The sequence below is a fragment of the Paenibacillus tritici genome, assembly GCF_018207515.1.
In the GTDB taxonomy this organism is placed as follows: domain Bacteria; phylum Bacillota; class Bacilli; order Paenibacillales; family Paenibacillaceae; genus Paenibacillus_AQ; species Paenibacillus_AQ tritici.
On record NZ_CP073365.1, the window covers coordinates 3686250 to 3743920 of the forward strand.

The 57671-nt window shown below is 52.7% G+C and carries 48 protein-coding genes (2 of these 48 cut by a window edge); 42 read left to right on the forward strand and 6 right to left on the reverse strand.

From position 1 onward, the window contains the following. The 4 genes from KDC22_RS15790 to KDC22_RS15805 form a co-directional block, all read left to right on the forward strand. On the forward strand, positions 1-279 hold the 3' portion of the coding sequence (locus tag KDC22_RS15790; RefSeq protein WP_211723739.1) for a Gfo/Idh/MocA family protein. Its footprint begins 885 nt before the window's first position; only the last 279 of its 1164 coding nucleotides appear in the window; the start codon falls outside the window, past its left edge; it ends in the stop codon at positions 277-279. Between the two features lie 72 nt (positions 280-351). Continuing rightward, a complete protein-coding gene (locus KDC22_RS15795; RefSeq protein ID WP_173127155.1) occupies positions 352-1128 on the forward strand; it encodes a sugar phosphate isomerase/epimerase family protein in 777 nt (258 codons plus the stop codon). Beyond that, the gene (locus tag KDC22_RS15800; protein ID WP_211723740.1) at positions 1125-2213 is read left to right on the forward strand and encodes a Gfo/Idh/MocA family protein; all 1089 of its coding nucleotides are present in this window, start codon (positions 1125-1127) and stop codon (positions 2211-2213) included. Before KDC22_RS15795 ends, KDC22_RS15800 begins: the two co-directional genes overlap by 4 nt. Positions 2214-2251: 38 nt before the next feature. Beyond that, positions 2252-3280, forward strand: coding sequence for a Gfo/Idh/MocA family protein (locus KDC22_RS15805; RefSeq protein ID WP_211724063.1), 1029 nt, complete (start codon positions 2252-2254; stop codon positions 3278-3280). 95 nt (positions 3281-3375) lie between these two features. On the opposite strand, the gene KDC22_RS15810 is transcribed toward KDC22_RS15805, so the two are convergent. Then, on the reverse strand, positions 3376-3933 hold the full coding sequence (locus tag KDC22_RS15810) for a TetR/AcrR family transcriptional regulator (protein WP_173127163.1): 558 nt from the start codon (positions 3931-3933) through the stop codon (positions 3376-3378). Between the two features lie 169 nt (positions 3934-4102). On the opposite strand from KDC22_RS15810, the gene KDC22_RS15815 reads away from it, so the two are divergent. The 4 genes from KDC22_RS15815 to KDC22_RS15830 all read left to right on the forward strand — a co-directional run bounded on the left by KDC22_RS15815 (position 4103) and on the right by KDC22_RS15830 (position 7434). Beyond that, positions 4103-4687 carry a TetR/AcrR family transcriptional regulator gene (locus tag KDC22_RS15815; protein WP_211723741.1) on the forward strand — a complete coding sequence of 195 codons (585 nt, stop codon included), beginning with the start codon at positions 4103-4105 and terminating at the stop codon, positions 4685-4687. 17 nt (positions 4688-4704) lie between these two features. Beyond that, positions 4705-5139 carry a GNAT family N-acetyltransferase gene (locus KDC22_RS15820; protein ID WP_211723742.1) on the forward strand — a complete coding sequence of 145 codons (435 nt, stop codon included), beginning with the start codon at positions 4705-4707 and terminating at the stop codon, positions 5137-5139. Between the two features lie 91 nt (positions 5140-5230). Then, positions 5231-5743, forward strand: a complete 513-nt coding sequence (gene msrA, locus KDC22_RS15825; protein ID WP_211723743.1) for a peptide-methionine (S)-S-oxide reductase MsrA — start codon at positions 5231-5233, stop codon at positions 5741-5743. A gap of 338 nt (positions 5744-6081) precedes the next feature. Continuing rightward, on the forward strand, positions 6082-7434 hold the full coding sequence (locus KDC22_RS15830; protein WP_425517062.1) for a glycoside hydrolase family 64 protein: 1353 nt from the start codon (positions 6082-6084) through the stop codon (positions 7432-7434). Here KDC22_RS15830 and KDC22_RS15835 read toward each other — a convergent pair. Beyond that, complete coding sequence (locus KDC22_RS15835; protein WP_211723744.1) at positions 7415-8470, reverse strand: hypothetical protein; 1056 nt, start codon at positions 8468-8470, stop codon at positions 7415-7417. The two genes, KDC22_RS15830 and KDC22_RS15835, sit on opposite strands and share 20 nt — an antisense overlap. A gap of 73 nt (positions 8471-8543) precedes the next feature. On the opposite strand from KDC22_RS15835, the gene KDC22_RS15840 reads away from it, so the two are divergent. From KDC22_RS15840 to KDC22_RS15960, 25 genes are all read left to right on the forward strand, one after another. Beyond that, positions 8544-9263 carry an HAD family hydrolase gene (locus tag KDC22_RS15840; RefSeq protein WP_246553607.1) on the forward strand — a complete coding sequence of 240 codons (720 nt, stop codon included), beginning with the start codon at positions 8544-8546 and terminating at the stop codon, positions 9261-9263. A gap of 441 nt (positions 9264-9704) precedes the next feature. Then, positions 9705-11618: a threonine--tRNA ligase gene (gene thrS, locus KDC22_RS15845; protein WP_211723745.1), complete on the forward strand. Its 1914-nt coding sequence runs from the start codon at positions 9705-9707 to the stop codon at positions 11616-11618. A gap of 60 nt (positions 11619-11678) precedes the next feature. Then, a complete protein-coding gene (locus KDC22_RS15850; RefSeq protein WP_211723746.1) occupies positions 11679-12275 on the forward strand; it encodes a GNAT family N-acetyltransferase in 597 nt (198 codons plus the stop codon). A gap of 265 nt (positions 12276-12540) precedes the next feature. Further along, on the forward strand, positions 12541-14046 hold the full coding sequence (locus KDC22_RS15855) for a hypothetical protein (protein ID WP_211723747.1): 1506 nt from the start codon (positions 12541-12543) through the stop codon (positions 14044-14046). Between the two features lie 13 nt (positions 14047-14059). Continuing rightward, positions 14060-14818 carry a DUF6063 family protein gene (locus tag KDC22_RS15860; RefSeq protein WP_211723748.1) on the forward strand — a complete coding sequence of 253 codons (759 nt, stop codon included), beginning with the start codon at positions 14060-14062 and terminating at the stop codon, positions 14816-14818. Then, on the forward strand, positions 14805-19295 hold the full coding sequence (locus KDC22_RS15865) for a coiled-coil domain-containing protein (RefSeq protein ID WP_211723749.1): 4491 nt from the start codon (positions 14805-14807) through the stop codon (positions 19293-19295). The genes KDC22_RS15860 and KDC22_RS15865 overlap by 14 nt, the downstream gene beginning before the upstream one ends. 44 nt (positions 19296-19339) lie before the next feature. Further along, positions 19340-20170 carry an aldo/keto reductase gene (locus KDC22_RS15870; RefSeq protein ID WP_425517043.1) on the forward strand — a complete coding sequence of 277 codons (831 nt, stop codon included), beginning with the start codon at positions 19340-19342 and terminating at the stop codon, positions 20168-20170. Positions 20171-20298: 128 nt separating this feature from the next. After that, positions 20299-21789, forward strand: a complete 1491-nt coding sequence (locus KDC22_RS15875; RefSeq protein WP_211723750.1) for a TPM domain-containing protein — start codon at positions 20299-20301, stop codon at positions 21787-21789. Positions 21790-22206: 417 nt separating this feature from the next. Next, the gene (locus KDC22_RS15880; protein ID WP_246553609.1) at positions 22207-22689 is read left to right on the forward strand and encodes a GNAT family N-acetyltransferase; all 483 of its coding nucleotides are present in this window, start codon (positions 22207-22209) and stop codon (positions 22687-22689) included. Positions 22690-23347: 658 nt separating this feature from the next. Further along, a complete protein-coding gene (locus KDC22_RS15885; RefSeq protein WP_173127202.1) occupies positions 23348-24472 on the forward strand; it encodes a phosphodiester glycosidase family protein in 1125 nt (374 codons plus the stop codon). Between the two features lie 94 nt (positions 24473-24566). Continuing rightward, a complete protein-coding gene (locus KDC22_RS15890) occupies positions 24567-25499 on the forward strand; it encodes a LysR family transcriptional regulator (RefSeq protein ID WP_211723751.1) in 933 nt (310 codons plus the stop codon). A gap of 15 nt (positions 25500-25514) precedes the next feature. Next, complete coding sequence (locus KDC22_RS15895) at positions 25515-26630, forward strand: 5-methyltetrahydropteroyltriglutamate--homocysteine S-methyltransferase (protein ID WP_211723752.1); 1116 nt, start codon at positions 25515-25517, stop codon at positions 26628-26630. Positions 26631-27082: 452 nt separating this feature from the next. After that, positions 27083-27802 carry a YebC/PmpR family DNA-binding transcriptional regulator gene (locus KDC22_RS15900; RefSeq protein ID WP_211723753.1) on the forward strand — a complete coding sequence of 240 codons (720 nt, stop codon included), beginning with the start codon at positions 27083-27085 and terminating at the stop codon, positions 27800-27802. A gap of 83 nt (positions 27803-27885) precedes the next feature. After that, complete coding sequence (locus tag KDC22_RS15905; RefSeq protein WP_211723754.1) at positions 27886-28650, forward strand: TSUP family transporter; 765 nt, start codon at positions 27886-27888, stop codon at positions 28648-28650. 24 nt (positions 28651-28674) lie between these two features. Continuing rightward, positions 28675-29847 (forward strand): alanyl-tRNA editing protein, encoded by a 1173-nt coding sequence (locus tag KDC22_RS15910; protein WP_211723755.1) that lies wholly within the window; start codon positions 28675-28677, stop codon positions 29845-29847. Positions 29848-29986: 139 nt separating this feature from the next. Then, entirely contained in the window at positions 29987-32338 is a 2352-nt protein-coding gene (locus tag KDC22_RS15915; RefSeq protein WP_211723756.1) for an ABC transporter permease, read from the forward strand. 34 nt (positions 32339-32372) lie between these two features. Then, entirely contained in the window at positions 32373-33149 is a 777-nt protein-coding gene (locus KDC22_RS15920) for an ABC transporter ATP-binding protein (protein WP_211723757.1), read from the forward strand. Between the two features lie 22 nt (positions 33150-33171). Next, the gene (locus KDC22_RS15925) at positions 33172-33852 is read left to right on the forward strand and encodes a response regulator transcription factor (protein WP_211723758.1); all 681 of its coding nucleotides are present in this window, start codon (positions 33172-33174) and stop codon (positions 33850-33852) included. After that, entirely contained in the window at positions 33839-35125 is a 1287-nt protein-coding gene (locus KDC22_RS15930) for a sensor histidine kinase (RefSeq protein WP_211723759.1), read from the forward strand. The genes KDC22_RS15925 and KDC22_RS15930 overlap by 14 nt, the downstream gene beginning before the upstream one ends. 30 nt (positions 35126-35155) lie before the next feature. Next, a complete protein-coding gene (locus tag KDC22_RS15935) occupies positions 35156-35971 on the forward strand; it encodes a GNAT family N-acetyltransferase (protein WP_211723760.1) in 816 nt (271 codons plus the stop codon). 395 nt (positions 35972-36366) lie between these two features. Beyond that, on the forward strand, positions 36367-37350 hold the full coding sequence (locus KDC22_RS15940; protein WP_211723761.1) for an aldo/keto reductase: 984 nt from the start codon (positions 36367-36369) through the stop codon (positions 37348-37350). A gap of 9 nt (positions 37351-37359) precedes the next feature. After that, the gene (locus KDC22_RS15945) at positions 37360-39333 is read left to right on the forward strand and encodes an elongation factor G (protein ID WP_211723762.1); all 1974 of its coding nucleotides are present in this window, start codon (positions 37360-37362) and stop codon (positions 39331-39333) included. A 2-nt stretch (positions 39334-39335) separates the two neighbouring features. After that, positions 39336-39737, forward strand: a complete 402-nt coding sequence (locus tag KDC22_RS15950) for an NUDIX hydrolase (protein ID WP_173127240.1) — start codon at positions 39336-39338, stop codon at positions 39735-39737. A gap of 188 nt (positions 39738-39925) precedes the next feature. Further along, the gene (locus KDC22_RS15955) at positions 39926-40351 is read left to right on the forward strand and encodes a DMT family transporter (RefSeq protein WP_211723763.1); all 426 of its coding nucleotides are present in this window, start codon (positions 39926-39928) and stop codon (positions 40349-40351) included. A 49-nt stretch (positions 40352-40400) separates the two neighbouring features. After that, complete coding sequence (locus tag KDC22_RS15960; protein ID WP_211723764.1) at positions 40401-40853, forward strand: DMT family transporter; 453 nt, start codon at positions 40401-40403, stop codon at positions 40851-40853. Positions 40854-41309: 456 nt separating this feature from the next. Here KDC22_RS15960 and KDC22_RS15965 read toward each other — a convergent pair whose 3' ends face one another. Further along, positions 41310-42359, reverse strand: a complete 1050-nt coding sequence (locus tag KDC22_RS15965) for an anthranilate phosphoribosyltransferase (RefSeq protein WP_211723765.1) — start codon at positions 42357-42359, stop codon at positions 41310-41312. Beyond that, the gene (locus KDC22_RS15970; RefSeq protein WP_211723766.1) at positions 42356-42967 is read right to left on the reverse strand and encodes an ANTAR domain-containing response regulator; all 612 of its coding nucleotides are present in this window, start codon (positions 42965-42967) and stop codon (positions 42356-42358) included. Before KDC22_RS15970 ends, KDC22_RS15965 begins: the two co-directional genes overlap by 4 nt. Before the next feature lie 340 nt (positions 42968-43307). Between KDC22_RS15970 and nirB the strand changes: the two genes are divergently transcribed. The 7 genes from nirB (at position 43308) to KDC22_RS16005 (ending at position 50595) form a co-directional block, all read left to right on the forward strand. Next, positions 43308-45737 carry a nitrite reductase large subunit NirB gene (gene nirB / locus KDC22_RS15975; protein ID WP_211723767.1) on the forward strand — a complete coding sequence of 810 codons (2430 nt, stop codon included), beginning with the start codon at positions 43308-43310 and terminating at the stop codon, positions 45735-45737. Between the two features lie 19 nt (positions 45738-45756). Beyond that, on the forward strand, positions 45757-46068 hold the full coding sequence (gene nirD / locus KDC22_RS15980) for a nitrite reductase small subunit NirD (RefSeq protein ID WP_173127706.1): 312 nt from the start codon (positions 45757-45759) through the stop codon (positions 46066-46068). 29 nt (positions 46069-46097) lie between these two features. Continuing rightward, positions 46098-46967 carry a formate/nitrite transporter family protein gene (locus KDC22_RS15985; protein ID WP_211723768.1) on the forward strand — a complete coding sequence of 290 codons (870 nt, stop codon included), beginning with the start codon at positions 46098-46100 and terminating at the stop codon, positions 46965-46967. Next, a complete protein-coding gene (cobA, locus tag KDC22_RS15990) occupies positions 46964-47731 on the forward strand; it encodes a uroporphyrinogen-III C-methyltransferase (RefSeq protein WP_173127265.1) in 768 nt (255 codons plus the stop codon). Before KDC22_RS15985 ends, cobA begins: the two co-directional genes overlap by 4 nt. Positions 47732-47842: 111 nt before the next feature. Next, positions 47843-48163, forward strand: a complete 321-nt coding sequence (locus tag KDC22_RS15995) for an iron-sulfur cluster biosynthesis family protein (protein WP_211723769.1) — start codon at positions 47843-47845, stop codon at positions 48161-48163. A gap of 2 nt (positions 48164-48165) precedes the next feature. Continuing rightward, positions 48166-49536, forward strand: coding sequence for a sedoheptulokinase (locus KDC22_RS16000; protein ID WP_211723770.1), 1371 nt, complete (start codon positions 48166-48168; stop codon positions 49534-49536). A gap of 141 nt (positions 49537-49677) precedes the next feature. Continuing rightward, positions 49678-50595, forward strand: a complete 918-nt coding sequence (locus KDC22_RS16005; RefSeq protein ID WP_211723771.1) for a class I SAM-dependent methyltransferase — start codon at positions 49678-49680, stop codon at positions 50593-50595. Positions 50596-50641: 46 nt separating this feature from the next. Here the strand turns inward: KDC22_RS16005 and KDC22_RS16010 are convergent, their stop codons facing one another. Continuing rightward, the gene (locus KDC22_RS16010; protein WP_211723772.1) at positions 50642-51244 is read right to left on the reverse strand and encodes a P-loop nucleotide/nucleoside kinase family protein; all 603 of its coding nucleotides are present in this window, start codon (positions 51242-51244) and stop codon (positions 50642-50644) included. Between the two features lie 127 nt (positions 51245-51371). After that, positions 51372-51845 carry a hypothetical protein gene (locus KDC22_RS16015; protein WP_211723773.1) on the reverse strand — a complete coding sequence of 158 codons (474 nt, stop codon included), beginning with the start codon at positions 51843-51845 and terminating at the stop codon, positions 51372-51374. 317 nt (positions 51846-52162) lie between these two features. On the opposite strand from KDC22_RS16015, the gene KDC22_RS16020 reads away from it, so the two are divergent. Together KDC22_RS16020 and KDC22_RS16025 are read left to right on the forward strand one after the other, a co-directional pair. Further along, the gene (locus tag KDC22_RS16020) at positions 52163-56083 is read left to right on the forward strand and encodes a galactose-binding domain-containing protein (RefSeq protein ID WP_211723774.1); all 3921 of its coding nucleotides are present in this window, start codon (positions 52163-52165) and stop codon (positions 56081-56083) included. 246 nt (positions 56084-56329) lie between these two features. Next, positions 56330-57671, forward strand: the 5' portion of a protein-coding gene (locus KDC22_RS16025; protein WP_211723775.1) for an ABC transporter ATP-binding protein. It continues 518 nt past the right edge of the window; 1342 of the gene's 1860 nt are visible here — the first part of the coding sequence; the start codon lies at positions 56330-56332; its stop codon lies off the right edge, out of view.

The following is a 57671-nucleotide window of genomic DNA, read 5'->3' on the forward strand; positions in this document are numbered from 1 at the left end:
CCGGTTAAACCCGGGGAAGGTGAGCAGCACCAAGGCATTCTGCGTAACTTCACCAATGCCATTCTGCAGGATGAGCCGCTCCTGGCGCCGGGAGAAGAAGGCATTCACGGCCTGACCCTGTCCAATGCCATGTACCTGTCCGCATGGACCGACAACTGGGTGGACCTGCCGATCGACAGTGAGCTGTTCCATGAAAAGCTGATGATGCAGGTGGAGAATTCCACTTTTCACAAAGCGCCCGTCAGCCAGCAAGCCCTGGATGTATCGGGAACCCACTAGCATTGCGCTGTATTTCAGTATGAACAGCATCAGCCTGACCAATTCTAATGAATCTAGGAGTGGATGAATGAAATGAAGCTTTCAAATATTGCTGCCCAAATGTATACGCTGCGTGAATACACCCGGACGCCGGAGGCGCTGAGAGAAAGTCTGCGGAAGGTGAGCGAAATCGGCTACCAGGCCGTGCAGATCTCCGGGATTGGCCCTATGGACCCGCAGCTGGTGAAGGACTATGCAGATGAATTCGGCCTGAAGATCTGTGCAACGCATGTTCCCTGGGACCGGTTGGCGAATGACCTGGATGCGCTCGCTGCCGAGCATAAGCTGTGGGACTGCAAGTACATCGGTCTTGGCTCCCTGCCGGCAGAATATCAGACCAGTCAGGAGGGCTACCGCACGTTCGCCAGGCTAGCTTCCGGGATTGCGCGTACGCTGAAGGAACAGTATGGTCTGCAGTTTGTTTATCATAATCATGATTTTGAATTTGAACGGTTCGACGGTCTTACCGGCATGGAGGTGCTGCTGCAGGAGAGTGATCCGGAGGTCTTCGGCTTTGAGCTGGATCTGTACTGGGTTCAGGCAGGCGGCGGTGATCCTGTGGAGTGGATTCATAAAGTAGAGGGCAGAATGCAGGCTGTGCATTTCAAAGATATGACGATCCTGTCGCGTAAGCCTGTTTTTGCCGAAATCGGCCAGGGCAATATGAATTATGGAGCGATTATTGAAGCCTGCAGGAAGACCGGCGTGGAATGGCATATCGTAGAGCAGGATGTGTGCCAGCGTGATCCGTTCGAGAGCCTGGAGATCAGCTTCCGGCATCTGCACTCCAGATTGGGGGAGCAGGTATGAGCCGCAAGGATGGAATGATGTATGCACCGGTACATGAAGCGAAGCCTGTAGTTGGACCCGGTGAATTCGTAATCGCAGCACTGGCACTGGACCATGGGCATATCTACGGAATGTGCAACGGGCTGGTAGAGGTGGGAGCTCAGCTGAAATGGGTATACGATCCCGACCCGGAGAAGGTAAAAGTGTTCCTGAACACCTATCCCGGCGTGAGAGCCGCGCGTTCCGCCGAAGAGATTCTGGAAGATCCCGAGGTTCAGCTCGTGGCAGCGGCGGCTGTTCCTTCGGAGCGCGGTCCGCTGGGTCTGCGCGTCATGGCGCACGGCAAGGATTATTTCACGGACAAATCACCGTTCACCTCACTGGAACAATTGGCAGCAGCACGCCTTCAGGTGGAGCAGACACAGCGGAAGTACATGACGTATTACAGTGAAAGGCTGCATGTGGAGAGCGCTGTGTATGCCGGTCACCTGGTGCAGCAGGGAGCCATTGGCCGTGTCATTCAGGTAATGGGCATGGGTCCTCACCGGTTAAATGCGAAGAGCCGCCCGGAATGGTTCTTCCAGCGTGACAAGTACGGCGGCATTCTCTGTGACATTGGCAGCCACCAGATCGAACAGTTCCTCTTCTATGCAGGCTGCCGTGATGCCAAGGTATTGCACAGCAAGGTAGCCAATTACAACAATCCGGCGTACCCGGAGCTGGAGGATTTCGGAGATGCCACGCTGGTCGGCGATAATGGAGCTACCCAGTATTTCCGGGTGGACTGGTTCACTCCGGCGGGGCTGGGGACATGGGGCGACGGACGGACCATTATTCTGGGCACGGAAGGGTATATAGAGCTGCGCAAGTACAGCGATATCGGCCGCTCCAGCACACCGGATCATGTCTACTGGGTGGACCGTGAAGGCGAGCATTATGAACATGTGGCCGGTAAGGTCGGCTTCCCGTTCTTCGGCGAGCTGATTCTGGACTGCCTGCACCGGACGGAACAGGCCATGACCCAGGAGCATGCGTTCAAGGCGGCAGAGCTATGTCTGGAAGCCCAGCGGCAAGCGGTTAATCTGACCCCGGAGACGCTTAAATAGCAGGATATCAGCTACCAGAAGATCGGAAGGTGGATAAGATGAAAACAACCGGAGCAGCGATTATAGGCTGCGGCGCGATTGCTCCGCTGCATGCCAGAGCTATTGCTTCCATAGAGGATGCGCGGCTGGTTACCGTAGTGGACAGTGATCCTGTTCAGGCAGCCCAGTCCGCTCAGGATTATGGATGTGAAGGCTTGACGGATTACAGAGAGCTGCTGGAGCGGCCCGATGTCCATATTGTCCATGTGTGCACGCCCCATCATCAGCATGCCGGAATGGCGGTTGAACTCCTCAGCGCGGGCAAACATGTATTAACAGAGAAGCCCATGGCGCTGGATGTGCCTTCGGCCCGCCTGATGCAGGCGGCTGCGGAGAAGGCTGCGGGCCAGCTTGGCGTAGTCTTCCAGAACCGCTATAATGAACCTTCGGTCCGAATCAAGGAAGTGATAGATTCCGGCAGCCTGGGCAATCTCCTCTGCATGAAGGGCGTGGTGACCTGGACCCGGAGTGAGGAGTACTATACGAATAGCAGCTGGAGAGGCCGCTGGGCTACTGAAGGCGGCGGGGTATTGATCAACCAGGCGATCCATACTCTCGATCTGCTGCAATGGTTCGGCGGCGGTGACCTGTTAAGCGTGAAGGGCAGTGTTACAACCGATGTACTGAATGAGGTGATTGAGGTGGAGGACACGGCCCATGCCTGCATCGACTTCAAGAATAAGGTGCGCGGTCTCTTTTACGGGACCAATGCTTATCAGGTCAATTCCCCGGTTGAGCTGGAGCTGGTCTTCGAGCAAGGAACGCTGCAGCAGCGCAGGGACAGCCTCTATCTGTGGAAGGATGGCCTGGAGACGCTGCTCTGCGAGCCGCAGACCGCCAGCACAGGCGGTAAGTCCTACTGGGGAAGCGGGCATTCACGGTTAATTCATGATTTCTATGCGCACATCCGCGAAGGCCGCAGGTTCTGGATTGACGGGTCCGAGGGAATCAAAGCCCTGGAGCTGATTGCAGAGATCTACAAGTCCTCGGGGAGCCGGAAGCGGGTCCCGCAGGCACAGCATTCATAGTACGGACGCTGCCGCAATAGGCTGTCTCTTTTGCAGAATAGCTGCTTAAGGGATAGCCTTATTTGCGTTATAGGGCCGTAAGGAATGATCAGCTCTTACACCTTGATGGCCAGCCAGCAGGATTCAATGGTCTGCTGGATCTGATGCTCATTGAGGGGGTATTTTCCATTCAAGTAGCCTTTAATCACAGCGCTCAATATTCCGGAGATTAACTGGCAGCATAGCGTAATATTCATTTCCCGGATGATGCCCTGGCGTTGGCCTTCTTCAATAATCGAGATGATCTCTAAGGTTGGCGGGTCAGGCGTGTTGCGCAGAATCTCGGAAATATAGGGGGAGGAGCAGTAGTTCTCTGTAAATTCAACTTCCTTGGGGTATTGAAGCGAATAGTTGGCAGAATTCTTCAGGATGCTCTTTACCCGCTCATAGATCGTTAAGCCGGGGTTATATCCGTTCATGATGAACTCACTTTTATGTATGCGGATGTTATGGTACAGCTCATTAACCAGTTGCTCTTTGTTCTCGAAGTAGTGATAGAAGGTGCTGGAGCCGACATTGGCTCTTTTGAAGATTTTGGCGAAGGTTACGGATTGTAAGCCTTCTTCAGTGATTAAATCTAACGTGGCCTGTAGAATATCATTGCGTTTACCCATCACTACACCTCATTGCCGGAAATCAAATCTATAAAATGGTACAACTTTTGATAAATAATGTCAATTGTAGAATGAAAAATTCTAATAGCCTGTCTCTGAGAGGCAAGCATTGACAGAGGGTGAAGCTATATGTGATAATTGCCTGACGATCGTCAGGGAGGGTGTAGAAATGACTGCTAACGCGATTCTGGGGGCTGCCTGTTCACAATTCGCCGAGAAGGGCTTTGAAGGAGCTTCGCTGGCCGGTATTGCCCGGGCGGTAGGGATTAAGAAGCAATCCATCGCTACCTATTTTGCCAAAAAAGAGGATTTGTTCCTAGCTGCGTTTCACGAAATGGCCCGGCATTATTATGAATTCCTAGAGCGGCTGTACACTGAATTCAGGGATATGCCTGTGGAGATAAGACTACGCGAGATCGTGTACAAGAATTATTATTACAGGCTGGAGCAGCCGGTGCTGACGGCCTTTTACAAAATGGCGGTGCAGTTTCCCCCGCCGTTCTTCCGTGACGTACTGGAAGAGCAGATTGCCTTAATGGAGCAGCAGTCTGCCGGATTGTACCGGAGTATTTTTGAAGAGGGTATGCGGGCCGGAGTGATCAGGCAGCAGCAGGCGGACAGTCTGCTCTCGGCTTATTATTGCTTGCTGGACGGGATAGCGATGCAGATGTTTTTTTATTCACAGGAGAAATTTGAAGAACGGCTAGGGGATATCTGGGGAATCTTCTGGGCGGGTATTAAGCAGCCGGAATAAGGAGAGGGAGAGAACAAATGCGGATAGAATATGTTAAGGATGATGCGGGTATGCAGAAGGCGTTCAGCATCAGGCGGGAAGTGTTCGTGGAGGAGCAGGGGGTTCCCTTGGCCGATGAATTCGATCAATACGAGACACAGGCGGAGCATATCCTGCTGTTCCAGGAGGATGCGGATTCGCCGGTAGGGACCGCCAGGCTAAGAGCTGTAGACGGATGGGCCAAGCTGGAACGGATCTGTCTGCTGGCCCCGCACCGCAAGAGCGGACTAGGCTCGTTAATCATCGGCTCACTGGAGAAGATGGCCGCTGAACGGGGTCTCCGCCAAGCCAAGCTCCATGGGCAGAAGCAGGCCGAAGGCTTTTATCAGAAGCTGGGTTATGAGACTGCCTCTGATGTTTTTATGGAAGATGGAATTCCACATGTGCTGATGGTCAAAGACTTGCAGGCCTAACGGCTCCAATTGACTTTATAAACATTTGGCTTTATCTTCAATAGTGTTCATTAAGATCAGCAGAAGCGAGACAGGGAGAGGGAGTAAGACAATGGAACAGGCAATGTTCGCCGGAGGCTGCTTCTGGTGCATGGTAACACCGTTTGAAGAGCTTCCCGGGATTCACGGTATTGTATCAGGATACGCCGGAGGAACGATAGAGAACCCCACCTATGAACAGGTGAAGACAGGAACGACGGGTCACTACGAGGTGGTGCAGATCACTTACGATCCGGAGCTATTCCCGTATGAACGGCTGCTGGAGCTGTTCTGGCCGCAGATTGATCCGACGGATGACTGCGGACAGTTCCAGGACCGTGGAACACAGTACCGCACAGCAGTATTCTATTATAATGAACAGCAGCGGCTGGCTGCGCTGGCTTCCCGGGAGCAGGTGGCGGTTAGCGGCAGATTTGAGGGGCCTGTGGTGACGGAGATTCTGCCTGCGCCTCATTTTTATCCGGCCGAGGACTATCATCAGGACTATCACAAGAAGAACCCGAAGCATTATAAAGAGGACCGCGAGCAGTCCGGGCGGGATACCTTTATTTCGCAGCACTGGTAGAAGTGATTGCGGAATATGGAACGAAGAAAAGCCTATAACCACCTGATGTCTGGGGATTATGGGCTTTTTGTTATTTTCGCAGGATAAAACCAAAATATGGGAACCTAAATCCGAAATTCCAAGCCTACTAAATGGAGAAAAGCGCTACTATAATGATAGTTGTAAACGCATACATTAATAGGCAATTCTGGCTCTGATCCGGGGAGGAAAGGAGGGAAGGTCTCAGAGAGGCAGCTACTGAATACTGAACGGCCGTTAGCTTCCTGTGGTTCAAGGTAATGATTACAGCAGTACCACTATAATTCAGGAGGAATATGATGATGCCCAAAAAATGGCGTATGTCCATACTTGTGTTCGTGCTTCTGCTCTCCTGCCTGCCCATGTTTGGCTCCAAGGCTGCCGCCGCCGATTATACCCAAGGGGTAGAACTGTCGGGCACTACAGCGACGATCTGGTTCAAATCTTCAGTGAGTACCAGTTGGACCGATGTGCATTATAAAGTCAACTCCGGGACACAGCTCAATTACCGCATGACCTATAACAGCAGCAAAGCCCGTTATGAGCAGGCAGTAACCGGCGTTGCAAGCGGTACAGCGCTTAGCTATTTCTTCACCTACAACAATGGAACCCCGGCCTATGACACCGGATGGTTCACCTATACTGCGGGAACAGCGCCGACTGCATCGCCTACTACACCGCCTTCCGGTTCTTCCGGCTCGATCTATTCCATTGCCGCCTCTTCGATTCCAACCCCGCCGAGTGGGGCCGTGTCCGTCAAGGTCATGAACGGAACGGGCGGAGCCTATCCCGACAACCAGATATATTGGGGTGTGATCGGGATCAATCCGGTCAATGGCAAATGGAGTTATCTGGATCTCAGCGGCAATCTGGTACCCATCTCCAATGCGCTTAATAATGCCTCCGGCCATCTGACCAAGAACGGGGTTAACTATGCCAACATCTATCACACAATCAACCAGGCTTCCTGGGTCACTCTGCCCAAAATCACCTCCGGCCGCATGTTCCTCAGTGTAGGCACGCCTCTATACATCAAGACATATGACGATGGCTTTGCCGGGCCGGATATTGATAACCCGACCGATCCTAATCGTAATCTCTATTTCGACTTCGTTGAATTCACCGTGGATGCTACAGGCTATCACGGCAATACGACACGCGTAGATGCCTTCGGCTTCCCGATTCAGCACCGGCTGGTTGGCCTGTCGGGCGGCTATGATAAGACCGTAGGCGAGCTGGAATCAGAGACACGCGCCGGAATTTTCAGCAAATACCAGAATGAAGTGCCTGCCGCCTTCAAGTCTCTTGCCACCGATCAGGCGCCTTACCGGATTATTGCTCCGGTCCATGGATCGTTTAGAGCCGGAGGGGCCAACGCGAATTACTTCGCAGGTTATTCCAGCTACAGCACCCAGGATATTCTGCGCAATGACGGTTCGCTAATTGATGCTGCTACTTCCGCAGCGATCAACCGCCATGTCTACACCACTAGTAACTGGAACAACGTAGCGAACTATTACAATGCGGCTCCCGCCAACTTTTATGCGAAATTCTGGCATGACCACAGCATCAGTGGCTTAGCCTACGGCTTCCCGTATGATGATGTCAACGGACAGGCCGCCTATCTCGAAGTCGGCGATCCCAAAGGCCTGATTATCCGCGTGGCCTGGTAAGCATGGAGCCGATGGCTTCCTGCAGCGCAGCTTCCTCAATCATCAGCAAATGAGGGATATCGTGTAGAGAGCCGGTCCTGAATATAAGCAGGTTGCCGACTCTCTCACACGATTGAAGCTGGGAATACAGAGAAGGATCATCATCCAGCGAAGGGAAAACCACACTCGCAGGCACAGGCTCATATCCGGCAAAAGCCCATTCACCGATTCGTTCCATCGTTTCAGGATCAAACCAAAAGAACCGCTCATTCGTATTTTGCGTGATGACTTGACCGTTCTGAAGATAGAGCATGCCATACCCCGGATAATGGTATTCTTCCTCAGACTCATCATCGTAGTCCCCATCGTTCAGGCCCTGTTCCTGTAGCAGCTCCAAGGCTGGATAGGAGAAACAGGCATACACCTGCGCATCATTCTCCAAGGTAAATAGCTGACTGCCGTCAGGATGCCAAGCGGGTGAGAGATAACATCTATGCGGGAACATCTCCCGGCTGCATAACCCGTCCTGCTGAATAGACAATTCATACACGGATATACCATCCTGACCGGCCGCAAGCTCCAGCGTTACAGCATCCGACCCGGGGATATCCATCAGCCGCAGGGCACTGTCACCGAAGGGATCTTCCAGGTCTAGGGAATGTGCCAACGTTCCGTCCCCGCTATGAAACACCGAAATCCGCAGATTTTCTTCATCCAGCCTATCTACAGACCAGATTAGACCCCCCTCACGTGAGAAAAGAACACATACATACACCCCGGCTTTGCTCCACAGCAAGCGGCCTGTAAAGTCTCCTGCGCCCATTGCCGCATCCTCCATAATGAAAGCCGCCAGCTCCTGATCCGGATGGAATGAAAGGGAGTTCAGGTTAAGCGGTTGCAAGTTATAGACCTGTCCGGCTTCATGAGGCGTTAAGTCCTTATCCAGGCGGTACACTTTGTATTCCTTGTCATATACAACAACTTGAGGGCCGGCATTGTTCCTTGCGGCGAAGTGATAGTCGCCTATGAGTATTTTGGCGGGATTAAGCAGTATCATCTTGTTCCTCCTGCTCCTTGAATTGCCCTGAATTATAGCATCCTGAGGATGGAAAATAAACAGGAAGAAAGGTATGATAGATAGCAATTGCACAAGAGGGGAGCATCAGGGAGAGATGAAGGACAGCTTGAAGCACATCTTATTTGATCTGGACGGCACACTGACCGATCCCAAGGAAGGCATTACCAAAAGCGTGGAGTATGCGCTTAACCAATTCAGCATCGAGGTGGAGCATCCTGACCTGCTGATTCCGTACATAGGCCCGCCGCTCTATGATTCTTTTATCGAAATTCAGGGCTTCACGGCGGAGACAGCGGCACAGGCGGTGGAGTTCTACCGGGAGCGTTACCGGACGCTGGGGATGTTCGAGAATCATGTCATTCCAGGCATTCCAGAGCTGCTGGAGAGCTTGCGAGCCAAGGGGTTCGAGCTGTATGTGGCGACCTCCAAGCCTATTGTATTCGCTGAGCAGATTCTCCGGCATTATGAGCTGGACGGGTTCTTCAAGTATGCGGCAGGCAGCAATCTGGATGGGACGCGCTCGAAGAAGCGTGAGGTGATTGAACATGTGCTGGAGGAGAATAATCTTCTTGCTTCGCAGTCGCTGATGATCGGGGACCGGGAGCATGACATTATCGGGGCAAAAGCCTGCGGTGTAGCTTCAGTGGGCGTGTTGTTCGGCTATGGTTCCGGGGAGGAATTATCGGCGGCCGGAGCGGATTATATTGCGCATACAGTGGAAGAAGTGGGGGATATTATTCTGCGGTTGCAGGGGAATGAGCTGAACGGATAAGAGCGGTCAATTAGGAAGCTGATTTTAAGTTTTTTTCTGCGCGGTATTGACTTTTGACGAAGGCCGCGCGTATTATGTAACCAGCAACACTAAACCTAAGGCAATGACCAGAGACAGGATATCCTCCAAGGACTGACCAGAGAGAGAAGTGCAAGGTGAGAGCTTCTTACAGAGACCGGCCGGATGTTACCCCTCTATAGCCGTGATACTGAACCCTCCTGCTGTTAGCGAGGCTGTAAATGTCACCGCCCCATCCCCGTTAACGGATGCCATGAGGTTTGTACTGATCACATTTCCGCCGAACAGCCGGGGGTGAAGTGACGTATAATCGAATTAGGGTGGAACCACGAGCTTAAGACGCACTCGTCCCTTTCCGGGATGAGATGCGTTTTTTTGTGTTCAAATATACTAATATACACTGAAGAAATGGAGGCCATAATCATGGAGATTCAAGTGCAGTTGCCGGATGGAGCAAATAGGAGGTATTCGCGTAACACCACAATTGCGCAGATTGCGGAGTCGATTAGCGTAAGTCTGAAGAAGAATGCGGTAGCAGGCAAAATCGACGGCAGACTCGTTGACCTTGATTGTCCGGTTGAAGGGGACAGCCTCGTGGAGATCGTGTTAGCGGACAGCAGCGACGGGCTGATGATTCACAGACACAGCACAGCCCATGTGATGGCCCAGGCGATCAAACGGATCTATGGAGAACGGAACGTGAAGCTGGGCATTGGTCCGGTGATCGAGGACGGCTTCTATTACGATATAGATATTGAACAGCCCCTGTCCAGCGAGGATCTTGCTGCGATTGAGCGGGAGATGGGGAAGATCATCAAGGAGAACCTGCCGATCCGGCGCAGGGTGGTCAGCCGGGAGGAAGCGGTGCAGTTCTTTGAACAGCTGGAAGAGCCGCTGAAGCTGGAGCTGCTCCGGGATCTGCCGGAGGACGCGGTCATCAGCCTGTATGAGCAAGGTGAATTCACGGACCTGTGCCGGGGGCCGCATCTGCCCTCCACTGGCCGGATTAAGGCGTTCAAGCTGCTTAGTGTAGCGGGTGCCTACTGGCGCGGGGATGCTGACAATCAGGTGCTTCAGCGGATATACGGCACGGCTTTTCTGAGTGCAGCCCTACTTGAGGAGCATCTGCACCTGCTGGAGGAAGCGAAGAAACGGGATCACCGCAAGCTGGGCAAGGAGCTGGAATTGTTCATGTTCTCCGAGGAAGCGCCCGGGATGCCGTTCTACCTGGCCAAAGGGATGCTAATCCGCACAGCGCTGGAGGATTTCTCCCGCAAGCTGCAGCGTGCCGACGGGTATGAAGAGGTCCGCTCACCACTGATGATGAACCGTCGTCTGTGGGAGCAATCCGGACATTGGGATCATTACAAGGATGAGATGTATTTCACGAAGGTGGATGAGACAGACTTTGCGCTGAAGCCAATGAACTGTCCTGGACACATGCTGATCTACAAGAACAGCCGCCGTTCCTACCGGGATCTGCCGATCCGCATTGCGGAATACGGCCAGGTTCACCGCCATGAATCCTCCGGCGCGTTGAACGGGATGATGCGGGTCCGTACCTTTTGCCAGGATGATGCCCATTTGTTCGTGCTGCCGGAGCAGATTGAATCCGAGATCTCGCGGGTGCTGGAGCTAATTGATCAGTTCTATTCCATCTTCGGATTCGAGTACAAGGTCGAACTGTCCACACGCCCGGAGGATTATATGGGGTCCGAAGAGCTATGGGATCAGGCGGAGGAGTCGCTTGCGCGGGTGCTGAAGAAGAATGGAATACAGTACCGGGTGAATGCGGGAGATGGTGCTTTTTACGGACCGAAGATTGATTTCCATGTCCTCGATGCCCTGAAGCGGAGCTGGCAATGCGGTACAATTCAACTGGATTTCCAGATGCCCGAGAAGTTCGACCTGACTTACATTGGCGAAGATAACAACAAGCATCGTCCGGTTGTCATCCATCGTGCGGTGTTCGGCTCCATTGACCGGTTCATGGGTATTCTAACAGAACACTATAGCGGAGCGTTCCCGCTGTGGCTGTCTCCGGTGCAGGTCAAGCTGCTGCCAGTCTCAGTGGTTCATGACGAGTATGCCGAGCAGGTCAGAAGACAGCTGGCGACAGCCGGACTGCGGGTGGAGGTAGATTCCCGGAATGAGAAGCTGGGCTACAGAATCCGTGAAGCTCAGCTGGAGAAAATCCCTTATATGCTGGTGCTGGGAGATCAGGAGCAGAGTGACGGAACAATCTCGGTACGAAGCCGTGCGGATAACACATTATTCACACTGAACGCCCAGGAGTTCATTCAGCAACTGACAGCTAAGATTGAGGCTTGGGAATAAATCGCTTCATATATAATAGGTGAAAAGTATACTAGATAAAAAGATATAGGGGGAAGTCAGTTGACAGCAATAGAAGCAGGCCAGCTTGCAGGTAACGTAATCCGGCTTGTGCCTTTGACGGCGGAGCATAAGCCTGAGCTTACGAAGTTGCTGCACAATCCGCTGATCTGGGAGTACACCTGGAGACGGATCAGCTCAGAGGAAGAGGCAGGACAACTGGTGGAGGCGGCTCTGGCGAATCAGTCGGCAGGCAAGGATATTCCTTATGTGATGGTGGAGCAGGCATCCGGCCGGATCGTAGGGACTACGCGGTTGATGCATCTGGACCGTAGGCATCGTAATGCAGAGATCGGCTGCACCTGGATCTCACCGGAATATTGGAGAACTGCGGTGAATACGGAGTCGAAGCTGCTTTTGCTGCAATATGCCTTCGAGGTGCTGGGGCTGATCCGGGTGGACTTCTCCATTGTCAGTGACAATCTGCGCTCGCAGCGTGCCATTGAGCGGATTGGAGCGGCCTTGGAGGGCGTCCTGCGCAAGCATCGGATCACCGCTGACGGTACTGTTATGGACAATATGCTGTACAGTATTATTGATGAGGAATGGCCTGCGGTGAAGAAGAATCTGCAATATCTAGTGAATGAGAAATACAAATAGCGGTATGCTGTAAATTCGTGCCTTAACATAGAGGGGTCCCTACGCGGGCTCCTCTATTTATTTTGCAAATAGCCATATCTATGAAACATTGATATAATAGAATGACATGAGAATAGAAACATACATTCCCATTCCCTCGGGGTCCTGAGCATTAACAAACCGTCTATATTTGTATGTTCTGGCCCAACCTTCACCCTGCGGTGCGGATTTGGGTTTATGTTATGTTGTAGGGAAATTACGAAGTGATGGCGAGGTTGGCAAGAGCATGAACTGGAATGATTTTGGAGCACGGAACAGGCGGCTGAATCCCTTGTGGAGTCTGGGTGCAGGCATGAATCTCGGTGAGCTTCAGCCCTATAAGGAAATGATTGCGCTCAGTGTGCTGCTGCAGGTCTATTATCTGGAGCTGGAATCGAGTGAACAGCGCTCGAGGGAGGATCTGGTGGAGCTGGCCTGGAACTCGCTTGAACGCTTCGGAATCACGAAGCATGGCAGCCCGGAATCGGTGGAGCGGCTGGTGGACGGACTGCTATGGAGCGGCGGCGGCGGGGATTTCGAGGCGTATTATTATGAGGATCTTTCCCGGGAGATCGCCGTACAGAAATACAAGTATTTCACCGTGGATGAGGACGCTACACGTACCAGCTGGGAGGAGAACGGGACCACCGTATACCGGCTGTCCGAGTATGCGATGGAGCTGATCTTCATGAGCCATGAGATCATTGACGAGTTCCAGGTCAGCATCAAGCTGCTGGAGATTCAGATGCATATCAAGCATGGACGGGTAACCCGGGCGATGCAGGATGTGAATGAGCTGATCTCCCGTGTGCGCAAAATGACCCAGCAGCAGCAGGAATACCGCAATGCCCTGCGCCGTAATCCGAAGCATATCTTCAGCGAATACGGCACCCGGCGGCATGAGCGGCTGGAGGAGATTCACCAGCAGTTTGACGAGGAACGCAAGCATTTCGACAACATACACCGCTCGCTGGCCCGGCTGGCGAATGACGAGAAGGATGTCATCGACTTCAACGAGCTTCGGCAGCTCTCCGAGAGAGTAGAGCTGTCCCGGAGAGTGCATGACGAGCTTGCCGGGGTTGTGCTGAGTATCTTCGAGACGGAGACGAATCTGCGGCTCAACTTCCCGGAAATCTTCTGGGGGGCGGCCGGCTTCAATTTCCGTACCCATGTGTGGGAGGAATGGGTCAAGCCGGAAGGGCTGCCGGACGGGGACAGCCTGGAGACCTTGATCAGCGGGCTGTTCTCGCCCAGCCAGGACTTCATCTATCCGCTGGCCTGGGCCTGGGAAGAGCAGGAGGTCGGCTTCCTGCCGGAGGAAGGGACAGATGATTCCGAGGAAGCCGGGGTGGAAGAAGACTACCGGTATGTTCCCAGGGGTATCCCATGGACCGAAGTATGCGAGCTGTGGCTGCCGGTCTTCACCGGTGTGGCTGAACAGGGGAGCTTTACCTTCACCGCAGAAGCATTCCCGGAGGATACCCGGCAGCGCTGGGCGGAAACTCCGAATGCCGTGGATCTGTGGGTGCAATTTTTCCATAGCGTAATTACTGTGCAGGAACAGGAAGCGGAAGGCCACGGCGCGGCGGACGAATGCCAGAAGCTGATTCAGCGGCTAATCGCAGACCACCCGGAGCTTGAGGTACTGCGCGGCGCCCGGCTGCGGACAACAATTGCTTCAGAACCGCAGGGGAATGTCTGCTTTCCCGGCCTTGAGATCAGCCCTTATACCATTACTATAGTAGAGAAGTGAGATGATTCGATAAATGAGTTATTCGTTAGAGCAAGTACAGCAGGCCTCGCGCCTGTTCTTTGACCTGCTTCGCCGGAAGGTGATCTCACTGGATGATCCCGCTGCCGCCGAATGTCTGCAGGATACCGTAGCTTACGACGCCTTGCAATATGTAGCCAAAGAAGCCGGCTGCCGGATTATGAATTCCGGTCACCGCCTGCACCTGCTGGTGAGTCCGATCGGTTCCGGGTTTGCCAGCAACTTCACTCAACTGCGCAATAAATATTCGCGGATTGAACGCAAGACGCATCTACATATCATTAATGTGATTATCCTCGTATTCCTCGCGGAGATGGATCAGGATGAACAGCATTTCAAGCCGGGACAGGATAGCATGTCTTACATTCAGCTGTCTGATCAGGTGTCGGCGCTGTTCCAGACCTGGATCGGGATGGATGAAGACGGCAGCTTCAGCAAGCAGTGGCGGCTCGATATCCAGGCGATGCACAGAGTATGGACCAGCCTCTATATGCAGACCCGGAGCCAGGAGGAAGGCGATTCGCTGACCCGTGGAGCCGGTTCGCGTATCGGCCTGATTCACGAAGGGATGAAGCTGCTGGAGGAGGAGCATCTGGTATTCATTTCGGAGAATGAGAAGCGGATTTTCCCCCGGGAAGAGCTGTATGAACGGATGCGTTATCTCTACCACGATGTGGACCGCTACAAAGAGCTGAAGGCTCTGATTGGCCGGACACGCAGCGAACTGGAGGAGGAAGCCCATGCCGCGCATTGAGCGAATCCGCATCGCCGGACTGAAGTATGAGAAGATGCTGAAGAAATATGAGGATATGATCCTCGATCTCTGTAATGAGGAAGGTCCGGCCAATACCCTGATCACGCTGATGAACGGCGGGGGGAAGGGTGTGCTGCTGCAGTCGATTTTCCAACTGCTGATGCCTAGGGCCGCCTGGGGCAAGGATAATGAGAACCAGGTCGAGGCTTTTTTCCATAATCATAAAAAACAGCTGAGGCCCTACACCTTCCACGTAGCCATCGAATGGCGTCTGGATGATAAGGAACGGACGGAATACATCACCACCGGGATCGCGATGACTGCCCAGCATTCTATGGACCAGCTTGAGATCAAGGTGGAATATTTACTCTACGCGCTGCTGAAATACGAGGAGACGGCTGAGCTTACCCTATCTACACTGCCATTATATGATCATGAGTTGAACAGCCCTGCGAGCTTCGAGTCGATCCAGCAATTCGTCCGGGAACGGCGGAATGAGATCAACGTCTACGGCAGTCATAGCTCCGATCTGAAGAAATACTATGCCTACCTGGCTGACCATGATATCCATATTGATGAATGGCGCAATATGCGCAGAATCAACGGGGAAGAGGGCGGAATCAAGGGCTATTTCCAGAAAAATGACGCCTTCACCAATCATAATCTGTTCGAACGGTTAATTATTCCGGAGATCGGCTCCAGTCTCAGCGGAACCATGCGTGAGGATGAAGGCTCGCTGCAGCGGATGTTTGTGGACACGGCTACGGTTGCACAGCGGCTGCCCATGCTGGAGCAGAGAGAGCGGGCTTTTGCGGAGTTCACTTCCCTCGCGGCCCCTCTCTATGAAGCGGTGAAGCAGGGAACGGAAGTAGAGCGCAGCTTCCAGGAGACCGAGCGGCTCGGAGCGCAGCTATCCACCGTGATCCATAGCGAACTGAAGAATGCGGAAGACAAACGCCGCCAAACTGCGGATGAGCTGGCCGGATATTATCAGGAAGCGAAGCAACTGAAATTCGAGAGCGATAATCTGAAATATCTGCGGCTTAAGGAAGAGCATGACGGCAAGCAGGAGCACTTCAGAGCGGTATCGGACAATCAGACACGCGCTAAGCAGCGTCTGGAAGATTCTAAGCTCAAGGAGAGAGAGCTTGAAGTTGCCCATTATCTGGCCAGACGCAAGGTACAGCTCCGCCAGATGGAGCAGTGGCAGAAAGAAATTGAAGCTATCGAAGGCTCGCTTGAGATGAAGGAGCGCCAGGAGGTTATTCAGGGTGCCAAGCAAGAGCTGCGGGTGCAATGGGATCAGGTATACCGTTTATGGCAGGCGAAGAACCTGTTCTACAGCAGCCGGCAGCAATCCCAGGCAGCGGAAGAGAAAATCCTGCGCAAAGGCAGGGAAGAGTTCCTGGTGGAGCTGGGTAGGTTTGAGGGCAAAATTCAGGAATTAACCGCCCTGATCCGTCAATATACAGAAGATCTGGGCGTGTTCGCTTCCCGCCACGGGCAGGAGGCTGCCCATTCACCGGCAGCGGCTCTTCAGCGCACGTTAATGGCTGCCAGGAGCCTGTCTGAGAAGATTGCTGCCTTGAACGAGCAGCGCAAATCGGCTGAAGAGCAGAAGCTTATTCTGCATACGAAGCATACCCGGCTGTCAGAGAAGCTGCTGGGGGCTGAGGCCCAGGCTGAGGAGCTTACCGGGCGGATGGAAGCTCAGATGAACAAGGAATCACAGCTCTGGTCACAGCTGGTAGTGCTGCTGGAGATGTATGAGGAGCACCAGCTGCTTGGCGCGACAGCGCTGTTTGAAGCGAAGCCGCTTATTCAGGAGCGGTTCATCCGCAGACTGGAGGATGCCGAGCAGCAGGCGAAGCGGCTCCGACGGGAATATTATCATCAGCTGCTGGACGTAGAGCTCCAGCAGGAAGCCTACTGGCTGCCTAACCATGATATTGTGACGGTGAAGGATGCCTTGGATGCCTTGAAGATCAGCTCCATGACCGGCAGCATGTATCTGAACGATCAGCCGTATCTGGTCCGTGAGGAGGAGCTGGAGCGGCATCCGCTGCTTCCTTACGGCCTGATTGTAACCAAACGTGAAGCAGCCAAGCTGCAGCCGGAGCTGCTTAAGGAGCTTCTGCTCCAATCGCCTGTCCCGATCTTCGTGCGTGAGGAGATGGCGGAGGCCGGAACAGGCTCCTTCCTGCTGCTGGCGCATCAGGGACCGCAGATGTTGCTCCAGCCGGAGCGCTTCCTGGACTGGAAGCGGGGGATTGCCTCCAGGCTCCGGGAGCAGGAGGAAGCACTTCAGGCAGAGGAAGCCTATCTCGCCAAGCTGAAGTCAGCCAGACAGGAGGTTGAACGCCTGTATCAGGGCGAACATACCGTAAGCCTGCGAGTGCAGCATAAGTCCGTAGAGACCCTGCTGCAAGAGCTTCGTACCCAGCTGAATGAAATGAATGCAGAGCAGGCACGCTATGAGGAGATCCTGGCTGGGATTTCCAGAGACCTGGCAGCCTGTGAAGCGGAGAAGCTGGAGCAGGAGACGAAGGCGGCGGCGCTGCGGGAGTGGAGTGAGCGGAGCCGGAAGCAGGAGCAGGATTATCAGGACAAACAGAAGTCCGTAGAGCTGAAGAATAACCTGACCCGAGAGATTGCTGTGAAGGATCAGCAGCTTGAACAGCTCCAAGCGGAGATGGGCAGCCTGGCCTTGCAGCGGGAGAGATGGACCGGAGATGCCCGATATTCTTTATTCCCAAGGCTGCAGAACTGGTTCCCTGATATTGAGTTCCCAAGTGTCCCTGCAAGTGCGGTTGTACAAGACCCGGCAGCGGATGAAGTGCTGGATGAGACAGCACAGGACAAGCTTCTGCAACTGCTCAGTACGGTTGAGAGTCTTCAGCAGTCCCTAAGCCAGAATGAGCTGGAGATTCGGACGCGGACAGCCCAGATCAAGGCGGCCAGAGAGCAGCTCGGCGAACTTGAAGCCGCGGTATCCCAGGTCGATGCCGGATGGCAATCCGCACCTGAGCCGAAGGATTCGCCGGATATGATCCAGTCCGCCAGAGTCCGCCAGAAGAGTGATACGGGAATACTGGATGAGGATTACCAGCAGCTCCGCGATTCCTTCATCCGCTGCCAGACCGAGCTTGATAGCCTCCGCAAAGAGCTGGGCAAATCCGAGAAAGCGATTAAGGAGAAGCATGAGCGGACGGCTGAGCTATGGCATGAGCCGCTGGATCAGAAGGAAGAAGAGATCGGCTTGCGGGTCCGCGCCAACGAACATCTGCTGAATACCTCTAAGCAGGCGCTGGCTTCCATGGATCAGTGGCTGCAAGTTCTCGGCAATCAGAGCAAAATTATGGATACCCATGTCGAGACCCGTGTACAGCTGCGGGATGTGCCTGAAGAACTGCAACTGAATCTAAGGGAGAATTGCGAGCCGCTTGTCGAGGATTGGCTGCAGCGCAGCAAAACCAGCCGCAGCCAGCGTGCGGAAATCTCGCGCAAGATCAAGGAAGAGAAGACCGCGCTTAGCGGCAGGGTAGCCAAGTCCGGCTGGAATGCCGAGCTTGCGGCCAAAATCGAAGACCGCCTGAACCACGTTCACTGGGAGGACTTCACCATTGCGCTTCAGGTGCTGGATTCTATGCTTCAGAGCTCGCGTGATCAGATTGAGAGTATCCGCAGCGACAAAGAGGATATGGAGTTGTCCCGCAAGCTGTGGGTAGGCCGCGCAGCCAAGCGGGTAGTGCAGATCGTTGATATTCTGAAGCGGATGGAACGCCGGATGATTATTCATAACGAGAACGGTCATGCCTTCCCGCTGGTCCGGCTGAATTATAAGAATATCCATGTGCCGAGAACGACAGATGACATTCAGCCGCTGGTCAGTGAATACTTCAACCGCTGCATCAACAGCCTGCTGGAGAAGTTCCCGAAGATTGAACAGGTTCCGGCTTCCGCAGTCAGAGAGCTGATCAACGACGGGCGCATGGTCTATGCTGCCCTGCAGAACCGCTTCCCGGTGTTACAGGTATACAAGCCGGTTACGGAGAATTACTTCCTGTATGCCGCTCCTGAGGATTATCATTATTCCGATTGGGAGGTCATTAACCGGGGCGCGCTGGATGAGGCTGTCGGCAGCGGCGGGCAACGCCAGTCGGTTCAGCTGCTGGTGGCGATGATGATTATGACCCACAAGCGTGTCAACCGGGAGAATAAGGGCTGGACGGTCTTCCTGTATGATAATCCGTTCGGTGAGATGGTCTCCAATAACGTGCTTGATCCGGTGTTCGAGATCTCGAAGGCGCTGAAGTTCCAGTGGCTGATCGTCACGCCGCCGGAGCTGGTCAAGAATGATGTTAGCATCCGCTTCGGCGTGTACTGGCAGCTGTATTTTGGCGGAGATAAAGGGGATGCACTGGATTCCACTCTGATCAAAGGCGGCCGCAAGCTGGTCCCTGCTTCATTATTCTAGGTATGCTAACAAAACAAATCCAATAGACAGGTGGTAGTATGATCATGATGAATCTTAAATCGGCAACGAAATTAGCTAACGGTGTAGAAATGCCATGGTTCGGGCTGGGTGTCTTCAAGGTACAAGAGGGCCAGGAGGTTATGGATTCGGTCAAAGCAGCCATCAAGGCCGGTTACCGGAGTATCGATACTGCATCCGTGTATGGAAATGAAGAAGGGGTCGGGCAGGCTATCCGTGAATCGGGAGTAGCGCGTGAGGAGCTGTTTATCACCACCAAGGTATGGAATACAGAGCAGGGCTATGATTCTACGCTGGCCGCATTTGACCAGAGCTTAAGCAAGCTTGGCTTAGATTATGTAGACCTGTATTTGGTGCACTGGCCGATTCGGGCAAAGTATAAAGACACTTGGCGCGCCCTTGAGAAGCTGTATGCAGACGGCAAAGTCCGTGCCATCGGGGTATCCAACTTCCAGATTGATCATTTGGAGGATCTCCTGGCAGATGCCACCGTGAAGCCGATGGTTAACCAGGTGGAGCTGCATCCGCTGCTTAACCAGCTGGAGCTCCGCGAATATTGCAAGGCGCAGGGCATTCAGATTGAAGCTTGGGCACCGCTCGCCCAGGGGCATCTGCTGGACAATGAAGTACTTGCCGACATTGCCGCCCACCATAACAAAACGCTACCGCAGGTCATCCTGCGCTGGGATTTGCAGAACGGAATCGTGACGATTCCGAAGTCGGTCAAGGAAGAGCGGATTATTGCGAATGCCGATATCTTTGATTTTGAGCTGTCTGAGGATGAGATCAGCCGGATAAATGCCCTGAACCGCGATCAGCGCTTCGGCTCTCATCCGGACCGGTTCAATAACGAGTAACCACCGGCAGCCTCTTTTGAATATTTACTAGATTCGGACATACACATAAGAGAGATGGAACTATTAGTCCATCCTGTGCGTAGCCGATATAGTAATAGAAGAGATAAGAGAAGCCGGAGGGGTAATGAATGAATCGTAAAAGTATACAAGCAGCGCTGATCGCCATGCTGATGATTGTGCTTCTACTGCCGCTGGCACCCGGGCGGGCGGAGGCCGCTGTTCCGAAACATTCAGAATCATTCTATGTGAATGACTTTGCAGGCGTAATTGATGAGAAAACCGAGAATTATATGGTTAACTACGGGGTGAAGCTTCATCAGAAGACCGGTGCACAGGTTGTTCTGGTTACTGTGAAGTCCACGAACGGCGTATCCATGGAAGACTATGCGACCTCGCTGTTCAATTCATGGGGAGTCGGCTCGGCGGATAAGAATAATGGACTTCTGCTGCTGCTCTCGATTCAGGATGATGATTACTGGGCGGTTCCCGGCAAGGGACTGGAGACTGAGCTGAACAGTGGTGTTATCTCGAAGATTCTCTCGGCATCGCTGGAGCCGGACTTCGCTGCCAAGAAGTATAGCGCCGGTGCACATAAAACCTATGGCTCCTTCATTCAGAAGCTCGGGGGAAGCTATTCGGAGACGATTGGCACTAAGAACTATGTCTCGGACAATGCCGGAGTCTTCAAGCAAGTGACTAAGGATTACCTGAATCAGTCGAGCAACCGGTATGCGGCTACCACCGGGAGCGGAATCTATGTGGTGACGATCAAGGATACGGGCGGACGGAGCCTGAAGGATTACACGTATGCGAAGTTCGCGGGGGTAGCGGCAGGCCCACGGGATGTCATGCTGGTGCTGGATATCGGCGGAGACAACTATCATGTGCTGCAAGGCAAGTCCGTCGATAGAACGCTGACCAATGAACTGATCGGCGGGATTCTGGATGAAGTGCTGGAGCCCAAGTTTGCGGCAAAAGATTATGCCAGTGGCGCTACCGGTGTGGCGAATGCCTTCCACAGCTTTTTCCTGGCCAGAGCAGATGCCATCCAGGGAAATGCCACCGGCGGTTCGAAACCGGCAGCAGCCACTTCCGCAGCCGGTAAATCACCAGTGACGACGAAGGCATACGTCAAGCCGGTGCCTGTCTCGGAATCCAAGGGGATCACGATTATGGGAATCTTCCTGATCCTCATAGCGTTGATCAGTCTGGCTGCGGCGGCGCGCAACCGGTACATTGCCCGTTACGGTATCCAAATTAATCCCCATAACCCGCGCAATATCCGGCGTTATGGCGCCTGGACCGGCCAGCCGGGGTATGGTTACGGCCAGAGAAGAACGAATCGGCGGCCGCACCATCACAGCCAATCTTCCTCAAGCGGCAGCTCGTCGGGCAGCTTCTGGGGAAGCAATTCGGGCGGGGGCGGTTCGTCAAGCGGAGGCGGAGCCGGGCGGTATTCCTCCCGTGACGACGATGATGATGACAGCAATCGTGGTGGCGGCGGTTCGTCGAGCGGAGGCGGGGCTGGACGCTACTCCTCGTATGATGACGACGATGATAACAATTCTGGCGGGGGCGGCAGCGCAAGCAGCGGTGGCGGTGTGGGCAGAAACCGCTAAGCCAAGGTTGTTAATAGCTGTACATCATCCATAGAGTGGATAGAAAAGGGAAGCCGTGCAGAGATGCACGGCTTTTTTCAAATTCAACAAGGGTTTGAGCAATCATCGGAAATATGGCCTGGTGACGATGAGAATGCCGGAGCTTAGGCAAGGCTGCATAGCAAATACATGTATTTCGTACAGTTAAAAGACGGCGAAAACCCGGATTGGTCAGGTTAAATGTAGTCTGTACAACTATAATTAGCCGTGAGAACTCTTTTATAGAATATGGGAGATTTTAGTTGTAGAAAATGCTATTAAACCTATAGTGGCGTAAGAATAGACCGTTTTAATTGCACGGAATACAATTAGAGCTTAGTCCCAGTACCTGGAAAGGAATGAATGATACCCATGAGTCTAACTATAATGGTCCGCCGAATGAAGCCTGAAGATATTGCATTGATATATGACGGGTTGTCCCCGCATGATGTCAGCAAACCCATAGAGTATATCGAGCATTGCTGGCGGGAGAACGTTGAGAATAAAAGGCTTACGCTCTTAGCCTTCCATGATAATGAGTTTGCGGGCTGGGGACATATCGTATATACCTCCCACTATCCTTATTTTGCAGAGAATCATATTCCAGAGATTCAGAATCTCGATGTGATCTCTACCTTACGCAAACGCGGCATTGGGAATGTATTGATAGAAGCTCTTGAAGCAGAAGTGTTCGCTAGATTCGATACGATCGGAATTGGATTTGGACTGTATGCCAGCTATGGTACTGCACAACGGCTATACGCCAAACGCGGCTACATCCCGGATGGCCGGGGAATTATGTATGATAACTTGCCCGTTGTTCCTGGAGATCAAGTTCGGGTAGATGATGAGCTGACGCTGTACTTAACAAAATCAAAATAGAGTGTAAATTGCCATTACTACACACAATGGGACCGGGAGCGCCGCATAAGCCAAATGTAATCGGAAAACCGAACACAATGGGACTGGGTGAACCGCGCAGGTCAAATGTAATTGAAAAACCGAACACAATTGGATTGGGAGCGCCACGTAGGCCGTGCGTTTATCGCAGTGCCAGACGTATTTTCACAGAAAACCGAACACAATGAGCAGACGCGAGGCACCTGGGCCGAATGCATCCCAAAGGGAGCAAATGTGGGGCAGTAGTGCCCCTCTATTCGATGCCCCAGATGTAGGTGGATGGGTAAAGGGGGGAGCCAGTACATGTTGTCTGGACCGCATAAGTCCTTACTTCATCCACTGGCAGGCGATTTTGTCTGATCAACAACTAATCAATTGGAATATCTTCATTGAGCAAATACCTGGTTAGGTTGGCTTTATGCAAATACCCGTACGTTATTGGACCAGCGATACTGAAACTGGATGATTCTTGAGGTGTATTCCAGTAGCGGAGCTATGCTCAGCGTAATAATCCTCAACTTACAAATTATGGGCAGTGTTAAACAAACTGAAACTTTTAAACTTGGGAATTCGTCTATTATGGAAGTTGTGAGTTGATAGATGTACCCATTATCAGTTTGTTTAGGGAGGATATTCAGAAGTGAACTCTTCATCATTACCACAACGTTCCACTGTACGCAACAAGAAGAAGCCGGCACGTAAGCGGAAGAAAAGAGGGTTTTTCCGTAACCTGTTCAGAGTCTGTATGATCTGCTTCATTCTAATGATTGCAGCCGGAGGCTGGCTCTATTTCGCACCGTCTGCCAAGAATACGCGCTATCTGATCGCAGATACGCTGATTACGACACAACACCGGCACTGGGCCAAATATATTATCGGCGAAGACGAGCTGAAGCACCGCGTCAGCGATTATACCAAACGCTTCGAGGAGATGGGCGACGAGGTAGATACCCATGAGATCAAGCCTGAGCCTGAAAAGGTAGTCCAAGAAACACCCCTTGTCCAGATCGAAGAAGTGACGGGCAGCGGGTATACCGGATATGTCATGATTGTGAACGATCCCAAGAAGGTAAGGTTGGGGGTGCCGAGCAAGATCGGTTCAGGGGAGAAGGTGTCCAGTATGGTGGCGCGGACAGGCGCAATCGCCGGGGTGAACGGCGGAGGCTTCGCCGACCCGAACTGGAAGGGCAATGGCTTCAAGCCGATCGGCCTGGTCGTTTCCCAAGGGAAGCTGTACTATAACGGCCTGGGCGGCAAGAAATCCACGCAAATCGTAGGCCTGGACAAAGAAGGCAAAATGATCGCCGGAAACTACACCCTGGATGAGATGAGCAAGCTGGGGGTTCAGGAGGCGGTTTCTTTTCAGCCGCGGATTATAGTGAACGGAAAAGGCCAGATCAAGAATGCTGCTGAAGGCTGGGGTATCGCTCCAAGAACAGCTATGGGCCAACGGGCGGACGGAGCGCTGATCTTCGTAGTAATCGACGGGCGGCAGCCGGGCTACAGTATCGGGGCGAACCTGTATGATGTCCAGCAGATTATGCTGAAGCAGGGTGCGGTCATTGCCGCCAATCTGGACGGAGGATCTTCGACGGTGCTGGTGAAGGACAATGAGATTGTCAACAAGCCCTCTTCACAGTATGGGGAGCGTTATTTGCCAACAGCATTCCTGGTGTTCGAGGACCCCGGGAAGGCGGATATCAAGAATATCTGGGAAGGGCTTGACCCGTCCAAGATTGATGCAGGCAAAAAGCGCAGCCAATAACAGGTGTTAACCCGCACGCATAATCTATAGTAGATCGAATGCGGCAGGTATGCTAGGATAACAAGTAAATTCCTTGATCAGAGGGGGAACAGGTTTGACTTTGCAGCAGCTCCGCTACGCCATTGAGATTGCGAACAGCGGCTCTATGAATGAAGCGGCCAAACGGCTATTTGTGTCGCAGCCCAGCCTCTCAAATGCTATCAAGGAGCTGGAGAATGAGCTTGGCATCACCATCTTTGAACGCAATAACCGGGGCATCAGCATCTCGGCGGAAGGCATGGAGTTCCTGGGCTACGCCCGGCAGATTATTGAGCAGACAGAATTCATGGAGAACCGCTATACCGGCAAAAAGCGCAGCCCGATTTACTTTTCGGTATCTACGCAGCATTATGCGTTTGTTACGGATGCTTTTGTGAAGCTGATGAAGGAGAGCAAGGTGCAGGAATATAATTTCAGCCTGAGAGAAACGCAGACCTATGAGATTATTGAGGATGTGCGTACCCTGCGCAGCGATATCGGCATTCTGTATATTAACGAGAGCAATTATAAGATCATGAATAAGCTGTTCAGTGACGGGAACCTGAAGTTCACGCCGCTGTTCAATACGAATCCTCATGTATATGTGAGGGCTGGACATGTATTGGCCGCAAAAGAGAGAATCACGATGGACGATATTCTTCCGTATCCATATATTACCTTTGAACAGGGAGATAACAATTCGCTGCATTTCTCGGAGGAGATGCTTAGCTTCACGCAGATTGAGAAGAATATTAAGGTCACAGACCGGGCCACGCTGACTCATCTGCTGCTTGGAAGCGATTCGTATACGGTGGGGACCGGGATTATGGCCTCTGAGGTAGATGATGCAGGGCTGATCACGATTCCTTTTGACAGCAAGGAAGTGTTCTCTGTCGGCTGGATTGCCCACAAGGACCGCAAACCGAGCGAGATCATGTCTACATATATTGATATTCTGAATGATCTGGTGTCGGGTAATTATTTCGAGCTTGAATCTTTCTTACTATAAGAGCAGGAGGGACGTATGAGCAGTCCAGTTATCGGATCGACAAGAAACGCACCGCCCTTCCGCTATGACATTGTCGGGAGCTTCCTGCGTACAGATGAGATCAAGAATGCGCGCAGCCTGCATGAGGAAGGTGACATTACCGCCGGACAGCTGTTTGAGATAGAGAATGTCGAGATTAACAAGCTGCTGGAGCAGGAGAAGGCCCTTGGGCTGAAGGCAGTCACAGACGGCGAATTCCGCCGCTCCTGGTGGCATCTCGATTTCTTCCTCGGGATTCAGGGCACCGGAAAGATCACGCTCGGACCTCCCGGCGCCTCCAAAGAACAGTTGAACCGGGCCGAGAGCTTCAGGATTACCAGTAAAATCGCTTTCGGCGACCATCCCATGGTAGCAGAGTTCCGCACCCTGCAGGAGATGGCCGGGGAGACGATGGCCAAGATGACGATTCCTTCCCCGGCGTTGTTCCATTTCGTACAGGAATACAACGGGAACGAGATTTACTCTGATGCCGAAACACTGTACGCGGATATCATCCAGGTCTACCGGACCGCGATTCAGGCCTTCTATGATGCGGGCTGCCGTTATCTGCAGCTGGATGATACCACCTGGGGTACGCTGTGCAGCGGCAGACACCGGGCGCATCTGCGCAGCAGGGGCGTTGACCCGGACCAGCTTGCGAAGGATTACGTCCGGCTGATTAATGAGAGCATTGCCGGCCGTCCTGCGGACATGACGATTGCTCTGCACGTATGCCGGGGGAACCTGCGCTCCACGTGGTTCGCCGCCGGAGGCTATGGACCGGTTGCCGAGGAGCTGTTCGCTAATGCTAAGGTGGATGCTTTTTTCCTGGAGTATGACAACGAACGTTCCGGGGACTTCGAGCCGCTGCGCTTCATCCGTGACCAGTTCGTCGTGCTGGGACTGGTGACTACGAAGCATGGCGGCCTGGAGAGCAAAGAGCAGCTCAAAGCGCGTATCGAAGAAGCGGCACAGTATGTCGATATCAACAAGCTGTGTCTAAGCACACAATGCGGTTTCGCCTCCTCCGAGGAGGGCAATATCCTGACGGAAGAAGAGCAGTGGGACAAGCTGCGGCTGGTGATTGAGACGGCGAATGAGGTTTGGGTGTAGAAGTATGGCGATAACCGGAATTAGTTGGATTTCCTCCACTTGCTGATGAATGAATGGCCCCTGTTAGGACAGCAGTTGGATAAACAACACTTAAATTTGCTCATTTCACCCAAAGCACCTGAAACTAACATGATTAGTTGTACTTTTTCCATTTGCTTGGGCGCATTCCTGAGAAATTGGCGGATTAAGATACATTATTCCATTTGCTTCCGGCGGAAGGCGTTACCCCGAAGCTTATTCAAGCTCTCGTCCACAAGACAACAATCTTGAAGGCGGGAGTTTTTTCAGGCTACGGGGCTTCGTAAGGAGTGAAGAATTTTATGGCATCCTGATGTCATTTTAGAGAGGCTAGTACTCGGCGGAAGATCGGGGCTCTTTACGGGATCAATCGAACAGAGGTATAATGTACAGGACTGTTTTACATCAAATGTTGGAAAGCGAGCGGTAACGATATGGGTCGTAAATGGAATAATATTAAGGAAAAGAAAGCATCCAAGGATGCTAATACTAGTAAGGTCTACGCTAAGTTCGGAGTAGAAATCTATGTTGCCGCTAAGAAGGGCGAACCCGATCCGGAATCCAACCGGGCACTGAAGGTTGTACTGGAACGCGCCAAAACCTACAATGTGCCGAAGGCGATTATTGACCGCGCCCTGGAAAAAGCTAAAGGCAGCGGCGATGAGAACTACGTGGAGCTGCGCTATGAAGGCTTCGGTCCGAGCGGCTCAATGATTGTGGTCGATGCGCTGACCAATAACGTGAACCGTACGGCTCCGCTGGTCCGTTCCACCTTCAGCAAGAACGGCGGCAATATGGGCGTCAGCGGTTCGGTTACGTATATGTTCGATCCAACAGCGGTCATCGGTGTAGAAGGTAAATCTGCGGATGATGTCATGGAGCTTCTGATTGAAGCCGATCTGGATGTCCGCGATGTGCTGGAAGAAGATGAAGCAGTGATCGTGTATGCCGAACCGGACCAATTCCACGCTGTGCAGGAAGCCTTCCGCGGCGCCGGTATTACAGAATTCACTGTAGCTGAGCTGACCCTGCTTCCGCAGAATTATGTAGCTATTCCTGAAGATGCGCAGGCCCAGTTCGAGAAGCTGATTGATGCGCTTGAGGAATTGGACGATGTGCAGCAGGTCTACCACAACGTGGATTCGGAAGAATAGAACAGCTATATCTTGAATAAGCGGGCAAGCCGATTCCCAGGCTTGTCCGCTTTTCTTCGGCATAGCAGGGGGAAGTGCACAGCATGGAAGACTGGACAATTAGCATGGTTCTTATATTGGTGATTTGCGGATTTTTGGCCGGATTAATTGATTCTGTAGTGGGCGGGGGCGGACTGATTGCGATTCCCGCGCTGCTCTCGGTCGGAATTCCGCTTCCGCTGCTGCTCGGCAGCAGCAAGCTAGCCGGATCAATGTGTTCACTGACCAGCACAGCCTCCTTCGTGCGTTCCGGCAAAATCAACTTCAAGCTGGTCAGAACGCTAATCCCGTTATCTATAATCGGAGCAGTGGCCGGTACGCTTACCGTCCGTCAGGTGCCTTCTGAGTTTCTGAAGCCGCTGGTGATTGTGATGCTGGTGGTGATTACGATCTATACTTTATTCAAAAAAGCCTGGGGCGACGTCTCCACCTTCTCCGGCAGCAATGGCCGAACACGCCTGCTCGGAAGCCTTGCGGCTTTTGTCATAGGCTTCTATGACGGATTCTTCGGTCCGGGAACCGGCTCCTTTCTGATCTTTGCTTTTCTGATGATGGGCTTCGAATTTGTGACGGCTGCCGGCAATGCCAAAGTGCTGAATTTCGCCAGCAACATCACCAGCTTGCTTACATTCATTGCCCTCGGCTCGGTCAGCTACACCCATGGGCTGATCTTGGGCGTTCCGATGGTCATCGGAGCCGTAGTCGGTTCCCGAATCGCCATCCGCAAAGGAGCGGCATACATTCGTCCGCTATTTATAACCGTCACTGTCATACTGATCGGCAAGCAAATATGGGATACGATGCATTAAGCACAGATAATGGAGGAGGTTAACATGACTACGAAGCTATATTATGACTCGGCTTATGTGAACGAATGGAGCACAACAATAACATCCACCCTTCAGCGGGAAGACGGAATATATGTAACGCTTGCGGAGACAGCCTTCTATCCCCACGGCGGCGGACAGCCCTGCGATACGGGAACTATCGGCGGGATAGCTGTACTGGATGTGGTGCTGGAGGATCAGGAGGTGCTGCACAAGGTAGCGGAGCTTCCCGTACAGATGGAGGTACGATGCAAGCTCGACTGGAGCCGGAGATTCGATCATATGCAGCAGCACAGCGGCCAGCATCTGCTGTCGGCGGTATTCCGTGAGCGGTATCAGGCAATGACACTCAGCTTCCATCTGGGCAGCGACTATGCCACGATTGATCTCGCCATGCCGGAATTGTCAGCGGCACAGATGGCAGAGGCCGAGCAGGAGGTGAACCGCCAGATCTATCTGAATCGCCCGGTTACCAGCTACTTCGTGACGGCAGAAGAAATGGCCAGACTGCCGCTGGTGAAGCTGCCCAAGGTAACGGAGGATATCCGGATTGTTGAGATTGAGGGTGTGGAGCACAATGCCTGTGGAGGAACCCATGTCTCTTCGACCGGTGCTATAGGAATGGTTAAGCTGCTGCGGTCCGAGAAGCAGAAGGGCAATATCCGGATTACCTTCCAATGCGGCAGCCGCGCGCTGAATGAATTCAATAATAGTCTCCAAATCCTGAGTAAGCTGTCTGTTAAATTCAATACCGGCAAGGACGAAATCGTAGACCGGATAGAGAAGTGGGAGCAAGAGCAGAAGCAGCTTCAGATAGAGCTGGCTGCCATGAAGGAGCTGAACGACAGTTATCTGGCCCGCGAGCTGCTGTCTTCTATGGAAGCTGGCTGCCAGGTGATCACCCATATCTCTGATACCAGGCCGCTTAAGGATTTGCAGAGTCTCGCGGCGAATCTGACGGCCCTGACTGAGCTTCCGGTGCTGCTGCTGACAGCCGTGGAGAATAAGGTGGTTCTGGCTCATCATGGTGCTGCTGCGCTCTCTTGCGGAGCCTTCTTCAAGGCACATTTGAACGAATACCACGGCAAAGGCGGGGGCAGCGACAAGCTGGCTCAGGCCGGATTCCCGTCATGGGAAGCGGCGCAGGCGTTCTATGATTTTGCCAGACAGCAGTTCTGATCAAGACAAGCCAAGAGCTATGGGAGTGTGTATTCCTTAGCTCTTTTTTTGTGCGGATTGTGAGTAGGCCCACTTAAGGATTATTTAATAATTGCCCCCTTATAATCAGGACAGAGCTTGACGAAGGGAGAAAACAAACGTGTTCCTGACTATTCTAAAAAAGGATTTGCGGCGTAAAAAAGTGATGAATACCGTTCTGCTCATACTCATTATCCTGGCCTCGACACTCGCCGCAAGCAGCTCCAGCCTGATGTATTCCACCTCCAGTGCTCTGGACAGCTTCATTGAAACCAGCAAGGTGGCGGACCTCAATGTTACGCTGGCCAATACGCCCCGCTATAATACGGCAGTGCAGGACTGGGTGAAGCAGGAGAAGAAGGTGGAGACTGCTTATACAGAGCGGCAAATTAGTCTGTCATTGGAGCAGATTACGATGCCTGAAGGCCGCAAGAGCTTTTCCGGAAATATAAGCTTCGTCTTGGCTACTATTCCAGAACAGGTGAACCGGGTCTTCGGGGAAAACAATGAGCCTTACAAGCTTCAGCCAGGGGAGCTCGGCCTTCCGGCCAGTCTGATGCTGAGCAGCGGTATCCATCCGGGAGAGCAGCTAATGATCCAGTTCGGCGGGGTCAAGAGAACGTTCACGGTGAACGGTTACTTCAAGGATGCGTTCATGGGGGCTGATCTGCTGGGCCTGAAGCGTATCCTGCTGTCTACAGAGGATTTCAGAGAAATAGAGAAGCAGCTGCCCGAAGATACACTGATGAATTTGTGGAGCTTCATGGCGGTGCCGGGTGTAGATTCAACTGAGATATCCGTTTCCTTTGCGAACAGTGATCTGCCAGTTAACTTTGAAGTCGATAAGGCTCTGGTGACGATGACTTATATGACCGACCGGATTATCTCTGCGATGATGTTCGCGATCAGCGTCTTCCTGATCTTCATTGCATTTCTTACCCTGCGGTTCACGATTGTCTCCACTCTGCAGGATGAATACAAGGAGATTGGCGTTATGAAAGCAATCGGGTTCAGATCCCGGGCGATTAAGCAGCTCTATTTGACAAAATACACAGGTCTGGCCTGCCTTGGCGGCATTCTCGGGCTCGGCATCAGTCTTCCGCTTACAACGCTGATGTCCCGGCGGACTTCACAGTATATGATTCTGCCCGGAGGCAGCACCAGTATCATGATCTCGGCGGTTAGCACGGTGGTCATGATCGCATGTATTCTGCTGTTCTGTTTGCTCTGCATGCGCAAGATTAACAAGGCATCGGCTATTGATGCGATTCGGCAAGGCCAGACCGGGGAACGCTTCAAGGCTTCCCGGAGCATTCATCTCCATCGCAGCCGCTTCCTGCCGCCCCCGTTCTTCCTCGCTCTGAGCGATGTGATGAACCGGTTGAAGAGTTACACTTCTCTTATTTTGACGCTGATCTTAAGCACGGCGATTATCCTGATTCCGGTCAATCTGACCAATACGATCGTTACTCCTAAGTTCCTGGAATATTTCGGTACGGTCGGTGCGGACTTTTATACCAAGTCAGTGATTGCAGAGAAGACCGTGGAACAGATCCGGCAGGAAAAAGCGATCCTCGCTCAACGCCTGAAGGATCAGGGCTTCGAGGTCACGCTTGCCGCGAATTATGCGGTGTTGACCAAATATATCTCCGATAACGGGCAGGAGAACCGGCGGATTAACGGCCAGAAGAATGATCAGAACGGATCGGTTGAGATTCTGGAGGGAACGGCCCCGATTCTGAGGAATGAAATCGCCATTACGACCATCATGTCCGAGAAGTACGGGAAGCAGGTGGGTGACAACATCACGTTTGAAATTGACGGGGTACCCGGCACCTTCATGATTAGCGGGTTGTTCCAAAGTATCTCCAACGAGGGGTATGCGGTCTGGATTGCCCGGGACTATGACCTGAAGATGGTATCGACTTACCTGTTCTCCGGCGATCTCCAGGCTCCAGAGCCAGAGAAGGCCGCCATGATGAAGGCCATTCAGCAGCAGTTCCCGGAACAAGGCATCAAAACATCGCTCGAAATGCTGAGCGAGATCACCGGCGGCTTCATGGGCCAGCTCCAAAGCATCAATGCGCTGCTTACGGCAATCATCTGCATGATTACGTTCTTCATCACCAGCCTGTTCGTCAGACTGATGATTGCGAAGGAAGTGTACGGCATCGCGGTCATGAAAAGCATCGGCTTCACGAATGCCGCTATCCGGCTGTGGCAGGTATTGCGTATTCTGATCATCATGGCTGTCTCGCTGGTTCTGGGTGTAATCGCTGCCAATACCCTCGGCGGCCGTCTGCTTGGTCTCATCTTCCGGATCTTCGGCCTGACGAGCCTGGAGATGAATATACTCCCGCTTCAGGTCTATCTCTGGTATCCGCTGCTGATCCTGGCCGTTGTTATGCTGGCCGTATACACCAGCTGCGGCCAAATCAAACGTGTGCAGATCTGGAATATGAATAAGGAATAAGCGATTAATTTAAGTGAAGAGAAGGAGTGGCGAAATGGCAGCAGTACTAGAAGTAACCAATCTATGCAAAACCTATATCGTCAATAAAGGACAGAACAATGTCCTGCGGAATATTAATTTCACGCTTCATGCCGGGGAGTTCGTATCTGTCATGGGGCCGTCCGGTTCGGGCAAGTCTACGCTGCTCTATACCGTCAGCGGGATGGACCGCCTTACAGCGGGAGAGGTGGTCTTCGACGGGCAGAGCCTCTCCCGGCTCTCTGAGAAAGGCATGGCCGAACTGCGGCTGCACCGCATGGGATTCATCTTCCAGCAGATGCATATGCTAGGCAATCTCTCGATTTATGATAATATTATTCTATCAGGCTATCAATCGCTGGGCGGCAAGGACAGCGGACGCAGCCGCAGCGAGGTGAATGAATATGCCGATGAGCTGATGCGGAAGCTGAACATCATTGAGACGGCGGGCCATGATATTACTGAGGTGTCCGGCGGGCAGCTGCAGCGGGCCTGTATCTGCCGGGCGCTCATTAACAAGCCGGCGATGCTGTTCGCCGATGAGCCGACAGGTGCGCTCAACTCCAAAGCCGCACAGGAAGTGATGTCCGAGCTGTGCCGGATCAACCGTGAAGGGACCACACTAATGATGGTTACTCATGATGTGAAGGTAGCCGCACAGAGTGATAAGGTACTCTATATGGTGGACGGCAATATTCAGGGGGAGCATCTGCTGGGCAGATTTTTGCCGGAACAGGGTCTCAGGGAACGTGAACACAGCCTGACGGGCTGGCTGATGGAGATGGGCTGGTAGCAGGCAGCAGGAGGAGATAGCCGTGGCGGACATTCTGATCATTGAGGATAATGCGGAGCTGGCGGAGGTGATGAAGGATTTTCTGGAGGTGGAGGGATATTCCGTGTGTAATACGGCTTCCGCTGAAGAGGGATTGGCTTATTTGGAGGCGAATGCCGTCAAGCTGCTGCTGCTCGATATTATGCTGCCCGGGCTTGACGGCTTCGCAGTGTGCAGACTCGCCAGGGAGAAGTTCAATCTGCCGATTCTGATCATGAGTGCACGCCACGGGGACGAGAATAAGATTATCGGTCTGGAGCTGGGTGCGGACGACTACCTGGAGAAGCCCTTCTCGGTGCCTCTGCTGACGGCCAAGGTCAAGGCGCATCTGCGGCGGAGTTATGATATGAACGAGAACAAGCTGCTGCTTACCGATGGCGAACTTACCGTGAATCAGACCTCCAGGGTGGTATATCGAAGCGGCCAGCCGCTTGGGATGACAGTCAAAGAATACGAGCTGCTGGTGCTGCTGATGGGCAACAAGGGCAAGGCGCTGCGCAAAGAGTGGCTGTTCCAGCAGGTATGGGGAGCAGACAGCTTCAGTGAGCCGTCCACGCTGACCGTACATGTGAATAAGCTGCGGGACAAAATCGAGCCTAACCCCAAAGAGCCGAAGCGTATCGTTACCGTCTGGGGTGTCGGATATAAATATGAGGGCATTTAACAGGCTGATGCTCTGGACGGTTCTTATCGGGCTGACGCTGATCGCTGCTCTGAACGGATATGTATCCTACAAGAAGACACAAGAGCCTGGCAAGGCTTACCGGGTAGAGATCAACCGGATCTTAGACGAGTTGAGGAGCGGAATTCGGCCGGAGGATATCGTGCTGGATCAGAACCGTTATACATACGTGAACGGATTAAGCTGGATAGGGAAGGGTGAGGGGGCGAAGGCTGTTCAGCAGTTTTTTGCCGGTACAGATCTTGCGGGAACCTATGAGATCATGGTCAAACCTGTCTATGAGGAGCAGGAATTAGTGGGGTATTTACGCTTCTCTTACCGGATTTCCGGGCCCGACTACAGTATCCCGCTGGTGCTGAATCTGTTCCTGCTGGCGGCGCTTGGAGCGGTGATGGTGTTGCTGTTCTATATCCGCAAGGAGATTCTGCGGCCGTTCCATATCTTGCAGGAATTACCCTACGAGCTATCCAGAGGTCAGGTGAACATAGGCATGAAGGAGCACCGGAGCCGGTTCTTCGGCCGGTTCATCTGGGGGCTGGATCTGCTGCGGCAGACACTGGATGCCCAGAAGCAGACCAATCTCCGCCTGGAAAAAGACCGCCAGACACTCGTCGCCTCCCTGTCGCATGAGCTCAAAACACCCGTCGCCACGATCAGGCTCTATGCCAGCGCCCTGGAGGGCAGCCTGTATGACAGCGAAGTCAAGCGGCACACAGCCGCCCGGCTGATCGGCCAGCAAGCAGAGCAACTGGAGCAGCTGATTGGCGGTATGATTACCGCTTCGGTCTCCTCTTTGCAGAATATAGAGGTTGTTCCGGGAGAGTTCTATATCAGCGGACTGATCCGCACCGTCATCCATAACCACAAGGGACGGCTGGAGCTGCTGAAGACGGAGCTGAAGGTAGGAGAATATCAGGACAAGCTGCTGCTTGGGGATGAAGAGCGGCTGCTTGAGGTGCTGAACAATCTGATTGAGAATGCCATCAAGTATGGGGACGGGAAGTCCATCTCTATTACCTTCCGTGAGGAGGATTACCGCCAGCTGATCGTCATTGAGAATTCGGGGGCCCCGCTGCTCCTGAGCGAGCTGCCCCACATCTTCACCAGCTTCTGGCGCGGCTCCAACGCCGATGGCAAGCCGGGCAATGGCCTGGGTCTCTTCATCTGCAAACAGCTGCTACAGAAAATGGGTGGCGATATCTTCACGGAGCCGCTGGAGCGGGGGATGCGGTTTGTGCTGGTGCTGCGGTATTGAATTATAGAGCTGACCTGGAGGGTTTTCATAATGATAGAGCTCAAAACGGAGGAATATTCAGCGATTTTTCATTTTTTCAATGAGAAAAAACAACATATTCCGGCCTTGTCCGTCTTGCTAGGAAATTATCCTGGACGGGTGTTTGCCGATGACACCATTGCGCCAACACTTGCAGTGGTATGGACTACGGCTAGATGGATGTATGCTGCCGGAGATATCAGTCGAGACATCCATCAGATGAAGCTGATATCCTTCTTGCAGACGGTTGTCGTTCCTGATTGCAAGCAGAGGCAGGAGAGTTGGTTCGAGATTTACACGGATGATGGTGAGGCATGGACGAACTTATTCTTGCAAGGGTACGCAGGACTGAGTATTCAGAGACATATGGAGTCAGTGTATGAGTTGAGGCGAGAACGTTTTATTCAACTGGAAGCCGGTGCTGCGGTTGAATTCTCACCTGATGATGTAACTGTAGCTTACGAAGAATTTCCGGTCCTGGAGGAGCAAAAGAATATTATCGCGCATGAAATTCATGACCGGTTCGGCAGACTGAACACTGTTGGGGCTGTTGTGAGCAAAGGCGACCAGATTGTGTCGCTCTGTAAGAATAACGGATTCATTGTGAACAACAGCTACTTCATAGATGTAGATACCTACGCAGAAGCGGAGCGCGGCAAAGGATATGCGACGCTCGCTGCCCGTTCGTTGATCCGTTATTATCTGGAGAGAGGCTGCGAGCCGTTATGGGAAACGACGCATGAGAATACCGCTTCGCATAAATTAGCCCTGAAGCTGGGCTTCGAGCCTGTGGAGAGTTATCCGGTGTTTGCTTTTGTAATACGTTAAAGGGTTCCAGGGATGTTAGGGGCTGGAGAGTAGATGGATTTTGTACACTTGCTAATGGGCAAATTGGCTGTATTAAAACAGCAATTGGATAAACAGCACTTAAATATTCATCATTCAGCCCAAGAGGCAAAACCTAAGGGTAATAGATGCTGTTTTTCCACTTGCTTCCTTGTAATCTTCAGAAATGGATAAATTAAGATACATTTTTCCACGTCTTCATTCAAAAGGATAGTACCTCCTTCAATCTAATCCAATCTCCTCCAGCCTCCCCGAGTCTCCCTCAATCTCCATCACTTCCCCCAATCATAAACTGGACCTGACCGCCCAAACCCTTCATAATAAGAGGAGTTGTGAACGGTTCCATACACTAATCTCTTAAACGGAGGGTTCTTAAGATGAAATACCGCAAGCTGGGAAATACGGGTCTGTCTGTTAGTGAAGTCAGCTTTGGCACTTGGGCGATTGGCGGGGACTGGGGGAACAGCAGGGACGAAGATGGGCTGAAGGGCTTGCAGCTGGCGATGGAGCAGGGCGTGAATTTCTTCGATACAGCCGATGTCTATGGCTCCGGTCATGCAGAAGAGCTGCTCGCCAAGGCGACCAAGGGCAAACAAGATGAGGTACATATTGCCACGAAATTCTGCCGGGCCGGGGATATCCACGATCCGGAGAATTACTCCGCGCGCAGAATAAGCGAATATTGTGAGCAGAGCCTGCGGCGGCTGGAGCGGGAGGCGATTGATCTGTATCAGATCCACTGCCCGCCGATTGAAATTCTGCGGGACGGCAGTGTCTTCGCAGCGCTGGACCAGCTGAAGGCCGAGGGCAAAATCCGCCATTACGGCGTCAGTGTAGAGACCATCGAGGAAGGTCTGCTGTGTCTGGAATATCCGGGAGTGGAAGCGCTGCAGGTGATCTTCAATCTGTTCCGCCAGCAGCCCGCCCGGGAACTGCTGCCCGTAGCAGCTGCTACGGGTGCAGGGATATTGGTGCGCCTGCCGCTGGCCAGCGGTCTGCTGACCGGCAAGTTCAAGGAGACCAGCACCTTCCAGAAGAATGACCACCGCAGCTTCAACGCGAACGGAGAGCAGTTCAATGTGGGCGAGACTTTTGCCGGGCTGCCGTTCGTTAAAGGTGTCGAGCTGGCACATAAGCTGGAATGGATCGCTGAAGGACGCGGCAATATGGCACGGGCCTCCATGCGCTGGATTCTGGACCATCCGGCCGTCAGCTGCGTGATTCCGGGCTTCAAGAATGAAGCTCAGGTGAAGGATAATCTCGCAACACTGGATGTACCGTCGTATAGTTCTGCTGAAATGGAACGTCTGAGCGCTTTTTATCAGTCTGAGGTCGTTCCGCATATCCGTGGAGAGGTGTAGCAGCACCCTATGAATAATATAACTGTCGGACTGCTGGCGCATGTCGATGCCGGTAAGACGACCTTCGCCGAGCAGCTGCTCTACCATACTGAAGCGATCCGCAGCCGGGGCCGTGTGGACCATCAGGACACTTTTCTGGATACCCATGAGATTGAAAAATCACGCGGGATCACAGTCTTTGCCGATCAGGCGGAGTTTACTTATAAGGATGCGCGTTATTTCCTGCTGGATACCCCGGGCCATGTGGATTTCTCTCCGGAGATGGAGCGCTGTCTGCAGGTGCTGGACTATGCAGTGGTCATTCTTAGCGCGGTGGAAGGTGTAGAGAGTCACACCGAAACGCTCTGGCAGCTGTTGCGCCAGCATCAGATTCCAACCTTATTCTTCATTAATAAGACCGACCGTGCCGGTGCGGACCCGGGGCGTGTAGTGGAGGAGATCCGGCAGCAGCTTAGCGGCAATGCCTTCCTGCTGCCGCAGCAGCCGGAAGAAGCGTGGACCGATGAGATGAAATCTTTCGTTGCCGAACGTGAGGATTCGCTCCTGGAATCGTACCTGGAAGGCACTTTGTCAGACAGCGATTGCCTCAATGCAATGAAGTCCCTCGTGAAAAGCGGAGAGCTGTTTCCGTGTATGCAAGGGTCAGCGCTGCTTGACCGCGGAGTGGGGGAGTTCCTGGAGGTTCTGAGTAAGGTCACCTTCACGGAGTACGATCATCAGCTCCCTTTTGCCGGGAGAGTCTACAAAATCCGCCATGATGAAAAAGGCACACGCATCACCTACATCAAAGCGCTCCAGGGAGTGCTGAAGAACCGGGAGAGCTTATGCTATGGGCCCGAAACGGAACGTTCCTCTGAACGGATCACCGGAATCCGCAAATATAACGGTACCGAGTATACTTCCGCCGACTGGGCTGCCGCGGGGGAGCTGTTCGCCGTGGTCGGACTCAGCGAAGCACTGCCGAGCGCAGGTGTGGGGGCGCTTCACGATATTCACGGGAGCGGTCTAATCCCCACCCTGAAGTCCAAGGTCCTCTTCGAGCCGCCCGTGCACCTGAAGGAGCTAATGCATGCCTTCGGACAGCTTGGCGCGGAAGATCCTTCACTGAATGTAAGCTGGGATGAAGAGTTGCAGGAGCTGCATATTCATGTGATGGGCGGGATTCAACTGGAGATTCTGGAGCAGATCGTAGCGGAACGGTTCCAGATCCGGGTCGCTTTTGGTCCCCCGGAGATTCTCTACAAGGAGACCATTGCCGATACCGTCTATGGCTGCGGGCATTTCGAGCCGCTGGGCCATTACGCCGAGGTTCATCTGAAGCTTGAAGTAGGGGAACGCGGCAGCGGGATTACCTTCATTAACGATTGTCACCCGGATGATCTGGCCGTGGGCTATCAGCACCAGGTTGAGCAGCATTTGCTGGAGAGCGGCCATCACGGCCTGTTGACCGGGTCCCCTCTGACGGATCTGAAGATCACGCTGCTTAGCGGAAGGGCGCATAATAAGCATACGAGCGGCGGAGACTTCCGGGAAGCGGCGTTCCGCGCCTTGCGCCAGGGGCTGGAGCAGGCGGAGAATGTGCTGCTGGAGCCGGTCTATGACCTGAAGATCCGGATAGATTCTGACGATGTGGGAAAAGTTATGAGTGATATCCAGCGGGCAGGCGGCTTCTTCAACCCCCCGGATATCCTGGAGTCCAAGGCTGTAATAACCGGTACGGTTCCGGCGGCAAGCTTCATGGATTACGGCGTGAGGCTGGCCTCCATGACTCAGGGCAAAGGCTCGCTGTCACTCAGAGTGGCCGGTTACCTGCCATGCCACCAGACGGAAGCGGTCATCGCACAGCGCAATTATAATAAAAATGCAGACCCCGCTTACTCCTCCACCTCTATCTTTTGTGCCAAGGGTGAAGCCTATCCGGTGCCTTGGCAAGAGGCCGGGCAGCATATGCATATTAAAGACAAACGGAAAGGTGCAGGCTAACCATGACTGAAGTGATTGATAAAGTAGCATGGATCTATGTGGTGGACGGCAAAGTACTGGGCGCGCGTTCCAAAGGGAAAGACACCTATTATTTCCCCGGCGGCAAACGGGAGCCCGGTGAGAGTGACGCCGAGACCCTAATCCGTGAGGTTGAAGAGGAGCTGTCGGTACAGATCCGGCCGGAGACGATTGCTGAATTCGGAAGCTTTGAAGCCCAGGCGGATGGCAAAACAGAAGGCATCCTCGTACGGATGACCTGCCTGAGCGCGGAGTTCACCGGCGAGCTAACCCCTGCTTCGGAAATCGAAGAATTGGCGTGGTTGACTTATGAGGATAAAGACCGTGTATCCGCGGTCAGTGTAATCATTATGGACAAGCTGCGGGAAATGAAGCTGCTCGCTTGATCGTCTGGTGAAGATCAGCTATACGCTGGCGAATATAAGGCAAGCCCGTTTTAAGCCGGAATACGGCCTGAAACGGGCTTGTTGTCTCTTAAGCGCAGACACTTTTACATTATAGGACATATGTCCTTTTCCAATCCGGCGAACTGGCTTTTAATAAGTACAGAGAAGCATACAGAGGAGAGAGACAGATGAGAGGGATACTATTCGCATTTTTGGGCGGGGCCTGTATTACACTTCAGGGGGTAGCTAATGCCAGGATCAGTCAGGATATTGGCACCTGGCAGGCGGCTACGATTACTCAGTTAACCGGGTTTATTATGGCCTTGGCTATTGCACTGATGGTTCGTGACGGGAAGAAACACGGCTTCCGCAAAAGTAATCCGCTGTACCTGACCGGCGGCGCTTTTGCCGCATTCGTTATTTTCAGCGAGGTTACTGCCATTCAGAACATCGGGGTTACACTGACCATCTCGGCACTGTTGATCGCCCAGCTCTGCCTGACTTTTGTAATTGATGTCCGGGGCTGGTTCGGTGTCGCCAAGCAGAAGATGAAGCTGCCGCAGTTCATTGGGATCGGGATGATGATTCTCGGGGTAGTGGTACTGAAGTTCTGAGGATGAACAACACAAGCCATTCAAATCAGCAGATAAGGGAGCAACAGATATGTTAGCAGGAATACTACTTGCGTTAATCGCGGGTGCGCTGGTCAGCTTACAGAATATTTTCAATGCCAAGGTCAATGAGCATACAGGCTCCTGGACCACCACCACACTGGTGCTGGGCATGGGCTTCGCCGCTTCACTCCTCATGGGGCTGATCATGGAAGGGAAGAATATGTTCACGCTGCAGCATATGCAGCCCTGGTACTGGTTAAGCGGGATGATTGGAGTGGGGGTCGTGATCTGTCTGGTCCGGGCTACCAGAATCCTCGGCGCAACCTATGCCATTTCGATTGTGCTTACGTCCCAGCTCGGGTTCGCCTTGCTCTGGGATTCACTGGGCTGGCTGGGCCTTGCGAAGGTTCCGTTCTCGTTCAATCAACTGATCGGCGTTCTGATCATCGTCGGCGGCATTCTGGTATTCAAGCTGGGCGGAGCGCGTGGGTCCAGGGCTTAGGAGCTTAGAGCGTAGAGCTTAGTGTAGGCAAAAAGAAGGGGCTGTCCCACAAGCCGTGAAATGGCTACTTGGGGCAGCCCTCTATTTTGGAGTAAGATCGACGGGGGCACTTGGATGGACACTGCGTGAACGGACCGGTGTTTGGGTCGCTCTGATCTCCAGATTTTTTTATTTTTTCAACAAACTTTCAACAAACACAATGCCATGGACCAATTCAAGTGTACTAATGCACCTCATTCGCTCATTTACCCCGCGTCCGAGGAATTCAAGTGCACTAATACACCTCATTTGCCTCATGTACCCCGCGTCCGAGGAATTCAAGTGCACTAATGTACCTCATTCGCTCATTTCCCCCGCATCCGATGAATTCAGGTGCACTAATACACCTCATTGGTTCATTTCCCCCGCATCCGGTGATCCGTCTGCTTTCCTTTCCACCATTAGCCACAGCTTAGTTTATCCCTGCCCGAGAGAGGCTGCCTTTCGGCCCAGCATGGCGTTTTGCCATTTCAGATACGTCTCCCAGGCCAGGCCGTTGTCCAGCAGAGGCTTGCACGTATAGACGCCTTCCTCAATGGAATTCACACGGCCGGCAGCGTGTAGTCTGGCTGCGGCGTTCAGCAGCGTCTGGTTGTAGTAGGCCATATGCCCGCCGCCTTGCAGGACTTCCTCGGCAGTACGCAGCTGCCGTGCTGCGGTCCATTCCAGCTCCGCAGGTACAGCCACCTCCAGGCCGAGCGCCTCCGGGTCGATGATGTCCAGCTCCGCCGTTCCGTTCTGAATACGGTATACACGGTTGGGGCGGTCAATGTACAGATCCTCCGAGCCTTCCACGCCTTGAACCACCAGCCCCCGCTGATAGCCAAGCTTCACAATGAGCCGGGAGATCCGGTCGAATACCGTATTATGAAAAATACCGAATACAATAAACGGCGAGCACGAATAGTCGATCAGCTTCTCAGCCGTATTGAAGATCGTACGCATCCCGATATCCTCACGGAGTCCGCGAAGCTCCCCCAGCGGCGGGCACCACTGCTCCGACTTCACGAACAGCACACCGCTGGCTTCGGCGGCTTCAATGGCGGCCTTGCGGCTCAGACTTGTCACATCTACTCCGCTGGCTTGGATCAGATCCTGTAGCGTAATTCCCCATTTGGGCGGCAAGCCCGCTGAGCCATGCAGGGTGACCGGCAGACCTGCGGCAGACAGCAGGAAGGCCGTAGGGAAGGTAGCAATGAAGGAATGAACCCTGCCGTCATACGGACCGGCGCAGTCTATTCCCTGGTGTACAGGTTCCCGGAGGGCATATTTACGGCAGACAGCGACAAAAGCCTCCAGCTCCTCCAGGCTCTCCAGCTTCATACGTTCTGCGATCAGGAACGCCCCGATCTGCACCGGTGAAGCGGTCTGCCCGAGAATAGCCTCCGCCGCATATTCAGCTTCCCCGTAGCTTAAATCCTTCGCACCGCGTTTACCGCGGGCTACTTCCTTGAGAATATTAATCATATGGAATTCTCCTTAGTTTGATCCTGCAGCATCTGGTAGACCTTGACGATGGAGGTTGCCACATCTACGATCCGTTTACGTTCATTCATCGCCTGCTTGCGCAGCAGGTCGTAGGCTTCCGATTCACTGATCTTCTTGGCCTGGGACAGGATGCCCTTGGCCATGTCAATCCATTTGCGTTCCTCAATCCGGGACAATAGCTGCTCCCGTTCCTTCAGCCATTGCTTGCGCTCGAAGCATTGCCTGGAGCTGAAGTGAAGCATCCAGTGGATCTCCGGGGACTTCATCGCAGGAGACAGAATTCCGTCTACCATAATGTCGTCGCCGCAGGCGGAGACGGATAAGGTAGAGGTCAGCGGGGTGCACCACCATAATACCGGGGCGACCTTATGCCGGACCAGCAGGGCTCTCCAGCTGCTGATATCCGTTACCGGAAGGTTGAGGATGAAGGCGTCCGCATCGCCGATGAGCGGGGCGGCTTGTTCGGGAGAAGCTGCTGTTCCTACTACATAACCACAGGAGCTGAGGATACTGTCAGGGCTCCCTGAGGAGCGCGCTTCTGCGGGGCTCTCTGTTCCAGCGGGCTCAATAACCAACAGGGAATGCATAGGTGGACGACGCTCCTTTAGATCATAATAGGGGCACTGTGAAGGATTCGGCAGAATACAATCACACACTATCTTAATGTTATATTATATAACACAGATTACGTAATCTTGTCGATAAATTAAATTAATTAAATTTTATATGTCATAATTATTGACGTACGGCAAAGGCCTGTAGTATAGTCGTTTTAACAAATTCATCAATTCTACGGATACAACGATGTATCCGGCTGAAGCGGCAATGGCGCCTGCTCTCACTTAAATCGCTAACGGGAAATGTATGTTTCCGGGCGGAGTGGAGCGGGCTATTTCTGTTGTTTACCTGGAGAGGAGAGAGATAGAGATGACAGCTAAGCGCAAAAAAATGATACTAGTCGGCAACGGAATGGCAGGGGTGAGGGTGATTGAGCATCTGCTCAAATTAGCGCCGGAGGCTTACGAGATTACGATCTTCGGCTCAGAGCCTTATCCCAATTATAACCGGATCATGTTGTCTTCCGTCCTTGCAGGCGGGGCGAGTCTGGATGAGATCGTAATTAACGACCTGGAGTGGTACCGCAGCTTCAATATCACATTGTACACGGGACACACAGTAACTTCTATTGATACTGCTGCACATAGGGTCTATACAGACCAGGGAATCACCGCTGAGTACGATGAGCTGATTCTGGCTACCGGCTCCAATCCCTTCATGCTGCCGATCCCGGGTGCAGAGAAGGAGGGCGTTATTGCCTTCCGCGACATCAAGGATACCCAGATCATGCAGGACGTATCGCAAAAATATACCAAGGCGCTCGTGATCGGCGGCGGTCTGCTCGGACTGGAGGCGGCAAGAGGGCTGCTGCATCTGGGGATGAATGTATCGGTGGTTCACATCCACGAGTACATCATGGAACGTCAGCTCGACGAGGCCGCATCCCGTATGCTGCGGGGGGAGCTGGAGGCTCAGGGGATGAGATTCCTGCTTAAGAAGCAGTCCGAAGCCATTCTCGGTAAAAAGAGAGTCAAAGGCCTGCTGTTCGCAGACGGAGAAACGGCGGAGGCGGATCTGATCGTGATGGCTGTAGGGATCAAGCCGAATGTGGAGCTTGCCCGGAGCAGCGGGATTGAAGTCAAGCGGGGAATTGTTGTGAATGATTATATGGAGACCAATCTCCCCGGCATCTACGCCGTAGGGGAGTGTGCGGAGCATCGCGGCATTGCCTACGGCCTGGTGGCCCCGCTCTACGAGCAAGGCGCAGTGCTGGCTAAAAGACTGGCGGGTGTGCCCACCGAGGGATATGCCGGTTCGGTAACTTCAACCAAGCTGAAGGTATCCGGGGTGGATGTATTCTCAGCAGGGCAGTACAATGAGCAGCCCGGAACGAAGGCGCTCAGATTCCAGGACGAGACAGAAGGCGTATATAAGAAGCTGGTGATCAGCGGGGATAAGCTGGTCGGTGCCGTACTGTTCGGCGATACGAATGACGGCGCGGAGCTGTTCTCAATGATCAAGAAAGGCGAGAACATCAAGGGGCGTGAGAAAGAGCTGCTGCTCGGTGTTCCCGCGGATGCGCTGGCTTCCCCCAAAGGCAACCGGCTGGAAGGGATGGCAGATGACGAGATCATCTGCGGCTGCAACGGCGTCACGAAGGGAACGATTGCTGATGCGATTACCTCCGGGGGCTGTACCAGTGCCCTGCAAATCAAAGCCTGCACCAAAGCATCGGCTTCCTGTGGCGGCTGCAAGCCACTGGTGGAGGGACTGCTCCAGCTGTATGCCGGTGAGGCTGCCGTTACGGTCAAGGAAGGAATCTGCGGCTGCACTACACTCGGACGGGATGAGATTGTCGCTGAAATCAAGCGGATGAAGCTGACAACGGTCAGGGAAGTCATGAATGTACTGGACTGGAGCAATGAAGAAGGCTGCCCCAAATGCCGGCCTTCCCTGAATTACTACCTGGGCATGCTCTGGCCGGAGGAATATGTGGATGAGAATGAATCCAGGTACACCAATGAGCGCTACCACGCTAACATCCAGAAGGATGGAACCTATTCTGTGGTGCCGAGAATCTACGGGGGTGTCACTTCACCAGCCGATTTGATCAAGATTGCGGAGGTTGCCGTTAAATACGATGTGCCGCTGGTCAAGTTCACCGGCGGGCAACGGCTCGATCTGCTTGGCGTGAAGAAGGAGGATCTGCCGAAGATGTGGGAGGAGCTGGATATGCCCTCCGGCCATGCCTACGGCAAAACACTGCGCACAGTGAAGACCTGTGTAGGCTCCACCTATTGCCGCTTCGGCACCCAGGATGCCATGGGAATGGGGATTCGGCTGGAGAAGGCTTTTGAACGGATGAATGCTCCGGGGAAGGTGAAGCTGGCGGTATCCGGTTGTCCGCGCAACTGTGCGGAAGCGACGATCAAGGACTTCGGGATTGTGGCGATTGACGGCGGCTGGGAGCTGCATATCGGCGGCAACGGCGGTGTTCATGTGCGGGCCACAGATCTGCTCTGCGTGGTGAAGACCGATGATGAGGTGCTGGAATGGGCAAGTGCGTTCCTGCAATATTACCGTGAGAATGCCGGATGGAATGAACGGACGGCGCAGTGGGTGGAGCGTGTGGGCCTGGAGAGCATCAAGCAGGCGCTGGAATCCCGTGAAGAACGGCTGGCACTTATGGAGAGAATTCAGAAGGCGCTCAGTCTCACAACCGATCCATGGAAGCAAATTGTGAATACACCGGAGCTGCGCAAGAATTTCGAACCGATCTCTTTACCCGAGACGGTCTAAGGAGGCCCCCAAGATGACAATGACCAAATTGCTAGTCGGTAACCTTAAGGATGTAGATATTAAAGGATCACGCAAACTACAGGTCGGAGATACCGAGATTGCCTTGTTCAGACTAAGCAGCGGAGAGGTGCTGGCGGTAGAGAATAAATGCCCGCATAAAGGCGGGCTTCTCTCCGAAGGCATGGTCTGCGGCTCCAAGGTGCATTGTCCGCTCCATGACTGGCGGATTGAGCTTCATACCGGTGAGGTGCAGGCGCCCGATACGGGGCATGTAACCACCTATGAGGTTGAAGTCGATCCGCTCACCGGCAGCTTGTACTTAACGATCTAATTCATCTCATTGTATAAGGGGGATTCATAATGGACTATGTCAAACCAAGTGAAGTGCTGGGCTCCATGATCGAAGCAGGGAAATCCAAAGCAGAATTAAGCATCATGCAGCTAATCGTCCGCGGCAGTCTCGGCGGTGCCATTCTGGCTTGTGCCACAACCCTGGCCTTCACGGCAGCCGCACAGACCAAGATCCCTATGGTGGGGGCTCTGCTGTTCCCGGTGGGCTTCGTGATGATCATCCTCCTTGGTCTTGAGCTGGTTACCGGCAGCTTCGCTTTGATTCCGCTGGCTGTCCTGGAGAAGAAGACTACAGTCAGACGGATGCTGGGGAACTACTTGTGGGTCATTATTGGTCACTTAATCGGCTGTGCCGTCTATGCCGCCCTCTATGGGCTGACGATTACGAAGATGGGGACCGACATGTCTAATCCCCTGGTGCAGACACTGATTACAACCAGTGAGGGCAAGACAACGGCATATCAGAGTATGGGTGCGGAGGGGATGGCGCTGGCCTTCATTAAGGCCATGCTTTGCAACTGGATGGTTACACTGGGCGCCGTCATGGCGATGACCTCCAAGTCCACTTCCGGCAAAATCTTCGCCATGTGGCTGCCGATCCTGACCTTCTTCGGGCAGGGCTTCGAGCATACAGTAGTCAATTTCTTCGTCATTCCTGCGGGTATGATGCTCGGGGCGAATGTGACTATGGCGGACTGGTGGATCTGGAACGGTATTCCCGTGCTGCTCGGAAACTTCGCCGGAGGGCTGCTGTTCACTGGCCTGCTACTCTATTTGTCAATCAAGAGCAAGAGGCCCGCAGGAATCCCGGCACCCGAGCTTCCGGGACGGGGAGAAGCATTGCGGCCAGGTACACCCGTCTTGGAGAAAAGCCTATGAAGCGGGGGAGCATATCCATTGTCGGAGCAGGTCCGGGAGATCCTGAGCTGATCACGCTCAAGGCGCTGCGGCGTATACAGAATGCCGATGTGATTCTATACGACCGGCTGGTGAACGAGGAATTGCTGAACTATGCTCCAAGTGAGGCTGTACGCATCTATTGCGGCAAAGCGCCGGGCCTGCACTCGATGCCGCAGGAAGCTACGGAGCGGCTGATGATTAGACACGCGGCAGCCGGAAGTCATGTGGTCCGCCTGAAGGGCGGGGATCCGTTCGTCTTCGGAAGAGGCGGGGAGGAGGCGTTATCCGCCGCCGCAGCCGGAATTCCTTACGAAGTGATTCCGGGCATTACCTCGGCGGTTGGCGCAGCCGCTTCTGCCGGTATCCCGCTGACGCATCGCGGAGTTGCCGCCTCTTTCGCCATCGTGACCGGCAGCCGCTGCCAGGCCGAAGATTCCCCGGTACGCTGGGAGGCGCTGGCCCATAGTGTGGACACGCTGGTCATCTATATGGGCGTCAGCAAGCTGGGCGACATCCGCAAGGAGCTGCTGGGACACGGCAAAGATCCGCAGACACCTGTAGCACTGATTGAGAACGGAACAACCGTACGCGAACGGACGGTAACCGGAACGCTTGGCAATATCGACAAGGTGGCCGCGGCGATGAAGATCAGCAATCCGGCAATCATTATTATGGGCGAGGTAGTCAAGGTCAGAGCGGAGCTGCTCAGCCTGGAGGAAGCCGTACGTTCACAGATTGGCTGAAGAAGAACTAGAGTCAGGCGTTGACATATCCCGGGCAGCAATCCGGTTATGTCGGCGCCTGTTTCTATGTTATATTAAAATACGGCAAAACCCTAAGAGGAGGAATTTCAGATGCATATTGAGCTTACCCCGCTTACCAAGGAAAGGCTGGAGCAGAGTCTTGCCGGCAGACCCGGACAATTCAAGATGTTCTATGATACAGAGGATTGCGGCTGCAATGGCGTGCTGGTCATCCGGATAGTCAGTGAGCCTTCGCCTACAGATATTGTCTTTCAAACCGAGCCCTTCACCTTCCTGTGTGACCGCCAGCAGGAATTGCTGTTCGATGAGTCGATGCGACTCGAAGCGGAGGAAGGGTATCCGGCTTATAAGCTGACAAGCGATTCCACCTTATTCGGCAGCAACATTAGAGTGCAGGATAGACGGAACTGAACATGATAACCATCGGTCTTGATATTGGAACCACATCCATCTCCGGGCTGCTCTATGATCTGGAGGCACATGCCGTCCTGCATACGATTACGGAGGAGCAAGCGGGTAAGCCCTCCGGTCTGAACCAGGAATGGGAACGGCTCCAGGACCCGGAGCATATTCTCAGGCAAGCAGAGCGTATCCTTGGCCTTCTGTTATCGCGGGAACCGGAAGCAGCAGCGATCGGGCTGACCGGACAGATGCACGGGATTGTATATATAGATCAGAACGGTAACCATATTAGCCCGCTCTATACCTGGCAGGATGGAAGAGGGAGTCTGCCTTACGGGGCGGACAACAGTCTTACGTATGCGCAGCAGCTCAGCAGACTTACCGGTTATCAGGTAGCTCCCGGCTATGGGCTGGCAACACATTATTATAATCTCTGTGAGCAGCTTGTCCCTGAGCACGCGGCCGGATTCTGCACGATTGCCGATTACATAGCCATGAGACTGGTGAATCGCAAAGTGCCGCTGATGGATGCCACGCAGGCGGCGGGGATTGGTGGCTATAGCTTGGCGGCAGGTGATTTTGACCGAATCGCACTTATGCGGGCCAAAATTGAGGTATCCCTCTTGCCGCAGGTGGTTCCTTCAGGAACGGCAATCGGTTCAACGCCGCGCGGAATCCCGGTATATGCTTCGCTCGGGGACAATCAGGCCAGCTTCTTGGGCAGCGTACCGCTGCCTGGTGAATCACTGCTGCTCAACATCGGTACAGGGAGTCAGCTCTCGGCCTGGCTGCCTGATTCCCGCAATGCTCCTGCGGCAATGGAGGTGCGCCCGTACCCCGGCGGCGGGGTGCTGATGGTTGGCGCTGCGCTTAGCGGCGGGAAGTCGTATGCACTGCTGGAAGGATTTTTCCGGCAGGTAATTACCGCCTATACCGGGGAGGCTCCGGCAGACGTCTATTCCTTGCTCGAACAGCTGCTGAGAGCGGAGCCGTATCACGATCAGACCAACGGATTACAGGTGAACACACAGTTTCTGGGGACAAGGACTGACCCGAAGAAGCGCGGCAGCGTGGAGGGGATCTCTCTTGATAACTTTACCCCAGGCGGACTGGCACATGCCTTTCTTCAGGGGATGATTGATGAACTGCACGGCTTCCTGAAGGCTCTGGAGTCGGAGGGGGCGAAGAAGTTCAGCCGTCTTATCGGTTCCGGCAATGCGCTACGGACGAATCCGGTGCTGTGTGCCAAGGCTGAGGCAACGTTCGGGTTACCGCTTACGCTCGGTGAATATGCAGAAGAGGCTGCTGTAGGGGCGGCGCTCTGTGCCGCTGTCGGCAGCGGTGCGGTCTCCAGCTTCGGGGAAGCCGGTGCTTATCTCTAATCCGGGATGAATCAATGGGATTGCGATATTTATGATTGACAAAAAATATTATTTATGCTATATTTTACATATTAATAGTTTGTGTATATAATAAGATTCTCCTGGCCGGGGGAATCTTATTTTTTTATGGAGGAATTACGTTTGAAGCAGAATCAGTCCAGTATAACTTCGTTAGTAGCAGCGTTTGGCCGAGCCTATCACAGTAAATATGACAGCCCCAAGATTTTCGATGATTATGTAGCTCACAAGCTGATTTCACCGCAGGAGTTCTCTGATATCAGCCGGAATATGATTAAGGGAATTGCTTTTTTCAATGCGGAGGTTGCGGACAGGCATCGGGATGATCCTGACGCCATCCTGAAGTGGATTACCCACATCCAGTTGTCCCCGACACCGCTGGCGCGTGCTGCATATTGCGAGGCCATCCTGCTGCATGAGTTGAACCTGGGACTCAAGCAGTATGTCATCCTGGGGGCGGGGCTGGACACCTTTGCTTACCGCCACCCTCAATTGCAGGAGCGGCTGGACATCTTTGAAGTCGATTATCCGGCTACCCAGCAGTTCAAGCAGCACAGGCTCAGTGAAGCGCAGCTGGAGATTCCGGGCCATCTTCATTTTGTACCTATGGATTTCACTAAGGAATTCGCTTACTCCAACCTGACCGGACAGGGATTTGACCCGCAAGCCAAGACCTTCTTCAGCCTGCTGGGGGTATCCTACTACCTTACCCGAGAGGAGAATGCCAGCCTGATTACTACGTTATTTGCTGATCTCCCGGCAGGAAGCTCTATCGTGCTGGATTATGCGGATGAGCGGCTGTGGGAAGAGAAGGGCTTGTCCGGCCGGGTGGAGAAGATGGTTCAGCTGGCTGCTGCGGGCGGTGAGCCGATGAAGTCCTGCTTCTCTGATCGGGAGATGGAGCAATTGCTGGAGCAAGCAGGCTTGCTGATCTATGAGCACTTGTCACCAAGTGAGATTAATGACAGGTTCTTCAGGAACCGGAGTGACGCTTTGAGCGCTTTTGAGACCATTCATTATATACACGCTATCAAAAAATAACTTCTGATCTAACGGTGGCCTCTCAATCTATCTATAGGTTGGGAGGTCACTTTTGTCCGTTTACCTCACCGTATATAAAAGCCTCCACAGCCGTAGCAGCTACGGCTCTGTCCGGATTGGAGTTATCAATCTGCGCCACATGTGCAGGCGGGATCGGCCAGGCAACGGTGCGGTTGCCCAAGGAAGCGCTGAACTTCTCCCAATGGGCGAACTTCCAGGCATCCAGCGGTGATTGTCTGCCCTCGATCCGTTCACGGAACGTCTCGGCATCCCGAAGACTCACCATCACTACCTTCACCTCAACCTCCTCCAGCGTCCATCCGATGCGCTCCAGCTCACGCCCGATCCACTGCGGGTCGGCAGCTTCCTGGGTGAACGGCCCTACCACAAATATATCACTGTACAGACCGATATTATCGAGCGCTGCATCCATGGTGATGCGGTAGCCGAGATCGCGGCACAGTCTTTTATACTCCCCGGAATCCCTGTCGTCAGGGTCCAGCCCATGCATAGTCATGATCGCAGTGGCAGCAGGGCGCAGCAGAATATCCATATCAAATACCGCCGCCGGTCGCCGGTCTGCGACTGCTTTGGCTAATGTAGTTTTGCCAGCCCCTCCAGGGCCGAGGAAAAACACCAGTTTGTTCATTGGATTCTCTCCTTTTGGGTGTGCCGTGTAGCTCTCAGTATATCAGGGATAATATAGAGCGCAAAGCACTAGAGAGACTTCTGAACGGGTATGTTATAACGAACGATACTTCAATAAGCTGGACATTTTAATAATCAGTCTCAAATACTTTATTGTTTTCAATGTTTAAGAATGTAATTTTTAATTGAGCCGTGGGATTCCATATCCTATGGTCCTTGATAATAAGATATTTTTCTCCTCCATATTGGTACTCCCTGGTCTTGCCATCAATCATTACTGAATAGGTCTTAGCATCTTTTAAGACTTGTAAATTATTTATAATGAGTCCTATTGAACCCTTCTCAAGACCACCAATGACAATTCCTTCTTTAATTAACCCACTAGATTTAACATAATCAGAGGCGCTTCGATAAATATAAACAAAAGGAGAACTGAAAATATAATACTCCTGATCATTTAGCTTCTGTATCGAAACATGTTCTAAGTCCTTGCTGTTGATAAATTGATCAATTTCTTTTTGGGTAACAGCTTCTTTGGTATTGCATCCTGTTAAAAGTAACAATGAACAAAAAAAGGATAGGGATATATGCTTGAATTTCATTTTTCCTCCGACAGCTATTTAGTAAAATATGGTTTTACTTATAAAGTATAGATACCGGAGGTACATTTTACAAGGGTACTTCTATCAAGTCATTGTCTCAGCGGAGAAACTCAAATAACAGAGTTTGCTAGAACATTGAAACGCCTACCTTTTCCGTAGAAATAGCTATTAAAGATTACTCTGCATTAAAACTATAATGAGTGTGTATTGCAGTGAGGGGAGGGCCGGGAACGGATTTCAATTGTTGTAATCGCTATCATTGTTGGGTATGGATCACATTGTAAGCAGTTCTCACATTAGAATTAAGGAGGAATAGAATGCGTAACAAGTATGTTGTATGGTCACTTGTAGTCACGCTGTTAATCTCAACTCTAATCATGGCTGCCGGACCGCTTACCCGTTCGTCCGCTGCGGGCGGACCGAATCTGACGCTTAACGCAACTGTCACTTCCAGCGGTCAATCTCAGAATTACACCCCGGATCATGTAAAAGACAGTAACCAGAGTACTTATTGGGAAAGTACGAATGATGCTTTTCCTGGGTGGATTCAGGTGGATCTGGGTGCGCTCACCAGTATAGACCAACTTGTATTGAAGCTTCCGGCAAGCTGGGAGACCCGGACGCAGACGCTGGCTGTTCAAGGCAGCACGAACGGCTCCACCTTTACAGATATCGTGGGTGCATCAGCATATGTATTCGATCCATCGGTTGCGGGCAACAGTGTGACGGTTAACTTCACGGCAACGGGTACGCGTTATGTCCGCCTCATGTTCAGTGCGAATAACGTCTGGCCTGCCGCCCAGTTGTCCGAGCTTGAGATCTACGGTGCCAGCAGCGCGACGGCTGCTCCTACAAGTACACCCTCTGCTACATCTGCCCCGGCAGGCAGCTATGAAGCGGAAGCCGCTGCATTATCCGGCGGGGCCAAAGTTAACACAGATCATTCCGGGTACTCCGGCACAGGGTTCGTTGACGGCTATCTGACTCAAGGACCGAATACCACCTTCACGGTGAGCGTGTCCGCAGCAGGTACGCGGAATGTTACGCTGAAGTATGCCAATGCAAGCGGCAGCGACAAGACCCTCAGCATCTATGTGAACGGAGTCAAGCTGCGCCAGACCACATTGCCCAATCTGGCTAACTGGGATACCTGGAGCACGAAGGCTGAAGCCCTGCCGCTCAATTCCGGCAGCAATACCATCGCTTACAAATATGATGCGGGGGATACGGGCAATGTCAATTTGGATCTGATTACGGTAGCGCAAGCCGTGATCGCCACGCCAGCCCCTTCACCTACGGCAGCTCCAACGTCAACCCCGGCCCCTACAGCTACGGTGGCACCAACTTCTACACAGGCGCCAACAGCCACGGCAACCCCGGCACCAACAGCTACGGCAACACCGGTGCCCACATCAACGGCGTCCCCTGGAGGGAACATCGCCATTGGTAAGGCGATCAGTGCATCCTCCAACACGCAGAATTTCATTGCCGGTAATGCCAACGACAACAACACGGCTACTTACTGGGAGGGTAACGGCAATCCTAGTTCTCTGACGCTTGATCTGGGAGCGAATCATAACATTACTTCCCTTGTGCTGAAGCTGAATCCGGCGACAGAATGGGGAACACGGACCCAGAATATTCAGGTGCTTGGACAGAATCAGAGCAGTACCACCTTCAGCAATCTGGTATCCGCCCAGACGTACACATTCAATCCGGCTTCAGGCAATACGGTAACGATTCCTGTTACAGCTACGGTCAAGCAACTGCAGCTCAACATAACGTCTAACTCCGGTGCGCCCGCCGGACAGATTGCCGAATTCCAGGTATTCGGTGCAGCGGCCGCGAACCCGGATCTGAGCATCACAGGCATGAGCTGGACGCCTGCTTCTCCGGTGGAGAGCAGCACGGTCACCCTGAATGCAGTGGTGAAGAACATTGGCAATGCCGCAGCGGCGGCTACAACGGTCAATTTCTATCTGAACAATGAGTTGGCCGGTTCTGCACCGGTAGCGGCATTGGCAGCAGGAGCTTCAGCTACGGTATCCTTGAATGCCGGAACGCTAACTGCCGGAACCTATCCGCTGAGTGCCAAGGTGGATGAGGCTAACCAGATCATTGAGCAGAATGACAACAACAACAGCTACACTAATTCATCGCCGCTTGTTGTGGCTCCTGTATCCAGCTCCGACCTTGTCGGGACCACCTCATGGTCACCGGATACACCGGCAGCAGGCAGCAGCGTAACCTTCTCTGTCAATCTTAAGAATCAGGGCAATCTTGCTTCCTCCGGGGGTGCACACGGAATCACTGTTGCACTGAATAACCAGGCAGGCGCCACAGTGCAGACCTTCACAGGGTCATACAGCGGTGCAATTGCTGCCGGGGCTTCGGTGAATGTCTCTGTTCCGGGCACATGGAGCGCAGTGAAAGGAAGTTACACCGTCACTACGACGATTGCCGCAGATGCCAATGAAGTTATAGCCAAGCAGGCCAACAATGTAAAAACCGTTAATCTCGTCGTATACGCTCTGCGCGGAGCAAGCGTACCCTACAGCCGGTATGACACGCAGGATGCGACCCGCGGCGGTTCAGCGGCGCTGAAATCGGCACCGAATTTCGATCAGATGCTGACCGCTTCGGAGGCTTCGGGCCAGAGCTATATTGCTTTGCCGTCCAACGGCTCTTATGCACAATGGACGGTGAGAGCGGGTCAAGGCGGCGCCGGAGTCACCATGAGATTCACGATGCCGGATTCGGCAGACGGCATGGGCCTTACCGGAGCGCTGGATGTGTACGTGAATGGCGCCAAAGCCAAAACCATCCCGTTAACCTCCTATTACTCCTGGCAGTACTTTTCCGGCGACCAGCCTGGTGATGCATCGAGTGCCGGACGCCCATTGTTCCGCTTCGATGAAGTACACTGGAAGATGGATACACCACTTCAGCCTGGCGACACGATCCGTATTCAGAAGAGTAACGGGGACAGCCTCGAGTATGGTGTAGACTTCCTGGAAATTGAGCCAGTACCGGCGGCCATTGCCCGCCCGGCTAACTCCGTATCGGTTACTGATTACGGTGCAGTTGCAGGTGACGGCCAGGATGATCTTGCTGCTTTTAACAGTGCGGTAACAGCAGCAGTCGCAGGCGGCAAATCGCTCTATATTCCTTCCGGAACCTTCAATCTCAGCAGTATGTGGGTGATTGGCTCGGTCAGCAATATGATCAACAACTTTACGGTTACGGGTGCAGGTTATTGGCATACCAACCTGCAATTTACCAATCCCAATGCAGCCGGAGGAGGGATCTCCTTCCGTATCCTCGGCAAGCTGGATTTCAGCAATGTCTATATGAACTCGAATCTGCGGTCCCGCTACAACCAGAACGCGATCTACAAAGGCATGATGGATAACTTCGGCAATAATTCAGTCATTCATAATGTCTGGATCGAGCACTTCGAATGTGGAATGTGGGTGGGTGATTATGCCCGGACCCCGGCGATTTTTGCGAATAATCTGCTTGTCGAGAACAGCCGTATCCGCAACAATCTGGCGGACGGCATCAACTACTCCCAAGGAACCAGCAACTCTACCGTCCGCAATACCAATGTGCGCAATAACGGGGACGATGGTCTGGCCGTGTGGCCGAGCAATACTTTCGGAGCGCCGGATGGTGTGAATAACACTTTTTCGTACAATACGATTGAGAATAACTGGCGTGCCGGCGCTATCGGCATCTTCGGGGGCAGTGGTCACAAGGCGGATCACAACTATATCATCGACACGGTGGGCGGCTCCGGTATCCGGCTGAATACGACCTTTCCGGGGGCACATTTCAACAACAACACGGGGATGATTTTCTCGGATACGACGATTATTAACAGCGGCACCAGCCGTGACTTGTATGACGGGGAGCGCGGCGCGATTGATCTCGAAGCTTCGAGTGATCCGATCAAGAATGTAACCTTCACCAACATCGACATCATCAACACCCAGCGGGATGCGATCCAGTTCGGATACGGTGGTGGCTTCTCGGGTATCGTATTCAACAACATCAACATCAACGGAACAGGTCTCGATGGAGTGACAACGTCTAGGTTCTCCGGCGCCCATAAGGGAGCGGCAATCTACACGTATACCGGCAACGGTTCGGCTACCTTCAATAACCTGACTACCAGCAATATTGCGTATCCAAGCCTGTATTATATTCAGAGCGGGTTTGGGCTGTTGATTCAGTAGCCTAGAGATAGACAGGGAGGGGCCTAAGAGGCTCCTCTTTTTTTGGTTTTAGCCAGTTGAGTGCGCGATATGTTCAATTGTATATAATAATTTATTCATTTGTAAATTTAAAATAGATGATTATCGAGTTATCTTTTAGAAATTGTATTTAAATTAAGTTAAATTCAATATTATTACAGAAATTCGGTTTACAGATGGAAAATTCTGTGATAAGATGCGAATTAATTGGAGGGGAATGTTTTCGGTTTGTTTACAAAAGTAAAGTATATAATTCATTTGTTTACTTATTTGTGCACTTTCAAAAAACAAGGTGTGATGAAGCTGCAATTACTACGATATTGCCTGGACCCGATAAAAATCATGATAAAGTTTTGTAAAGCTCATGCCTTACTCAAAATAATTTTGTTAATAGTGTCAGCCATTTTGGCACCGTTAAGCTTGTTGCTAACCGAAGATCTAATCGACAGTGTATCTGAATTATACAAAGGCAATGCGGGTTACACCCACGTGAGTTTGAACCTGGTGCTGCTACTTATCACTATTTTGACAATCTCCCTTTGTACGTCGATGGAGGGTTACCTCAATATAAATTTTGATAGATTATTATTGAAAAACTGGACACCGGTCGTATTGAACAAGTATAAGCAGCTCAAATACAGTTGTTTCGAAGATCAAGAAACGCAGGATACTATATTTCAAATGAGCGACAATCCTAGTGAAAGTATCAAAAACAGTTTTCTTAATATCACGCAGATAGGCAGTTCTCTGCTTTCACTGGTACTACTAAATCTGGTATTTGCAAAGGTTTCTGTCTGGTTGTCAGTACTTTGTTTTTTATTCACGGTTCCCATGCTTTTTCTAAACTATAGAGCGATGACTATCCTCGACAGCCTTTTCTACAAACAATCTGCCGAAGACCGGAAGCTGGGATATTTGTTAGGGTTGTTGACTACTAAATCCTCCCTTTCTGAACTCAAATTATTTGGTGCGGTAGAATATATCGTTAATCAATGGGGAGGGATCAGAAGTAAAGTTTATAAAGAGAGGGTGGGCGCCAATGTAACATCTCAAAAACTTATCTTTATCAATACTTTATGTGTTATGGCTTGGACGGTGCTAGTTATTATTACGTTAGTAAATTATATGTACAACGGACTCATTACTTTAGGACTTTTTGTAGCTTTAATGGGCTCTCTCAATTCGATTATCAGTATATCGGAGCAGGTCTCCTGGGAATATTCCGAATACTCCCGAAATGTATTGAAGACAAAGTACTATAAGCGTTTTATGTCTTTGCCTGAAAGTGAAGAGAGCGCTGATCTTAAAAGAGAGAGGTGTTTCAATAGTCCTGAAATTTGTTTCAATGATGTCTACTTTTCATATCCCCAGTCTCAAAAACCGATTCTGCAAGGTGTGTCCCTGACGATAAGACCTAATGAGAGAATTGCAATTGTCGGTAAAAATGGTGCTGGAAAGTCTACGCTAATTAAGCTGTTGTGCGGGCTTTATCAACCTGATAGGGGGGAGATCACTATTAATGGTATAGCGCTTTCAAACTTGAGTCAGCATGAGATTTCTGCTCTTTTCA

What these genes read in the sequence shown, in the direction of transcription:
- KDC22_RS16000 (WP_211723770.1), top strand. Translation starts at nt 48,166, where the DNA reads ATGATAACCATCGGTCTTGATATTGGAACCACATCCATCTCCGGGCTG.
- KDC22_RS15905 (WP_211723754.1), top strand. Translation starts at nt 27,886, where the DNA reads ATGGAAGACTGGACAATTAGCATGGTTCTTATATTGGTGATTTGCGGA.
- KDC22_RS15955 (WP_211723763.1), top strand. Translation starts at nt 39,926, where the DNA reads ATGAGAGGGATACTATTCGCATTTTTGGGCGGGGCCTGTATTACACTT.
- KDC22_RS15835 (WP_211723744.1), bottom strand. Translation starts at nt 8,470, where the DNA reads ATGATACTGCTTAATCCCGCCAAAATACTCATAGGCGACTATCACTTC.
- KDC22_RS16015 (WP_211723773.1), bottom strand. Translation starts at nt 51,845, where the DNA reads ATGAAATTCAAGCATATATCCCTATCCTTTTTTTGTTCATTGTTACTT.
- KDC22_RS15800 (WP_211723740.1), top strand. Translation starts at nt 1,125, where the DNA reads ATGAGCCGCAAGGATGGAATGATGTATGCACCGGTACATGAAGCGAAG.
- nirD (WP_173127706.1), top strand. Translation starts at nt 45,757, where the DNA reads ATGACCAAATTGCTAGTCGGTAACCTTAAGGATGTAGATATTAAAGGA.
- KDC22_RS15950 (WP_173127240.1), top strand. Translation starts at nt 39,336, where the DNA reads ATGACTGAAGTGATTGATAAAGTAGCATGGATCTATGTGGTGGACGGC.
- KDC22_RS15935 (WP_211723760.1), top strand. Translation starts at nt 35,156, where the DNA reads ATGATAGAGCTCAAAACGGAGGAATATTCAGCGATTTTTCATTTTTTC.
- KDC22_RS15910 (WP_211723755.1), top strand. Translation starts at nt 28,675, where the DNA reads ATGACTACGAAGCTATATTATGACTCGGCTTATGTGAACGAATGGAGC.
- msrA (WP_211723743.1), top strand. Translation starts at nt 5,231, where the DNA reads ATGGAACAGGCAATGTTCGCCGGAGGCTGCTTCTGGTGCATGGTAACA.
- KDC22_RS15810 (WP_173127163.1), bottom strand. Translation starts at nt 3,933, where the DNA reads ATGGGTAAACGCAATGATATTCTACAGGCCACGTTAGATTTAATCACT.
- nirB (WP_211723767.1), top strand. Translation starts at nt 43,308, where the DNA reads ATGACAGCTAAGCGCAAAAAAATGATACTAGTCGGCAACGGAATGGCA.
- KDC22_RS15840 (WP_246553607.1), top strand. Translation starts at nt 8,544, where the DNA reads ATGATAGATAGCAATTGCACAAGAGGGGAGCATCAGGGAGAGATGAAG.
- KDC22_RS15875 (WP_211723750.1), top strand. Translation starts at nt 20,299, where the DNA reads ATGAATCGTAAAAGTATACAAGCAGCGCTGATCGCCATGCTGATGATT.
- KDC22_RS15870 (WP_425517043.1), top strand. Translation starts at nt 19,340, where the DNA reads ATGATGAATCTTAAATCGGCAACGAAATTAGCTAACGGTGTAGAAATG.
- KDC22_RS15880 (WP_246553609.1), top strand. Translation starts at nt 22,207, where the DNA reads ATGAAGCCTGAAGATATTGCATTGATATATGACGGGTTGTCCCCGCAT.
- KDC22_RS16010 (WP_211723772.1), bottom strand. Translation starts at nt 51,244, where the DNA reads ATGAACAAACTGGTGTTTTTCCTCGGCCCTGGAGGGGCTGGCAAAACT.
- KDC22_RS15900 (WP_211723753.1), top strand. Translation starts at nt 27,083, where the DNA reads ATGGGTCGTAAATGGAATAATATTAAGGAAAAGAAAGCATCCAAGGAT.
- KDC22_RS15930 (WP_211723759.1), top strand. Translation starts at nt 33,839, where the DNA reads ATGAGGGCATTTAACAGGCTGATGCTCTGGACGGTTCTTATCGGGCTG.
- KDC22_RS15855 (WP_211723747.1), top strand. Translation starts at nt 12,541, where the DNA reads ATGAACTGGAATGATTTTGGAGCACGGAACAGGCGGCTGAATCCCTTG.
- cobA (WP_173127265.1), top strand. Translation starts at nt 46,964, where the DNA reads ATGAAGCGGGGGAGCATATCCATTGTCGGAGCAGGTCCGGGAGATCCT.
- KDC22_RS15995 (WP_211723769.1), top strand. Translation starts at nt 47,843, where the DNA reads ATGCATATTGAGCTTACCCCGCTTACCAAGGAAAGGCTGGAGCAGAGT.
- KDC22_RS15895 (WP_211723752.1), top strand. Translation starts at nt 25,515, where the DNA reads ATGAGCAGTCCAGTTATCGGATCGACAAGAAACGCACCGCCCTTCCGC.
- KDC22_RS15965 (WP_211723765.1), bottom strand. Translation starts at nt 42,359, where the DNA reads ATGATTAATATTCTCAAGGAAGTAGCCCGCGGTAAACGCGGTGCGAAG.
- KDC22_RS15970 (WP_211723766.1), bottom strand. Translation starts at nt 42,967, where the DNA reads ATGCATTCCCTGTTGGTTATTGAGCCCGCTGGAACAGAGAGCCCCGCA.
- KDC22_RS15945 (WP_211723762.1), top strand. Translation starts at nt 37,360, where the DNA reads ATGAATAATATAACTGTCGGACTGCTGGCGCATGTCGATGCCGGTAAG.
- KDC22_RS15920 (WP_211723757.1), top strand. Translation starts at nt 32,373, where the DNA reads ATGGCAGCAGTACTAGAAGTAACCAATCTATGCAAAACCTATATCGTC.
- KDC22_RS15960 (WP_211723764.1), top strand. Translation starts at nt 40,401, where the DNA reads ATGTTAGCAGGAATACTACTTGCGTTAATCGCGGGTGCGCTGGTCAGC.
- thrS (WP_211723745.1), top strand. Translation starts at nt 9,705, where the DNA reads ATGGAGATTCAAGTGCAGTTGCCGGATGGAGCAAATAGGAGGTATTCG.
- KDC22_RS15865 (WP_211723749.1), top strand. Translation starts at nt 14,805, where the DNA reads ATGCCGCGCATTGAGCGAATCCGCATCGCCGGACTGAAGTATGAGAAG.
- KDC22_RS15795 (WP_173127155.1), top strand. Translation starts at nt 352, where the DNA reads ATGAAGCTTTCAAATATTGCTGCCCAAATGTATACGCTGCGTGAATAC.
- KDC22_RS15985 (WP_211723768.1), top strand. Translation starts at nt 46,098, where the DNA reads ATGGACTATGTCAAACCAAGTGAAGTGCTGGGCTCCATGATCGAAGCA.
- KDC22_RS15830 (WP_425517062.1), top strand. Translation starts at nt 6,082, where the DNA reads ATGTCCATACTTGTGTTCGTGCTTCTGCTCTCCTGCCTGCCCATGTTT.
- KDC22_RS15820 (WP_211723742.1), top strand. Translation starts at nt 4,705, where the DNA reads ATGCGGATAGAATATGTTAAGGATGATGCGGGTATGCAGAAGGCGTTC.
- KDC22_RS15940 (WP_211723761.1), top strand. Translation starts at nt 36,367, where the DNA reads ATGAAATACCGCAAGCTGGGAAATACGGGTCTGTCTGTTAGTGAAGTC.
- KDC22_RS15805 (WP_211724063.1), top strand. Translation starts at nt 2,252, where the DNA reads ATGAAAACAACCGGAGCAGCGATTATAGGCTGCGGCGCGATTGCTCCG.
- KDC22_RS15860 (WP_211723748.1), top strand. Translation starts at nt 14,060, where the DNA reads ATGAGTTATTCGTTAGAGCAAGTACAGCAGGCCTCGCGCCTGTTCTTT.
- KDC22_RS16020 (WP_211723774.1), top strand. Translation starts at nt 52,163, where the DNA reads ATGCGTAACAAGTATGTTGTATGGTCACTTGTAGTCACGCTGTTAATC.
- KDC22_RS15815 (WP_211723741.1), top strand. Translation starts at nt 4,103, where the DNA reads ATGACTGCTAACGCGATTCTGGGGGCTGCCTGTTCACAATTCGCCGAG.